37 protein-coding genes (1 of these 37 cut by a window edge) are annotated in these 46,644 nt (G+C 61.9%); 7 read left to right on the forward strand and 30 right to left on the reverse strand.

Annotation, left to right across the window (positions count from 1 at the left end; genetic code table 11):
* The 15 genes from ftsA to P5205_14200 form a co-directional block, all read right to left on the reverse strand.
* Positions 1-61 carry the start of a cell division protein FtsA gene (gene ftsA, locus P5205_14130; protein ID HSA11500.1) on the reverse strand. It extends 1,163 nt beyond the left edge of the window, so 61 of the gene's 1,224 nt are visible here — the first part of the coding sequence; the start codon lies at positions 59-61; the stop codon falls past the left edge of the window.
* The gene (locus P5205_14135; GenBank protein ID HSA11501.1) at positions 54-926 is read right to left on the reverse strand and encodes an FtsQ-type POTRA domain-containing protein; all 873 of its coding nucleotides are present in this window, start codon (positions 924-926) and stop codon (positions 54-56) included. The genes ftsA and P5205_14135 overlap by 8 nt, the downstream gene beginning before the upstream one ends.
* A gap of 88 nt (positions 927-1,014) precedes the next feature.
* Positions 1,015-1,935, reverse strand: a complete 921-nt coding sequence (locus P5205_14140) for a D-alanine--D-alanine ligase (protein HSA11502.1) — start codon at positions 1,933-1,935, stop codon at positions 1,015-1,017.
* Positions 1,932-2,876, reverse strand: coding sequence for a UDP-N-acetylmuramate dehydrogenase (murB, locus tag P5205_14145; protein HSA11503.1), 945 nt, complete (start codon positions 2,874-2,876; stop codon positions 1,932-1,934). Before murB ends, P5205_14140 begins: the two co-directional genes overlap by 4 nt.
* Positions 2,876-4,138, reverse strand: coding sequence for an undecaprenyldiphospho-muramoylpentapeptide beta-N-acetylglucosaminyltransferase (gene murG / locus P5205_14150; protein HSA11504.1), 1,263 nt, complete (start codon positions 4,136-4,138; stop codon positions 2,876-2,878). The genes murB and murG overlap by 1 nt, the downstream gene beginning before the upstream one ends.
* Positions 4,135-5,283, reverse strand: coding sequence for a putative lipid II flippase FtsW (ftsW, locus tag P5205_14155; protein ID HSA11505.1), 1,149 nt, complete (start codon positions 5,281-5,283; stop codon positions 4,135-4,137). Before ftsW ends, murG begins: the two co-directional genes overlap by 4 nt.
* 57 nt (positions 5,284-5,340) lie before the next feature.
* Positions 5,341-6,087, reverse strand: coding sequence for a LysM peptidoglycan-binding domain-containing protein (locus P5205_14160; GenBank protein ID HSA11506.1), 747 nt, complete (start codon positions 6,085-6,087; stop codon positions 5,341-5,343).
* Positions 6,088-6,204: 117 nt separating this feature from the next.
* The gene (locus tag P5205_14165; GenBank protein ID HSA11507.1) at positions 6,205-7,206 is read right to left on the reverse strand and encodes a Mur ligase family protein; all 1,002 of its coding nucleotides are present in this window, start codon (positions 7,204-7,206) and stop codon (positions 6,205-6,207) included.
* A 103-nt stretch (positions 7,207-7,309) separates the two neighbouring features.
* Positions 7,310-8,458 carry a phospho-N-acetylmuramoyl-pentapeptide-transferase gene (mraY, locus tag P5205_14170; GenBank protein ID HSA11508.1) on the reverse strand — a complete coding sequence of 383 codons (1,149 nt, stop codon included), beginning with the start codon at positions 8,456-8,458 and terminating at the stop codon, positions 7,310-7,312.
* Positions 8,459-9,856: a UDP-N-acetylmuramoyl-tripeptide--D-alanyl-D-alanine ligase gene (gene murF, locus P5205_14175; GenBank protein ID HSA11509.1), complete on the reverse strand. Its 1,398-nt coding sequence runs from the start codon at positions 9,854-9,856 to the stop codon at positions 8,459-8,461.
* 281 nt (positions 9,857-10,137) lie between these two features.
* Positions 10,138-12,051 carry a penicillin-binding protein 2 gene (locus tag P5205_14180; protein ID HSA11510.1) on the reverse strand — a complete coding sequence of 638 codons (1,914 nt, stop codon included), beginning with the start codon at positions 12,049-12,051 and terminating at the stop codon, positions 10,138-10,140.
* A gap of 223 nt (positions 12,052-12,274) precedes the next feature.
* On the reverse strand, positions 12,275-12,661 hold the full coding sequence (locus P5205_14185) for a hypothetical protein (GenBank protein ID HSA11511.1): 387 nt from the start codon (positions 12,659-12,661) through the stop codon (positions 12,275-12,277).
* Positions 12,662-12,708: 47 nt separating this feature from the next.
* On the reverse strand, positions 12,709-13,647 hold the full coding sequence (gene rsmH / locus P5205_14190) for a 16S rRNA (cytosine(1402)-N(4))-methyltransferase RsmH (protein HSA11512.1): 939 nt from the start codon (positions 13,645-13,647) through the stop codon (positions 12,709-12,711).
* Between the two features lie 21 nt (positions 13,648-13,668).
* On the reverse strand, positions 13,669-14,199 hold the full coding sequence (locus P5205_14195; GenBank protein HSA11513.1) for a hypothetical protein: 531 nt from the start codon (positions 14,197-14,199) through the stop codon (positions 13,669-13,671).
* An 11-nt stretch (positions 14,200-14,210) separates the two neighbouring features.
* Positions 14,211-14,489 carry a division/cell wall cluster transcriptional repressor MraZ gene (locus tag P5205_14200; GenBank protein ID HSA11514.1) on the reverse strand — a complete coding sequence of 93 codons (279 nt, stop codon included), beginning with the start codon at positions 14,487-14,489 and terminating at the stop codon, positions 14,211-14,213.
* A gap of 510 nt (positions 14,490-14,999) precedes the next feature.
* Here P5205_14200 and queA point away from each other — a divergent pair.
* Positions 15,000-16,082: a tRNA preQ1(34) S-adenosylmethionine ribosyltransferase-isomerase QueA gene (queA, locus tag P5205_14205; GenBank protein HSA11515.1), complete on the forward strand. Its 1,083-nt coding sequence runs from the start codon at positions 15,000-15,002 to the stop codon at positions 16,080-16,082.
* Positions 16,079-16,813: a dihydrofolate reductase family protein gene (locus tag P5205_14210; protein ID HSA11516.1), complete on the forward strand. Its 735-nt coding sequence runs from the start codon at positions 16,079-16,081 to the stop codon at positions 16,811-16,813. Before queA ends, P5205_14210 begins: the two co-directional genes overlap by 4 nt.
* A 786-nt stretch (positions 16,814-17,599) precedes the next feature.
* On the opposite strand, the gene P5205_14215 is transcribed toward P5205_14210, so the two are convergent.
* From P5205_14215 to P5205_14240, 6 genes are all read right to left on the reverse strand, one after another.
* Entirely contained in the window at positions 17,600-18,082 is a 483-nt protein-coding gene (locus tag P5205_14215; protein ID HSA11517.1) for a hypothetical protein, read from the reverse strand.
* A 14-nt stretch (positions 18,083-18,096) separates the two neighbouring features.
* Entirely contained in the window at positions 18,097-18,687 is a 591-nt protein-coding gene (locus tag P5205_14220) for a hypothetical protein (GenBank protein ID HSA11518.1), read from the reverse strand.
* Positions 18,684-19,361 (reverse strand): hypothetical protein, encoded by a 678-nt coding sequence (locus P5205_14225; protein HSA11519.1) that lies wholly within the window; start codon positions 19,359-19,361, stop codon positions 18,684-18,686. Before P5205_14225 ends, P5205_14220 begins: the two co-directional genes overlap by 4 nt.
* 15 nt (positions 19,362-19,376) lie before the next feature.
* Positions 19,377-20,453: a pilus assembly protein PilM gene (gene pilM, locus P5205_14230; protein ID HSA11520.1), complete on the reverse strand. Its 1,077-nt coding sequence runs from the start codon at positions 20,451-20,453 to the stop codon at positions 19,377-19,379.
* Between the two features lie 825 nt (positions 20,454-21,278).
* Complete coding sequence (locus tag P5205_14235; protein HSA11521.1) at positions 21,279-21,500, reverse strand: hypothetical protein; 222 nt, start codon at positions 21,498-21,500, stop codon at positions 21,279-21,281.
* Between the two features lie 199 nt (positions 21,501-21,699).
* Positions 21,700-22,572 (reverse strand): LysR family transcriptional regulator, encoded by an 873-nt coding sequence (locus tag P5205_14240; protein ID HSA11522.1) that lies wholly within the window; start codon positions 22,570-22,572, stop codon positions 21,700-21,702.
* Positions 22,573-22,976: 404 nt separating this feature from the next.
* On the opposite strand from P5205_14240, the gene P5205_14245 reads away from it, so the two are divergent.
* Entirely contained in the window at positions 22,977-25,211 is a 2,235-nt protein-coding gene (locus P5205_14245; protein HSA11523.1) for a choice-of-anchor Q domain-containing protein, read from the forward strand.
* A 185-nt stretch (positions 25,212-25,396) separates the two neighbouring features.
* On the opposite strand, the gene P5205_14250 is transcribed toward P5205_14245, so the two are convergent.
* Entirely contained in the window at positions 25,397-26,677 is a 1,281-nt protein-coding gene (locus P5205_14250; protein ID HSA11524.1) for a Gfo/Idh/MocA family oxidoreductase, read from the reverse strand.
* A 176-nt stretch (positions 26,678-26,853) separates the two neighbouring features.
* Here P5205_14250 and P5205_14255 point away from each other — a divergent pair, with 176 nt between their 5' ends.
* Complete coding sequence (locus P5205_14255) at positions 26,854-27,090, forward strand: zinc ribbon domain-containing protein (protein ID HSA11525.1); 237 nt, start codon at positions 26,854-26,856, stop codon at positions 27,088-27,090.
* 44 nt (positions 27,091-27,134) lie between these two features.
* Here P5205_14255 and P5205_14260 read toward each other — a convergent pair whose 3' ends face one another.
* The 8 genes from P5205_14260 to P5205_14295 form a co-directional block, all read right to left on the reverse strand.
* Positions 27,135-28,592, reverse strand: coding sequence for an alpha-L-fucosidase (locus P5205_14260; GenBank protein HSA11526.1), 1,458 nt, complete (start codon positions 28,590-28,592; stop codon positions 27,135-27,137).
* Between the two features lie 208 nt (positions 28,593-28,800).
* Positions 28,801-30,171, reverse strand: coding sequence for a glycoside hydrolase family 18 protein (locus P5205_14265; protein HSA11527.1), 1,371 nt, complete (start codon positions 30,169-30,171; stop codon positions 28,801-28,803).
* Positions 30,172-30,544: 373 nt separating this feature from the next.
* Positions 30,545-32,989 (reverse strand): redoxin family protein, encoded by a 2,445-nt coding sequence (locus tag P5205_14270; GenBank protein HSA11528.1) that lies wholly within the window; start codon positions 32,987-32,989, stop codon positions 30,545-30,547.
* A gap of 48 nt (positions 32,990-33,037) precedes the next feature.
* Positions 33,038-34,558, reverse strand: coding sequence for a S41 family peptidase (locus P5205_14275; GenBank protein ID HSA11529.1), 1,521 nt, complete (start codon positions 34,556-34,558; stop codon positions 33,038-33,040).
* A gap of 50 nt (positions 34,559-34,608) precedes the next feature.
* Positions 34,609-35,562, reverse strand: a complete 954-nt coding sequence (locus tag P5205_14280; protein ID HSA11530.1) for a sigma-70 family RNA polymerase sigma factor — start codon at positions 35,560-35,562, stop codon at positions 34,609-34,611.
* An 838-nt stretch (positions 35,563-36,400) separates the two neighbouring features.
* The gene (locus P5205_14285; protein ID HSA11531.1) at positions 36,401-38,986 is read right to left on the reverse strand and encodes a pitrilysin family protein; all 2,586 of its coding nucleotides are present in this window, start codon (positions 38,984-38,986) and stop codon (positions 36,401-36,403) included.
* Positions 38,987-38,998: 12 nt separating this feature from the next.
* Positions 38,999-39,418, reverse strand: coding sequence for a hypothetical protein (locus P5205_14290; protein HSA11532.1), 420 nt, complete (start codon positions 39,416-39,418; stop codon positions 38,999-39,001).
* A gap of 239 nt (positions 39,419-39,657) precedes the next feature.
* Positions 39,658-42,477 carry a class I tRNA ligase family protein gene (locus P5205_14295; GenBank protein HSA11533.1) on the reverse strand — a complete coding sequence of 940 codons (2,820 nt, stop codon included), beginning with the start codon at positions 42,475-42,477 and terminating at the stop codon, positions 39,658-39,660.
* 326 nt (positions 42,478-42,803) lie between these two features.
* Here P5205_14295 and P5205_14300 point away from each other — a divergent pair, with 326 nt between their 5' ends.
* The 3 genes from P5205_14300 (at position 42,804) to P5205_14310 (ending at position 45,963) form a co-directional block, all read left to right on the forward strand.
* Positions 42,804-43,571, forward strand: a complete 768-nt coding sequence (locus P5205_14300; GenBank protein ID HSA11534.1) for a non-canonical purine NTP pyrophosphatase — start codon at positions 42,804-42,806, stop codon at positions 43,569-43,571.
* 120 nt (positions 43,572-43,691) lie between these two features.
* The gene (locus tag P5205_14305) at positions 43,692-44,879 is read left to right on the forward strand and encodes a peptidylprolyl isomerase (GenBank protein HSA11535.1); all 1,188 of its coding nucleotides are present in this window, start codon (positions 43,692-43,694) and stop codon (positions 44,877-44,879) included.
* A gap of 49 nt (positions 44,880-44,928) precedes the next feature.
* Positions 44,929-45,963 (forward strand): endonuclease/exonuclease/phosphatase family protein, encoded by a 1,035-nt coding sequence (locus P5205_14310; GenBank protein ID HSA11536.1) that lies wholly within the window; start codon positions 44,929-44,931, stop codon positions 45,961-45,963.
* Positions 45,964-46,644: the final 681 nt, after the last annotated feature.

A 46,644-nucleotide genomic window follows, 5' to 3' on the forward strand; every position in this document is an offset into this window, starting at 1 on the left:
CAGCACAGACCTTGGACGTGCCAATCTCCAATCCGACAATGATTGATGAGGCGTTAAACATGTTTCTTCCTGGAACGCGAGGGTTTGGCCGGCTTCGGGGCTGCAGGCAGGACCGTGCTGGCCTCCAGCCATCGAACCGGGATGTTGTTGGTGACCGCCAGATCGAGCGTGGCAATCGCATTACTCGTCTGCTGTCCCAACTCGAAAATTGTGTGCCAACGCCGCAGTTGGCGGTCCAGTTGATGGCCCACATCGTTTAAACCAAGAGTGATCACGCTCCCTTGCTCGGTTGTCACTACCAACACCTCCCGCGAAGATACGTCTATACGCCGTAGGTTCACCAAGCCGGCCATCGGCGATTGGTCGAAAGCCAGAATCAGGCGCAGAGCAGCCTGAACTGGCGGGGAGGTGATGCGCCGACCGGGCTGCAATTCGCTGGCGCTGACGCCAGCCACCACTGGCAGCGTATTGCTCGGTTGGTTGGATGCAGTCTCAAGCTGGCGTGGGTCCAGCGGCATGATCACCCATCCCTCTGCGTCCAGATGATAGATCGCTACCCCCACGCCGCCTGCCGGATTCGGACGAGGAATGTTGACTTGCGCAATGGGTTCGCGTTCTTCGACGCAGATGCGCAAAGTGCGTGGCAGAATGCGCTCGACGGACGCGGAGTGAACCAGCGGGACCATTTCCAAGTCCCGCCTCACGCGCGCCAAGTCGAGCTCCAGCAAGTTCTCTCCAGGTTTGACTCCTGCCCAGCGGCGCAATTGGTCCACCGCGATAATGCCGTCGGTTTGCACCTCAATTTTCTCGATGGCAAACGACTTGTTTTCGTAGAGCAGCCGATTGAGTGCCCATTCACCGGTGCGGTAGAGCAAGTACAGGCCGAAGACAACCGTAAAGACAGTCCCCAGGCTGACTGCCGTCATGCGGGTCCGCGCGGCTCGAACTTGGCTGGAGCGCAGTTTTACATCCAGTACCTGATCGCGCCCCAAGCGCCGATTCTTTGGTTTACGTTTAAGCCACATGTATTCGTTTGAGCGCCAAGTCCACCATTCGCTGACAGAGTTCCGTGTAACTGATACCGGCCGCGGCTGCCGCCTTGGGCAGCAAACTGGTTTCGGTCATGCCCGGCAGCGTATTCACCTCTAGCATTACCGGCTCCCCGTTTGGCTGCACAATCACATCCACCCGCGAATAATCCCGGCCGCCAATTGCTTTGAAGGCCCCCATCCCCACCGCCTGAATCCGCGCGGTCATTGCCGCATCAAATGGAGCGGGGCAGAAGTACTCGGTTGTCCCAGCACTGTACTTGGTCTGATAGTCGTAAATGCCCGTCTTGGGCCGCACCTCGACCAGTGGGAGCGTTTGGTCGCCAAGGATGCCGACGGTGCATTCCCGCCCGGTGATCTTCTCTTCCATTAGAACCTGTGAGTCGTGCCGCATTGCTTCCGCCAGGGCCTTGCCCCATTCCGAGACGCGCTCGACAAATTGCAGCCCGACACTCGAGCCTTGACGTGCGGGCTTCAGCACCACGGGCGGGTCCCAACCCATCGGCCAACTTGCCGCGGGCGACTCGATTAGCATGAACCGCGCGGTCGGGACTCCGGCTGCCACGCAACGCTGCTTGGTCAGGAACTTGTCAAATCCAATCCGACTTGCCTCGGGATCACACCCGGTGTAAGCGATACCCAGTTCCTCCAGCCGACGCTGAACGGTGCCATCTTCTCCGTATGTCCCGTGGAGCGCAAGGAAGACCACATCCGTGCCCTTTGGGAGCTTCCATTTCCCGTGCTTGGGATCCACCTCGCTGACGACGTGGCCCATTGAGCGGAGCGCCTTGACCACCTCTGCCCCGGACCGCAGCGATACCTCGCGTTCAGCGCTCGGTCCGCCGAGCATCACAGTGATGTTGAGCTTCTTTCGTGCTGGTGTCATTCTCCGACAATTTCTACTTCTGTCTGCAATTCGATTCCGCGCTCCGTTCGGGCGCGCTGTTTGATGACCTCGATCAGCTCCAAGATGTCCCGTGCGGAGGCGGTGCCATCGTTTACAATAAAATTGCCGTGTTCTGCCGAGACCATCGCTCCGCCCACACGCGTTCCCTTCAGGCCCAATTCGTCAATCAGCTTGCCGGCTGGGATCGAGCCGGGGTTCTTGAAGATGCACCCGGCGCTCGGCGCGGCGGGCTGCGATTGCCATCGCTTGCGGCTGTATTCAGTCATGCGCAGTTCGATAGCCTTGCGCGAATCGGAATGGCCGCGTAACACTGCTGAGAGGGCAATATGTGTTTTCAGGGTTGAGCATTCGCGATACGTGGCCGTCAGTTCGTGTGCTGCGCGCTGGCGCACCTGCCCGTCGAGACTCATCAACCGAACCGACTCCACCACGTTGAACATTGCGCTGCCCATAGCTCCTGCGTTCATTCGCAAAGCGCCGCCGACGCTGCCCGGGATGCCTTCGAGGAACTCCATACCTGCCAGACCGTGTCGCTTGGCTTCCGCTGCGATCGCTCTCAATCTTGCGCCCGCCCCGCAGCATATGCGCTCGTCCGCCACCTCGATCTGGCTGAAATGGGTATGGGAAAGGCAGATGACCGCGCCTCGGATTCCACCATCTCTCACCAGCAGATTCGATCCGCGCCCAAGCAGAAAAACAGGCCGGCTGCTCTCTTGGCAGTAAGCTAGGACGGCCGCCAAATCCAAGTCAGTTGCTGGCTCGACGTACAAGTCTGCGCTTCCGCCGACTCTGAGCGTCGTGTGTTTGGCCAGCGGTTCGCGATTGCGAATCACGGTGGCCTTTGAGACGCGTTGTGCCAATTCGCCTGCCGCCTCCGCCCTGCTCGAAAACTCCTGGTCTGCCATGGCGCCGCGCGGCATCAGGTGCCCCTCTCCGCCGGCAGCGCCGGCTGACATGCGGCTAACGGGCTGGTTCGTGCCCGGCCGGTCTGTGACGGGTTGGAGCTCATCAAGTTAACTTGGTGATCCGGGGTCCCGCCAGCTGATTGGCGATGAGTGGAGCAACCTTGGCTTGCCTTAAATCCAACGGCAAGGAGCATGGCTGCAGCGATCTTTTCCGCCGCCTGCGGTGCGTGCCATTGGGTAAGCGCGCTCTGCATCTTCTCACGCACTGCGGGTTTCTCAACCAGGTCCGAGAGGAGTTGTGCCAGTAACTCCGGGGTCGCGCTCTCTTGCTCCAGCAAACAGGCAGCGCCGGCGGCCTCGATGGCCCGAGCGTTGTGAAACTGATGATTGTCCATCGCAGCTGGATACGGGACGAGGACTGCCGGCACACGCATGGCTGCCAGTTCGGCTAGGGAGGATGCGCCAGCACGGGAGATGGCTGCGGTTGCTGCCCCCAGGGCTATATCCATTTCGGTTAGAAATGAATGGACAATCGCTTTGAGTCTCAAAGCCGCATAGGTCCGACTCACTTTCTCAAAGTCCTTCGGCCCGGACAGATGTAACCACTGACAGTCGGCTTGGCGGTTGGCGAACAGTGGCAAGGAACGCAGCACCAAGTCGTTGATACCGCTTGCACCCTGGCTGCCGCCCATCACCAGCAAGACTGGCCTGTCAGGGTCAAGCCCGAGTTTGGAACGGCAGGTGGCAGTGTCATGGGCCTGGAAACATGGGCGGGTTGGTGTGCCGGTTACGGTCGCGCTGCTTCGGCGCAGTCGGTCGGCTGCCGCAGGAAATCCGACAAACGTACCGTCCACCACGCGCGATAACCAGCGGTTGGCGCGACCAGGGATGGTATTTGATTCATGAAGGAACGTTCGTGCCCCGATCCGCTTCGCTGCCAGTATTGGCGGTGCGCTGGTAAATCCGCCTGTGGCGAGTGCCGCCTGTGGGGGGCGCGTCTTGAAAGACTTCGCCGCAGCGCGATAGGATTGGAGGAAACCGCGGACGAAGGCAAATTCCCTGCCACGCTTCAAGCCAACCGCTGGGAGGGGGACAATGTCTACGCCAGAAACACCTCGCACAGCCTGTTGGTCCACTTCCTTGGGGGAAATGAGCAACGTCACTGCGCAACCACGCCGCACAAGCCTGTCAGCCACGGCAAGACCAGGAAAGAGATGCCCGCCGGTCCCGCCGCAGGCAATGGCTATCCGGAGTTGGGCTTGAGGGGGCGAAGTCATGGTTGGGCCTGTGCCCTTCGAGAGAATGGATTCTCAGCTTCTTCGCTGATGAGCACGTTCCGGATGACCCCATCGGGGTTGCGTGCCTGCCGCGCGATGCTGACCAACAGCCCAACGCTCGTCAGGGTCATAAGCAGGTTGGATCCGCCGTAGCTGATGAAAGGCAATGGCAGACCCTTGTTCGGCAACGCGCTTGTCACCACTCCGATGTTGATAAAGGCCTGCATGCCAATCAGGAATGTAATCCCTGAACCGAGCAGCATTCCAAACGTATCCGCTGCATTCATCGCGATGTGGGCGCCGCAGAAGACAATCGCTATAAAGGCTGCGACCACAAGCAGAGTAGCGATCAACCCGAGCTCTTCCCCGATGATTGAGAATATGAAGTCGGTGTGGTGCTCCGGCAGGAAGCCGAGCTTCTGGCGTCCATCGCCTAGACCTTTGCCCGTCAAGCCGCCGCTCCCAAGGGCAACCATCGCCTGGTAAGCCTGCAGGCCCGTATCGCGTCGGGTCTCCTCCACGTGCAGCCACGAGTGAATTCGGTCAGAACGCATAGGATTGTAACAGATGAAGGTCCCGATCGCGATAACGCCGGCGATAACCGGCGGCAGGAAATAGCGAAGTCGAACGCCTGAAATCAGCAACAAGGTGCTGCTTACGGCAGCGAGTACCAGCGCGTTGCCCACATCTGGCTCAATGAAAATCAGCCCTACGGTTACCACAATCAGCAGCCCTGGGATGAGAATTCCCCGCTTCCACAACGGCATCTGCCGCTGGAAACGCTCTCCGTACCAGGCCAAGGCAATGATCAGCGCAATTTTGGCAAACTCCGAAGGCTGGAAACGCATGCCGCCAAAGCTGAACCAGCGCCGCGCGCCGTTGATTTTGGCGCCGATATGAGGGTTCAACACCAATCCCAGCATCAGCAAGGCCAAGCCTAGCGGCAACCACCAGATCCAGCGAAGCTGGCGATAATCCAGCAACGCCGCAACCACACAAGCTGCCAGGCCGAGCCCGCACCAAACCAGTTGCATCCTCAGGTAATGAGCCCCTACCTGTGCCATGCTGGAGCTGTACAGCATCACCATTCCGAGCGATAGCAGGGCAGCCACGCAGGAAACCAGAATGGTGACGCTCACTTTCATCGGCCAAAATGCTCGCGGAGCGCCGGCGGGGAGGCCGCGCTTTGTCCGCAAGAACGGCTACGGCCCAGGGGGAGGTGTTGCTGGGTAGGTCGGCACAGGCTCAGCTGGAACAACCGGGGCGGCCATTGGAGCCGACGCGCTTGCGGGAATCCTCAGCTTCTGCCCGACTTTGAGGAAGTCAGTCTTCAATTCGTTAGCCGCTCTCAGCGCTTTAACAGTCGTACCAAACCTCCCTGCAATCCTGGTCAACGTATCGCCGGATTTGACAGTGTAGGTCTGTTCGCCGCCTGGCGCTGCAGTCTCGCCGGGTGCCAATCCGGTCACCGCCGGGGCTGTGGAGACAGCCGGTGAAGGGATGTATATCTTCTGCCCGATCTTCAGCTTTGTCGGCTCAATGCCGGGATTCGCTTCCATGATGGCATTGACAGAGACGTGGAAGTTCTTTGCGATCTTCTCAAGGTAATCTCCTTTGACGATGGTGTGCTCGTTAATACCCGCTGGAGCCACTGGCGGCGGGGCCGGAGGTGGCTCCACTGGCGTCGGAGTGGTGTCGGCTACCGGAGGGGGGTTGGTTGCCACCGGGGGAGGAACGGGGTCGGCAAAGGTTGGAGGGGGATTGGTGTCCGTAGCTTCTATCGGTGGCAGCGTCTCTTGGGACTGTCCGCAACCTTGCATGAGCAAGGCCATCAAGCCGATGCCGTGAACGACCAGAACAAAGAGGACCGCGATCTTCACGCGGGCGCGCCCCTTGTTTTTCTGCTCCAACGCGGAGCCCTGTGGAATGAGTGGATTGTGGTTATTCATTTTCAAGTGGCGCTGTTGCGCCGGTTTATGGAGGTGTTAATAGTTTTTCGTTCGCTTCGTTCCCAGGTGTTCCCTGAGAAAAACCCGAAGCAAGATTCTTAGTTGTCTCGCTTTGCTTCAACGCTGCGCTGTGCCAATTCTGCCATTTATGTTGGGGGTGCCGCCCGGCACACCCCTACCTATTGATTTCACTGCCTGACAAAAGACTTCACCACGATGTTGGTGGTTTCGAAACTGATCGCAGTTCGAACAGGCCGGTGAAAGTAATACTACGTCGCCTGATACGGCATTCCTTGCCGCTTCAGCTACTGCTTCTAGCAACGAACTCGAAATCGTGCAAGGAGTAAAAACGCTCCACGCGGCGTAGAGTCGCTTGCTGGTCTCGCCCACCAGAAACGCGTGTTTGACCCGGTTGGTCAGCAGAGTGCCAACCGGATGAAGTTCCTGACCTTTGTCCCTGCCTCCGGCAATTAGCCAGACGTTCGCCTCCCCGCCTGGTCCAGATCGCGCCGCACGGAGCGCACTTCCCAAGGCATCTAGATTAGTTGCCTTAGAATCGTTGATGAACTGCACGCCGTGGATCTCCGCTATTTGGTTACGGAACAAGCGGGCATTGGCGCGCACGTAGTTGTCCCTGCTGCCGTAATGGTCCAGATGGTCGGGAGTGAGATTCGTGAGCACGGCGATCGAGGGCCGGGGCAAGGAGGTCATTTCCAATTGAAATGCGTCGGTCTGTAAGATCAGGTAGTCCAGCTCTTTCGTGTGTTCGATCGTCGCGCAGACCGGCCGCGCGAGGTCGCCGGATAATGCGGTCTTGCGGTGGTTGCTCGCCAGCACTCGCTCGACGAGTTCGGCTGTGGTTCCTTTCCCATTGGTGCCGCCGATGGCGATGCACAAGCATTCGGATAGCTGAAGGCCAAGCTCCAGCTCGCTGATCAAGGGCACCCCGGTTCGGCGGACGGCCTCCACGAGTGGAACGTTCATCGGCAGCGCCGAACTTAGCACGGCTAAACTGAAGTCCCGCGCCGGCGGTGCCGAAGCCCCAAGGGTGACTTCGATACCCAGCGGGCGCAATTCATCCGCCCGGTTGCGCAAGTCCTCTGTATTCGCTTGGTCCACGCCCGTAACTCTGGCGCCGCTTCTACGCAGAAACTCGCAGGCCGCCTGCCCGGGACGTCCGAAGCCAATGACCAGCACCTGTTTGTCTGCCAGTTCAAGCATCTTAGCGAATCTTCAAGGTGCTCAGGGCTAGGACGGCGAAAAGCACTCCCAGAATGTAGAATCGCATCACGACTTGCGATTCATACCAGCCTTTCTTCTCGAAATGATGGTGGATTGGTGACATCAGGAAGATGCGGGTGCCCGTTCCATACCGCCGCTTGGTGTAGCGATACCAACCTGTTTGCAGAATTACCGAAACCGCCTCCATTACGAACACTCCTCCCGCAATTACCAATACCAGGGGTTGGTGAATCAGCACTGCGACGATGCCCAGCGCACCGCCTAGCGCCAGGGAGCCGGTGTCGCCCATGAACACCTGCGCGGGATGGCAATTGAACCAAAGGAAGCCCAATCCCGCGCCGATCATGGCGGCACAGAATACCGTCAGCTCGCCTGCTCCAATCACGTGGGGTATCTGCAGATAGGCGGAGGCTGTTCGGTGTCCCGCCAAGTACGTGAGAACTAGAAAGACAAACGAGACTATCAGTGTGCAGCCGATTGCCAACCCGTCCAACCCGTCAGTCAAGTTCACTGCATTCGAGCTGCCGACGATGGTCAGCACCGTTAGCCCAAGCCCGACCAGGCCCGCGCAGGTCAGGACCGGATACTTGCAGAACGGTACCATGATATCCGTGATCAGCTTTTGGGTGGAGGGCATGTGCCACAGATACAGTCCGATGAACAATGCCAGTGTGGTTTGTACCCCGAGTTTGACCCAGGACCTGACGCCGCCGCTGCTCTGCTGGCTGATCTTGGCATAGTCGTCGTAAAATCCCAGGCCAGTCAGCACGACGAGCGAGAGCAGCGTCAATTGCACGAGCGTATTCCACTGCGCCCACAGCAACGTGGTGATGTTGAGCACGAGGACAATGAGAATTCCCCCCATTGTGGGCGTGCCCTTCTTGCTTAAAAGGCGTGTGGCCAGGCTGCCGCCCGCTTCCGCTTTGTCCGCGTATTCCTGGCCGAATTTCAACTGCTTCAGCCAGGCAATAACTCGGGGTCCAAGCCACCAGCTTAGGACCAGCGCGGTCAGCGCCGCGCCGGCGCTGCGAAAGGTGATATATCGGAAGAGCCGGAAGCCAGACAGCTGGTCGGCCCACTCAGTGCCTGCGGACCATTCCAGCAAGTATTGGCTCAGGTAGTAGAACATTCAGTTCTCTCTCCCGGGTTCGCGGGTTCGCAGCAGCTCGCCGATCCGTTCCAGCCGCGCGACGCGGGAGGCCTTCAACAGCACCGCGTCGCCCTGTCGGACAAAACGTTTCACTGCTATTGCCGCACTTTCCACATCTGCGAATTCGAAGACCCGGGCCATACCCGCGTCCCGCGCTGCCCGCGCCATGACTGGAGCCATCCCCCCAACCGCGAACAACTGACCGATCCCCAATTCTGCCACCCGCCGGCCCGCCTCCTCGTGGGCCTCCTGACTGTGCGCGCCCAATTCGGCCATCTCTCCTAGCACTGCGACCCTCCGTCCTTTGCACGGCAGTTCCTGCAATGCCTGCAGGGCTACGGCCATTGAATCCGCATTCGCGTTGTAGGTGTCGTCGAGCACGACCACGCCATTGTGTTCCCACAGTTCAAGCCGCATCTTCGGCGGTCGGCATTCGGCTAGGCCTTGGGTCGCCTCCGCGCGGGTCAGCCCCAGCTCGGCTCCGATCGCCAAGGCGAACAGCGCATTCACCACTTGGTGCCGACCAAGCAAATTGATTCGGTACTCGCCGCCGAGATCGGCCCTGGGGCCCTCAGCTTGGAACCGCATCCCTCGACGCTCGAAGCGTATACCGCTCGCACGCCAGTGGTTTCCTGCAGCGAGGCCCACGCGCACCGCGCTGGCGCGAGCGCGTTTCGCCGCGCGAACGGCCAATTCATCGTCTCCATTTAAAAAGAGAATTCCATCCGCCGGCAGCGACTCGGCCAGCGAGCCTTCCTCCCGAGCCACCCCGGTTACGTCCCCGAAAAACGCCAAATGCTCGCGGCCGATGCAAGTGAGTACCCCGTAGCGCGGCTGGATCATTTCCAGCAGCGGTGCCAATTCGCCCGGGTGATTGGTTCCGGCTTCCAGCACTGCCGCGCGATGCGATTGCTCCAGTCGCAGCAATGTCAGCGGCACTCCGACGTCATTGTTAAAGCTGGCCTCGCTCCAAAGCGTGTCCAGCTTCTGCCGCAGCACCGCCGCTATCAGTTCCTTCGTGGTCGTCTTTCCGTTCGAGCCGCCCACCACCACGGTCGGCAGCACGAAATCTCTTCGATATTGCGCGGCTAGTCGGCCCAGGGCCTTCCGCGTGTCCGCCACGGCAATGACCGCACAATCGCTCCAGCCTGCCGGCACACGGTTGCGTTCGGCTACCGCCCCGGCGGCTCCTTTTCGGGCCGCTTCGTGCAGAAACTTGTGTCCGTCGAAACGCTCACCTGTCAACGCAATGAACAAGTCGCCTGGTTCTACTCTGCGCGAATCGGTGCAGACCCGGTGCACCTGCGTCTGCGCCGAACCGCTCAATTGCTCTCCAGCGCAAGCTTCGGCAATGAACGCTAATGAACGAGCTTCCATTCCGTTCTCTATTCACATCGTCTGGCAACCTTTCCCCGGTTACCCGCGTGCCGGGGTAAAGGCGGTCCGCAATGGGCGGGCTTGCCCCGTTGGCATTGGCTTGTGGCTGCCCATCACCTCCAAGGGAATCACGGTCGCGGGGACAGCCGTTTCTTCGGATGAAGGCTGCTGCCGTGCGGGTCGTCCGTTCGCGCGGCTTTCATTGCCGACCGCCGCCACGAAGAGATGGTGGGAAATGAACGGGAGCGAATTCATGTTAGCCTTTCATGTCTGGGTTTTTGTCAGGGCGAGCGCGCGGCTGCCGTTTTCGGCGGATTGCGATCCAGCGGCGCCGTCAGGGTAGCCGGGACCATCGGCGCTGCACCGTCCTCCGGCGGAATGTGCAGGTAAGAGGCTGCCCGCTCGGCGATTTGCTTGAACACCGGGGCGGCGATTTGTCCGCCGTAGTAGCCATGTTTCGGCTCATCCATCATCACGGAGATGCATAGCTCGGGATTATCGGCGGGGAAGAAGCCAATGAAGGAAGCAAAGTACTTGCCCGGCAGGTAACCGCTGGGACCACCGGACTTTTGTGCCGTGCCGGTCTTGCCGGCTACGGTGTAATGCTCCAGCGCTGCTTTGGCTCCTGTGCCTCCGGATGAAACAGCCGTTTTGAGCGCCTCCACCATCTGCGCCGCCGCGGCTTCGCTAATGACCTGCCGAACGCGCTGTGGCGGGTACTTGACCGCCAGAGTGTCGTCACGATTCACCAGACGGTCCACGATCATCGGTTGCATCAGCCATCCCTTGTTCGCGATGGCGCACATCGCCATGGTCATTTGCAGACTTGTTACTGCGACCCCGTGACCCATTGGGATTTGAGCGATTGAGACCTTGGACCAGGCTTTCACCGGATGCACGATTCCGCTCACTTCCCCCAGTAGCGGGAGCCCGGTCTGTGTCCCGAAGCCAAAGTTGCGGATATAGTCATGGAGCCGGCTTTGCCCCAGTTTGAGCCCGATCTTGGCGGCCCCTATGTTTGATGAGTTGGCAATGATCTCCTCGACCGTCAGCATCCCATATGATTCGTGGTCGTGGAGGACACGGCCCGCGAAGTGGAAGCGGCCATGTTCACAGTCAAACACATCCTCCAGCCGCACAATCCCATCGTTCAGGGCGCCCGAGACGGCCACAATCTTAAAGGTTGATCCCGGTTCCGCCAGGTCTGCGATCACGCGGTTGCGCCGGGCGTCCGCCCCCACGGCGCCGGGGTTGTTCGGGTCAAAGTTCGGCAGGATCGCCAAGGCGAGGATTTCACCTGTGCGCGGGCGAACCACGAGGCTTGAAATGCTCACAGGCGAATGCTTTTCCTTCGCCTCAGCCAGCGCCGCCTCAACGATATGTTGCACCACCGAATCAATCGTGAGCACGACGCTCGTGCCGTCGCGCGGTTCCACATCCTGCTTCCTCAACGCAACCAGCTCTCTTCCGGGCCTATCCGCCTCCGTCACCCGCCAGCCGCGCACGCCGGCCAGCTTCGCGTTGTAGTACCGCTCGATTCCGTCCTTGCCCGAAGTCTGCAGCAGCCGGGTGCCGTTGACCTCCTGCTCGTCCATGCCGACAAAGCCCAGGACGTGTGCCGCCAGCGCTTGATTCGGATAGGTGCGCAATTGGTCGTCCTGCTTTTCGACAAAGACCGCTGCGCGCCGGAGATCGCGATAGAAGGCACGTTCCGCCCGAGAGAGCTTCTTCTCGTCCAGCCCGAAGGACAGCGATCTCATGGCGGCTTGTATCTGCTGCCATGTTTCCATGGGGACTTTGCGCTTCAGCACCACGTAGCGGTTGGTGCCGATCACGCCGGTGGCGTTTCGTGTCGGGCGGGGCATCAGTCGCTGGTGCAGTTCGCCTTCGCTCATATGCAGCAACGGTGCCACTGCCCGGGCTACTTCCGCCTGCCGGCTGCCGATGAGCGACGGATCGGCGCAAACCGTTTTCACAAAGACGCTCGTCGCCAACAGGTTGCCCTTCGCATCCAGAATGTCGCCCCGGCGTGGCTCCAGCAGGAATTCCCGGTGCGTGTTATTCCACGCTATGCGGCTCAATTCCTCGTAGCGGAGCACTTGCAGGTCAACCAGGCGGTAGGTTAGCCCGGCAAATGCCGCGACCAGCAGCAGCGCCAGCGCCACCAGCCTTCGGAATTGCAGTTGCTTCGCCATATTTTGCTTGTCTCGTTTCCTAGTGATCACCGTCCGCCCGTGGCGATCGGTTCCTCATCCGACCGCGTCACGGGCGGCGGTAAATTGCTTCAGATCATCGTAGTCTTTCTGAGTTTCGTCTAATCAGGCCTTGCCGTCCGCCCGTGGCAATCGGTTCCTCATCCGACCGCATCACGGGCGGCGGCAGAAGCCTTCAACCAAGTCGTTTCGCGCGGCTGCCGGGTTAGCCCTTCGGCTCGGCGCTCATCGCACGGGGCGTGGCGTATTGCCGTTCGGTCTCTGGCCGCGCCAAATCGCCAGCGGGTTCGGGCAGGAGCCACACCTGTGCCGCTTGTGGCGGAACCAGGCCCAGGCCCAACTCCTGAATGCGCCGCTCCAGGACCGTGGGGGAGCGCAGTGTCCCTAATTGCTTCCGCAGCTTCTCGTTCTGGTTTGCCAGTTCATCCAGCTTGAGCTCGCATTGCTTGAACTGGCGGCCAAGCTGGGCGATCTGGTCCTTCTGCCAGACGTAGCCGACTCCCGCCCCGCAGAGCAGCAGACATAACAAGAATGCTTTCAGCACCGGGCCAAACCGGATGGCCGCTGATTGGTATTTTCGATTCCGCGCCATTACATCATCCTGAAATTCTTACCATTTCTTTGCTCCCCGCCGCCGGGTCACGCTTTCCGGCACTTTTCCATCACCCGCAACTGCGCGCTGCGACTGCGCGGGTTTGCCGCCAGTTCCTCCGCGCCCGGCCGGATGGCTTTGCGGCGCACCCACTGCAGCTCAGGCGCGCGCGGCTCACGCAACTCCGGAACATCCATTCCTCCGCTGAATGCATAATCCCGCGCCCGCGCGCGCCCGAAATTCTTCACCATGCGGTCTTCCAGCGAATGAAACGTGATCACCGCCAGTCGTCCGCCGGCTTTCAAAATCTTCAGCGCCCCTGCCAAGCCTCTTTCCAAAGAACCAATTTCGTCGTTTACCGCCATCCGGACTGCCTGAAATACCTTTGTTGCCGGATGCGTCGCTCTGCCGCGACGCGGCTGCAGACGTTCGATCAACTCCGCCAGCTGCCGTGTCGTTTCGAACTGGCGCTGCTCGCGCTCGCGCGCGATCGCCCGCGCGAACCGCCGCGCATCGCGCTCGCCGCCCAGTTCCCAAAAAATCTTCGCCAGTGTTTCCGCGCTGGCTTCATTCACCAGGCGGGCCGCGGTCAGCTCCTGCCGCTGGTCCATCCGCATGTCCAACGGCCCTTCCCGCTGGAAGCTGAAGCCGCGCTCCGCTTCGTCCAGCTGCGGCGAACTGACTCCCAGGTCCAGCAGGACCCCGTCACAGCTCTCCGGCGGCACCCAATCAGCCAAGTCCGCATAGTTTCCGCGCCGCAACTCGAACCGCCCCGCAAATTCCGCCAGATTCGCCTTGGCGGCCTCAAGCGCCGCGCCATCGCGGTCGCCCCCATACAGCCACCCCGTCGGTGAGGTGGCGGCCAATATGGCTGCCGCGTGCCCACCCCCACCGACGGTGCCGTCCGCGTAACTCCCGCCGGAGACTACTCGGAGGGCGGTCAGCACTTCCGCTAGCATCACCGGTCTGTGGGTGTAGGTTGGCACCCCTCATCGGTCCTCACCCATTTACAGCTTGCCGGCGGGAAGAAGCTGGGTAATCGCCTGGCCCCAGGTCTCTTCCGGATTGCTGGCCTTCTCGGCTGCCGGCGCGGCCGACGCTAATTTGGACCTGGCCGGAATCACTTCCAGATCCGCGTCGCTCAAATCATTGCGCACCACTTTGACCCGATCCAACGACAGTTCCCCTTGCACCGGCGGTTTGGAAAACCGGGAAATGGCCGGTTTCGAGGCCTTGCGGGATGGTCGCGCAACCAACTCGCTTAACTTCCCTTTCCACCTGCCGAGCGGCTCGGCGGTCCTCTGCCAGAGCCCCCGGACGGGAATCCAGGCGCCGACATTGGGCCAGCTTCTAGCGGTCGCTGGCGCTTCGCGACTGACTGCCTCCGGCCCTGGTTCCGCCTTTCCCTTACTGCAGAATGGATTGGTCGTTGCCCCGAAATGTGGTAGCAGCCGTTGGCTGGTCAGTCGGTAGGGACTTTCCACATCTTTGAGGTTTGTCAGACACTTGCCGGCAGTTAACAATCGCAGCAGACTCATAGACTCATCTGTTAATCAATCAACTTGATGGCTTCCTGGGCCATGATGGTGTTCGAGGCGCTTAAGTTCTCGTAACGGTCGGGATTCCATATCTCAAAACGATTCAGCAGCCCGACTAGCACTGCTTCGTCTCTGATCCCCGCACTCTTGGCCATCTCTTCCGGCAGGCAAATCCGCCCCGCCTTATCGAGTGTCACTTGTTCAGACTTGCTGCCGATGAACCGTTTCAGCACGACCTTATTCGGATCGCTGTTTGCCATGGCATCTATGTCGCGCAGCATCTTCGCCATTTGCTGCGGCGGAAGCACCCGAAGGCAGCAGCCTTCTTTGGCGCTTGGCCACATTACTAGCGTAAACTCCGTACCCGGCTTCGTTGGCCGCCACTTGGCGGGAATCTGGACCCGCCGCTTGTGGTCCACCCCATGCCGGTACAGCGAATTGTAGTACGTTGGCTCGGTTATCTCTTGCTGATCCATTCTTATTCACAGTGGAACAGCCCAACCCCTCTGTCCCACTACGCCCCACTTTTTCACACTCTCCCCCACTTTGTCAACAAGTTTCACCACATTTTACTAAATAGTTATTCACAGTTTATTCCCTCCTGTGAAGGTCCGGGCTGAATCTACCACACCCCTGCAAATATTGGCCAGAACTAAATATTGCACATCCCGTGCCAGGGAGTCCTCACCAGCATGGCTGTTTAGAATGGGAGTGGCCGTCCCCACATTCCAACCCCGGCAGCCTCGGGTTGTCGCATACCCGCTTGTAACGTTGGAGTTTTGGCATAATGCTCTGGTCGAATGCGAGCAGCGGATTTCGACTTTGATCTCCCGCCGGAGTTGGTCGCGCAGACGCCTGCGCCGCACCGCGACCGGTCCCGCCTGCTGGTCCTGCATCGTCCATCCGGCCGGGTCGAGCATCGCAGCTTTCGCCACTTGGTAGAGCACCTGCGAAGCGGCGATGTCCTGGTGCTCAACGACTCTCGCGTGATTCCAGCCCGCCTTCACGGAACGAACGCTCGCACAGGCGGAGAATTTGAACTGCTGCTGCTCGAGCAGAATTCGGTGAATGACTGGTGGGCGATGCTGCGGCCAGGGAAGCGGGCGCGCGTGGGTGCCGAAATCCGATTGCGGGACAGGCGTGGCCGGGCCAGCGATGTTATTGCCACCGTGCTCGAAACGAATACGGAAGGCCACCGGCGTGTGCGATTCGCGGGCGCGCCAGACGTTGTCGGCCTTCTCGAAGTCCTCGGCGAAGTTCCGTTGCCTCCGTATATCGTCCGGCCGGACAGTTCGCGCCACGAGCAGGACCGCGAGCGTTACCAGACAGTATTCGCGCACCCAGCCGGCTCGGTCGCCGCGCCGACGGCCGGGCTGCATTTTACTCGGACCTTGTTGGACGAGATCTCCGCGCGCGGCGTGCAGGTCTGTTATGTCACCTTGCATGTGGGCGTGGGGACATTCGCCCCGGTCAAAGCCGCTACTCTTGCCGCGCACATCATGCACGAGGAACGTTACGAACTGAGCGCGGAGACTGCTTGTGCCGTCAACCGGGCTAAGGCTGCCGGGTGTCGGGTCGTTGCTGTGGGCACCACCACCATGCGGGTGCTGGAAACCCTTGCCGGTTGCGCCCCAGGCTCGGTGCCCCTTAATGCCGGCAGCGGCAAGACCCGCATGTTCATTCATCCCCCGTACGACTTCAGAATTGCCGACGCGCTGTTGACCAACTTCCACCTGCCTCGCTCGACGCTGCTAATGCTTGTCAGCGCGTTTGCCGCGCCGAACGACACCCGGGGCCGCGACCTGGTTCTCCGGGCCTATGCCGAAGCGATCCGCGAGCGCTACCGCTTCTTCAGCTACGGCGACGCGATGCTTGTTCTATGAAACGACCAGCCAAGACCCCTCGGCGCTCTGACCTTCTGCCGTTCGTGCTCGTCAACATGGCGATGACCGCGGATGGCAAGATCGCCACCGCCAACCGTGCCGTATCCTCTTTCAGCAGCCGGCGCGATCAGCAGCACCTGCTCGAACTGCGCGCAACGGCGGATGCCGTCATGGCCGGGGCGCGCACCGTGGACCTGAACGCCGTTCATCTCGGGCCTGGCCCGGCCAAGTACCGCCGCCTGCGCCTGCGGCGCAGCCTGGCCGAGTACAACCTGCGCATCATTGTCAGCCGCACCGGCAGCGTGAATCCAGCAGCCCGCGTGTTCCAGCGCGTGTTCTCCCCCATCATCATCCTCACCACTCGCCGCGCAACCGCCAGCCGGATCAGGCGCCTCGGCGCGCTCGCCGCCGAGGTGAAGATCTGCGGCCAAACAGAGATCAATTTCCACGCCGCCTTACGTTGGCTGCGCAAGAAGTGGAAGGTTAAACGCCTCCTCTGCGAAGGCGGCGGCGAACTCAATGACGCCTTGTTTCGCGGCGGCCTGGCCAATGAATTGCACTTGACCGTCTGCCCGAGGATCTTCGGTGGTCGGACCGCACCAACTATTGCGGACGGTTCAGGGGCGAAACGGCTCGCCGGGGCGGCCCGACTGGAACTCCAATCCGCGCGGCGGCGCGGCGATGAAGTGTATTTCGTTTATCGCGTATTACCGCGGATCACTTCGGATTAGTCATGAAGGTGCACGCGCTTTGTCTCCCGCAGTCGCCTGGACCTGGCGATAGGCTTTTTCACTCAGGACGCCTTACCGGCCGGAGAGGCGGCGGGATCGTTTTGCCGTCAGGTGGGTTCCAGACCTGCGCCGCTAGAGCGCTTCGACTAACTCTGTAGCCGCGAACGTGAGTTCGCGCCATATCATTTATTGCCCATACGAAGTGCGCCGACCGACATTGGCGGCCGCCCCGACGACCGGCACGGTCTATCGTTCAGGCCCGAGGCACCCGATACCCAGGCCAGCCACGGCGATGCGACGGTGCCAATCCGGCGGGACCCCGGTGTGGTTCCCATGGGGGTCGGCCCCCATGGGAACCACACCGGGGTATAACGGGTTTCACAGCGTTGTCGCACCGGGGCGGCTATTCGGTCCAGGACCAGCAGGCTTTTTGATGGATCGCGGTGCTAACTGTTGCATTTCACACCTGCGAGGGTGGGGCGCGGGCATTCTGCTCGCTTACACGGTTAGATTGCTCCAAGCGGGCAGGATGCCAGCGCGCCGGTATGTCGGCATTTCGTGCGGAACACGGAGTTTCAGGGCTGAGGATTCAGCAGGCAACTGGATTGGGTGCCGGAATTGGCTAAAGGAGGTTTCTGTCAGATTCCGGGATGTGGAACTCCTCCTCGAAGCGGGGAATTCGGCTCGTGAACCTCAGGGAGGGCCGGTCGGCAGAGGTTTAAACTCTTGGCCGGGACGGTATAGGGAACAGGATCGGAAACCCACCAGGCACGCTGTCGGGGCGGATCAGCGTGGGCGGAAGGTCAAGGTCCGGTCCTGACCGTTCAGGGCGACGCAGACGGAATCGGTGCCGATTTGCTTGCAAGTGATCCGTACGCGGCCCACGTTGGTGAGGACAAAGCCTTCTTCCCCGATTTCGAAGGTGCGGTTATTGATAATGGCCAAGCGTTTTTCTTCGGGACCGGTAATGCCCTTGAGTTCCAACTCCACCGGAGCAGGCGCCGGTACGTTCTTGGTGGGCTTGACTACCACCGGTTTGTGCAGGACTGATTGCGGGAAGAAAGGGTCACGGCCTTCCTGCGGGGTGTTGGGGACGCGAAAGATGGACTTGGGAGGCTCGGGATCTGCGGGGGCGGCCTTGGTCGCGGCCGACGCTGCTCCGGGCTTGACGGACGCGGTTTGGGCGGCACCGGCGGTGAGATAGGCCACGCAGAACAGCAGCGCGAGCGTCAGTGTCGGGATAGGAAACAGATGGCGTGAAGTTGGCATAAACGGGGGAAGCATCATGAAGGGTTGAGCTTGACCAGGGTCACGATCTCCATCTTGAACGCGAGGCTCTCCGCGCCGACCGTGGGCGAGAGAACGTTGGCGTCCAAGCTCAAATCCGAGAGGCGGATGTGGGGGAATTTGTTCTCGAAGTCCGCGATGAACTGGCCGAGGTTATGAAAGCGGGCAGTGCCGGCAACGGTCAGGGTGGCCTCCTTGTAAGGGAAATCAGGAAGCATCTTAACGTCCGCGGGCGGGCTTAGGTGGCTGTACTGGGGGATTTCCACCTTGTAAACAGGCGTATTGAAATTGCGCAGGGTGTTGATCACCCATGCATAGAGGTCGCCGGAGGCCACGTCGCTCTCCTCGGCCGCAAGCTTGGCTTTGGCCTCGTTCAGCTCGATCTGAATCGTTTCGGCGCGGCGGATGGAGTCGAGCACGACCTTGAGTTTATTGGCCGCGGCTTCCTTTTGTCTGGCCAGATTGGCCAAGCTCGCATACTGGCCGCGGATGAGGCCGAAGTAGAGCCCCGCGGCGGCGGCCAGCGCGAGCAGGAGGGCCAGCAGGAGCTTGTTGCGCTTATCTTTGGGGAGCTTGCGGATGTTCATCGTGTGCACTCCGGGTAGCGGCATTCGAGGGTGAAGGTTACGCTTCGTTTGCCATCGCGGGGGGAAACCTGGGGCGGCGCGAGGCTTTTGAGGCTGATGCCGTTGGTCCGGACAAGCGCCTCTTTGAAGTAGGGGTTGATGGCAAGCGCCTCTTTGTACTTGTTCAGGCCATCGCCGGAGTTGGCCGAGCCATCGGTGCCTTCCAGGGTCACCACAATTTTTTCCGTGGAGCTGGCGGGCTTGCCGGGGATGAGGGCGTTGTGCTCGTTAGTGCGCGCCTTGGTGCCCGCGACGTAGTTGTAGTTCTGTTCCAGGCGCAGCCGGAGCAAGTTGACATCTTCCACGGTGGTTTGTTGGAGGGCGTTGAGCAGTGTGCCGTTGAGCAGGCGCGTCGCGGACAACTTTCGCAGGGCGGCGAGCTTGCGGTTGATTTCGGCGGCCTGGTTCTGGTTGTCGAGGACGACCAGGTACTGGTTGGTGTGGGAGCTGATCTGGGCCTCGAGCTGGTTGACGTCGCTGCGGATGAGCATGGCCTTGAGCTGCAGGGAACTGCTCCAGACCAGGATGAGGACAATGGCCAAGGCAGCCAGCCAGATGACCCGCTTGACCGGGTCGCGACGGCGGGCGGCCTCGGCAGCCTGCTCTTCGGCGAGGAGATTAAGGCGGATTGGCATAGGTCGTATGCGGGGTTACAGGGCAGCCAGGGCGGCGCCCAGCGCGACAGTCAACTGCGGGGCGGCCTGCTCGATTTCCGCTGTTTGCTGGGCTGGCAGGTCCAACTGCAGGAACCCAGCGGGATTCAGCAGCTTGCAATCTACCATCAGCTCCTGCTGGAGCCGATGGGTGACAAACTCGGACTGCGAGGGCCCACCGGTCAACAGGACCTGGGTGACGGGCCGGTCGTGCTGATGTTCAAAGAAGTCAATGGAGGCCCGCAGCTCACGGCCGAGCGGCACCAACATGGATTCGAGCTGGGTCTGCACTTCGCCGGGCATGCCGATCTTGATGCCTTCCGCCTCGGCGTAGCTGATGCTGAGCGACTCGGCCAGGCTGTTGGTCATGCGGTCGCCCCCAATGCCCACCACGCGGCTCAGCACCAAATCGCCCTCTTTCGCAATGCAGATCGAGGTGTTCTTGAAGCCTAAATCCACCAGTGCCACGGCTTCCTTGGCGAAGGCGTCCGGCATCGCTCTTTCGAACGTGTTGAAGGGGCTGATCAGGCCGGGGACGATGTTCTCCGCGACCAGCCCGGCGCCCTTGCAACCCTGGAGGTAATCGTCAACGACCTGCTTGCGGGCGCCGGCAATGAGGACTCGATGCTTGGGCGGGCCCCCGGCATCTTGCGGCTTGCCGTTAGGCTTGGCCAGCGGGCCCTGATTGCAGACATGGCAATCGTAAGTGTGGCCGGGTAGATCCTGCTGGAGGTAGGATTTGGAATTAAGCTTGAGCACCTGGCGCATGTCACTGACCGGCATGCGGGGGAGGTCAACGTGGCGGACCTGCACATCGCCAACCCCGGCGGTGAGGGAGACGTACTTGGTTGGGGACTGGAGCGCCTGGTTAACGGCTTTGAGATGCTCGCTCAGCAACTCCGGGGGCAGGCTCTTCTCGCAGATCGGGGCGTCCAGGAAGGCATAGCCACGGAGGGCGAAGCCCGAGCCGCGGCGCGCCACGCACACCGCTTTAGTGGTGCGGCTGCCCAGGTCCACCGCCATTACCTGGTCTCGCTTCCGGCCTATTGCACTGTCAAAAAATGGCAGACCCATGCTCGTCTCTCGTACACTTTGCGACTTTGCTAAACGCCGCATGTTCTTATCACGTTCCCCAAAGCTGGCGCGGTGCGGCACGGCCCGCGCAGCCGTCCGGTCAAGGGGCTTTCCCTGCCCCGAAACGTGAACTGCTTCCAAGGGGCTACGAGAAAGCACATCCGGGGCCAAACCTACTTCCGCGGCGATCCGGCGGCTGCCGGGCCGGGCATCGCAGATGCGGGCGATTTCCTCATTTTGTGGGGGATCCTGGCAGCCAAAGCGCCCGAGGCCGCCACGCTCGCCGGCCACTTTTCGACGGGCTGTGAACTACTGCGAACAGGCCCTGAATGCGGGGCTGCGGGTCCGTTGCCAAGGCAAGTCCCGGGCAGGGCGCTGGGGATTGGGACGCTAGTGGAGTCCCAACGATCCGGGGCGTAAGCCGTCTAGGTGCAGTGGCGCGCAGGGCCAGACGAGGGGACCGAATTGCTGGTGAAGGTGGGCCGGAATAGCGAAGAAACCAGTTATTGGCTTGGCCGACGCCAGGCATCTAGCGGTCTTCCATTGGGATGGGGCCTAATGCCTGATCATTCGACGGTCGTGTCCTAAACGCAGACAAATAAGGAGAAAGCGCAAGGATAAAGTGCGGTCGAACACCCAAGGCAGGCATAGCGCCGGCGGACCTCGTCGTGGCGGTCGGTCCGCTGGGCACTACCTTCGCCTGTGCAGGGGACTGCTAACGAGGGGTTGGTTGTGTAATGCCGGTGGTTCCTTACCGCGCGGCCTCACATTCTGAGCCTGGAGACTTGCGTCATGCGGTGACGGCGATGCAATTCCGCGCCAGGCTCAGGTCAAGCCACTTTGCTGATTGGCATTCTTGATTCGGGCCGTCTCAATCGTCTCAACCTGGATGGGGATGGAGTCCAGTGGTTCCTCCACCGAGAAGAGCAGGTTGCTGTTCATGTGTACAGTCGTGGCCTTGGATTCGACCTCAATGTATAGAATATGGTCGCTGTTAATGACAATTTCTCCACCCTTATGGATGCGGTTCAGCTTGATGAGGGGCATAACGGAACGCAATTTGCCAAGCCGGGGACGATCTGCAAGCGTCTTTCGCCGGGGCTTCAAAGCGAAGGGCGCATCTTGCGCCCGGATCAGCGTGCCTAGCCCAGCCCGCACCTATGCCGCCGGGCAAGAAGTCCAGTTCTACGGCAGGCAGGATGCCCGCCGCTGCCGTGCCTGGAGGTGAGGGTGATACGATGCGCCCTCAAGCAAAGCGTTTCGCGCGGAGTTGCAGTTCGTCGAGAAACGCCTGGAGCAACGCAAATGTCTTTCCGCGCCATAGCGCGCCCAGGATGATGGGCGAGAAGTCCGGGAGGGGCACGGCTCGCACTTTGGGCGAGAGCCTGGCCTGGGGCACCTGCACCGAGATGCCAATCCCGAAACCGTTAGCGACGTAAGTCTCGACAAGCTCGATAGAACTGACTTCGAGGCTGGGGAACCAATCCACATTCAACCGGGCCAGGCCTTGCTGGAAGTTCTTGGTTACCGCTTCCGCCGCCGGGAGGCAAATAAGCGGTTCCTCGATCTTGTCCAGTTGCCAAAGCTGGTCCGCCGCCGTGATCCGGCTGCCCTTCTCAACCAGCAGGACGAGGGGCAGCTCGATCAGTATCAGCGAGTGCAGGCCCTGCGCGGGCTTCTTCTCAATCGCAGTCACCGCCAGGTCGAGTTCGCCCTTTTGGAGCAAAGCCTCGAACTCCTGGGGGTATCCATCACGCAGGGAGATCTTGAGATTCGGGAAGCGCCGGCGCACGCTTTGAAACAACTCGGGCAGATGTTCGCGCAGAACAATGGTGGAAGCGCCGATCCGGATGTGACGCGTTTTGCCGCCCTGCAGCTCGCCGGCAATCTGATCGAGGTTGGCGAAGAACGGCTGAATGAATTGGTAGAGCTTGTTGCCGGCGGGCGTCAGCGCAAACGGTCGCCGCTGGAATAGCGTCACCCCAAGAAATTCCTCCAACTGCGCGACCTGGCCGCTCACAGCCGGCTGCTGAATGCCGTAAGGAATGTTGCGCACCGCTTCAGTTATGCCGCCGTGGCGGGCAACGTAGTAAAACAGCTCCAGATGATGAATGTTCATGGCTTCTTGCTCCGGATCGAGCCGGACAAACGTTCATTGTCGCACAAGTGCGTGACGCAGCGTTGGTGCCTGGTCCAAAACCGTCGGGATCCTGACTCGCGGCAACTTGCGTCAAAGCCCTGGGGCACGCAACGTCTAATTCACGCCTGGTTAGGCCTGCCCTTCCCAATCACCCACCGGCGGCTTTTAGTGTGAGTCTGCAGGCTGGAAAGGCGACAAGTATAAGGTTGCGTTCTACCGGAAACATGATAGTTTAACCCGCGAGTTCGCGTAGCTGCCTGGAGCAGCCTGACGGATGGGTTTGTGCTCAACAGTATGTGTTTAACCATCAGGATTTTCGGTAAGCCAGCCTGGCCTGGTCATGCGACGTGAACCCTAGACAGCTCAATAAAACCGCCAATTCTATGAAGAACCTCCTTCCGCTCAGCTTATGGTTCGGCGCGGTGGCACTTTGTGCTGGAACCATGGCCGCCCACGGTGGCTACGTGACGCCGAGAATTCCACCCACCCCGCTCAACGCTGCAGCCAAATCCGGCACTGAACTGCGTAATACCCCCAATGGCCTAACCACAATCTGGTCCGTTACCAGCGTGAACGACGCCGGGCCTGGTTCGCTGCGCGAGGCCATCAGCAGTGCCGCCTCGGGCGACAGCATTAACTTCACGCTGCCGCTGCCGGCCGTCATTGTTCTGTCCAACACTCTGGTCATTGACAAGGACCTCGGCATCCTCGGTCCCGGTGCGGACGAGCTAACGGTCATGCGCAGCGACTCCCCGGGCACCCCGGAGTTCCGGGTGTTCGATGTTCAGGCGGGCGTTGTCGCTATCTCGGGGATTACCATTCGCAACGGCGTCGCTTATAGCGGCACGCACATCCACGATAATCTCGGCGGCGGCATCCTTAATCAAGGAACGCTGACGGTCACAGACTGTGTAATCACGGGAAATGTCGCGCCAACTACAGACTGGGGCACGAATGTCACCCCGAGCGTCTCGATCGGTTTCGGCGCCGGCATCTTCAGCTATCCCGGCAGCGAGCTCACGATTGCCAACACTACCATCAGCGGTAACCACGCCAGCGCCGCCGGCGGTGCGGTTTGCACCTGGTACGCCAACCTTTGCGTCGCCACCGGTTCCACTTTCAGCGGAAATTCAGCCGAGATGCAGGGCGGTGGGTTAAATCTCCAGGGGTTGAGTGGCAACCTGGAGAACTGCACGTTGAGCGGCAACTCCACTCCGCCGGACGGTCCGGGGAGCGCCTATTTGTTGGTGATATGGCCCGGTGAGACCGCCACGCTCAAGCTGACGGCTTGCACCATCTCTGGAAATACCGGCTCAACCAATGGCGCCTGCACCATCGCTTCGGTTTACGGCAACCCTGGTATCACCAATAAGCTCTTGTCCACCTTGGTCGCGGACAATGAGGGGCCCAACTTCTTCCTGGATGGCAACCCGGTACTGGTATCCCTGGGCCACAACCTGGACAGCGACGGCACCAGCGGCCTGGTGAACGGTGACAATGGCGACCTGGTGGGCACGGCGGCTGATCCCCTTGATGCCATGCTTGGGCCCTTGCAGGACAACGGTGGTCACACTTTTACCATACCGCTTCTGCCAGGCAGCCCGGCGCTTGACTCCGGCTCCTGCCAAGATGCCGGCGGAGCGCCGTTGGTCGTGGATCAACGGGGCTTCACGCGCCCGCAGGGGGGTGGCTGTGACATCGGCGCCTACGAAAGCCAGCCGCTGAACTTGATTTGTCCGCCGGGTGTGGTCGTTGAATTTATGAGCAGGACGGGGGCAGTGGCTTCCTACAGCGTCACCGTGACAAGCGTTTGCCCGCAAGTGACCACTGTGTCTTCACCGGCGTCAGGCAGCCTGTTCCCAATCGGGGTGACGCCGGTCCAGGTTCAGGCGACGGACAGTTGCAGCAACAGTGCCCAGTGCAGTTTTACGGTCACCGTGCTGGGCGCGTTCGGCGTCAAGTCCAACGTCCTGGCCGAACTCACTGCCTTGCGTGCCAGCCTTGATCTCAATCCGCTGCTCGCTTGGAAGTTCGACCTGGCTATCGATCACCTGGCGAAATCACTCAATCCCGCATATTGGATTGACCAGACTCATCTTCAGCCCCGAAAAGGCAATATCGCCATGCATGAAGAGATGCTGGCGGTTATTCTGCTGGAGTGGATCATGGCCTTGCCACACTGCCCGGTGGATCCGGGGGTGCTGCAGGACTTCATCAACCGCATCGTTAAGTGCGACCGGTTACTGGCCGTCATCTGCATCGAAGACGCTGCCAATGCGGGGCTCCATCCCAAGAAGATTGCGGAGGACCTCGCCATGGTCGCCCGAGGTGATCGCGCGGCCGCGCGCGGACACTTTGCCGTTGCCATCGAACACTATCGGAATGCGTGGCGCCATGCGCTCATGTTGCGGCTCCGATGCTTCCCCAATCCCAACGGCACGACCCGGGTGGAATTCCAGGGCAATAACTGCAAGTCCTACCTCATCGAACGGTCCACGGACATGGCCAACTGGGTGGTCGCGGGGTCATGCGTGGCGGACGCCGAAGGCAACGTGGTATTCACTGATCCCAGCCCGCCGCAGCAGCAGTTGCGGTTCTACCGGGCGGCCGAACAATAAGCACTGCCACCATCTCTTCGGCAATCAGGAATGCAGGGCCGGGCCTGTGATGGCCGGCCCTCGGTTGTCCATGAACCCGTCCACCCGGGACGTATCACCATTGGCCGGCGAGGAAGACAGAGCGACCCCCTGCGCTGCGTCTATGCCTGTGCGCCGACTGGTCCCGGGCGGCGGGACTTCTGGCTTCACGCGGCACTCAAAGACCAAGGCTTGCGCATTGGCCGCGAGAGCATCTTATCCGCCTCGGCATCATGTTCGAAGCGTTCAGCTTTCGGATCCCACTTCAGCTTGCGGCCCAAGCGGAGCGAGATGTTGGCGAGGTGGCACACCGTTGAGACGCGGTGACCTATATCCACTGGAAAGTAGGGGTCCTTACGGCTCTTCACGCACTTGAGAAACTCGTCCATCTCGCCTTCGGGGTTGGTGTAGAGGTGAATTTCGTTGGGGCCGATGACTGATTTCAGAATATCAGGTGAACTGGCTTCCAGTTCGCCGCGCCAGCCGCGGTTGCCTACCCAGCCGTCGCTGCCAATGAACTTGATGCCCGGCGTGCCCGGGACACAGGTCATGATTACCCCGTTGGCATACCGGTAGGTCACATCGTAGTCCTTTACTGTGTCAAAGAGCCCTTCCGTCCAGTGAGTCCCCTTGCTCTCGACCTCAACCGGCCCGCTGCGTTCGGTGTCATTGGCCCACTGCGCTGTGTCAAATAAATGCGCGCCCCAATCGGGTATGATCCCACCCGAGTAATCCCAGATCCAGCGGAAGTTATAGTGCACACGGTCCTTGGTGTAGGGTGCGTAAGGTGCGGGGCCAAGCCACATCTCGTAGTCAAGGTCGGACGGCACGGGCTGGGGTGTCGGATCGCCCGGGAAGGTGGGGTGTTTGGGGAGAATGACCTCGATCTTCCGGAGCCTGCCAATGCGGCCATTGCGCACCAATTCGGCCATGCGGTGATACATCGGCAGCGAGCGGTCTTCGGTGCTGGTCTGGAAGACGCGGCGATGCTTCCGGATGGTCTGGATGAGGATTTTGCCTTCGTCAATCGAGAGGGTGGGCTTTTCGCACTGCACGTCTTTGCCCGCGCGGGCCGCCATGACGCTGATCAGCGTGTGCCAATGGTCCGGTGTTGAGATCACCACGGCGTCCACATCCGGCCGCGCCAGCACCTCGCGGAAGTCCTTGGACATGGCGCAGTCCTGGTTGTCGTACACTGAATCAACAATGGCCTTGGCCTTGCGCATGCGCCAGCCGTCCACGTCGCACACCATGAGCACACGAGCGGCGGGGAGTTTGAGGTACTTGTCGAGGTTCCAGCCCAGGCCATGGCCGCCGATGCCGATGAACCCGACGTTGATCTTGCGGCTGGGCGCGTCGGCTCCCAGCACGGAGGCAGGGATTAAATAAGGCAGCGCCACGCCCGCTGTGGCGGTCCGCAGAAAGTTGCGTCTCGAAATTCGGTTCATGCTTGGGGATGAGGTTCTGGTCTTCGAAGATGGATATTAGCAACTACGCGCTTTCCTGGGCGACAGAAATCCGCGCTGCCAGCTGGCAAGCCGGCACAGACAACGGCGTTCGACCATGCAGCACGCCCTTGACTTTGGCCTGCTCAGTTCGGAAAGTGCGTCAGAGCCTGACAGCTATGCCATTATACGAATACGAGCTTTGCGACGGGAGCTGCGCGGCGTGCGGCGGGAAGTTCACTTTGCGCCGGCCGCTTTCCGCTGCGCCCCTGACCAAATGCCCGGCGTGCAAGAAGCCGGTTCGCCGTGTATGGTCGTCCTTCAATTCGCCCAAGAAGCTCTCGATTTCGGACGCGAAGAAAGCCGGATTCACCGTCCTCAAGCGCGTTAACAAAGGCGAATACGAGCGCCAGTAGGGAACACCTCCGGCCCCGGCAGTTTCCTCCGGCGTCTCATCGGCCTAGGGATCGGGCTTTACAATCTGAGGCGCGCCTTGAATATCGAGGACGACGACCGAGGCAGTGTGGTCCGGCGCGGCGGCGGGCAGATTATTGATGGTGATGGAGTTGTTTTCAGCGGTGAAGGTTAGCGGCCGGCGGCCATCGAGCATGTGGGCGCGCAAAGGAGTGTTGGCAATCCCCTGCAGCACGAGTTGACGGTTGGTCGGCCATTCATAGACGAAGAGGTAGAGGCGCGTGCGGTCCGTGACAGCCTTCCGGCGCAGGTTCTCGAAGGGCTGGGCGGAACGCGGCTGGGAACCGCCGACGTCCCTGGTGGCGGCGAATTGCTTCTGCGTGCAGCGGCCCCAGGGCGTTTGCTCGAACGGGCTGGCCTGCGTGCCATAGATCGCCTCGCTATTGGCCTTCATCCACTTGCCGATGTCTTGCAGGCGCTCGACGCACGCGGCGGGGAACACGCCTTCGGCGGTGGGGCCGACATTGAGCAAGTAATTGCCGCCTTTGCTGGCGCAGTCAATCAGGTTGCGAATGAGCGTGGTCGAGGACTTCCAGTTCTGGTCGTGTTTGTTGTAGCCCCAGTGGTTGTTCATGGTCATGCACGATTCCCAGTCCACGCCGGGGCCAAAGCCGGTGGGCGGGATCTCCTGCTCTGGCGTGCCGTAATCACCAACGCCCTCGGTCCCCTTGTCCATGCCGGCCATGCCCGAGCGGCCTTTGCCCACGCGGTTGTTGATGATGATGTCGGGTTGGAGGCTGCGCACGTAGTTGTAAAGATCCAAACCGCGCTCGCGCGTCCAGGGCTTCTCCCATTCGCCGTCAAACCACAAGATGCCGAGCGGGCCGTAGCGGGTGATCAGTTCCCTGAGCTGGGCCTTCATGTAGGCGACGTAACGGTCCATGTCGGGCGTGCCGCTGGCCTTGTCATTCCAGGCGCGGCGGGTGCCCCAGTCGGGGTGATGCCAATCCATGATGGAATGGTAAAAACAGAGCCTGATGCCGGCGGCGCGGCAGGTGAGGGCCAGCTCCTTGAGCGGGTCGCGCCGGAAGGGGGTGGACTTGATGCACCAGTCGGTCTGGTCGGAAGGGTAGATGCCAAAGCCGTCATGGTGCTTGGACGTGATCACGATGTATTTCATCCCGGCCTCCTTGGCGAGGCGGACCCACTCCCTGGCTTTGAACTTCACCGGGTTGAACTGAGCGGCGAACTGCTCGTATTGGGAGACGGGCATTTTGGTTTCTTCGAGAAACCACTCACCGTAATTCGTCTTCCCGTTCCACTCGCCTGCGGGGACGGCATAAACGCCCCAATGGATGAAGAGCCCGAACCGGGCTTCACGGAACCAGGCCATGCGGGCATCACGCTCGGCGGCGGATTCGGCGGCCAGGACAACCAACGGCGCCGCGGTAAGCGACAGAAGGGGCAGAAGGAACACGAGTTTTGTGAGCTTCGATGTATTCATAGCGGTCTACGGTTTGGGTTCGTAAATGCAGACCTACCATATCACAGAGCGAGTGGCGACTGCAAAGCTTGAACAGTCAGCACCATTGCTCGCGCGGTTCTGGCGGTGACGGAGAGAAGCGGGCTGGCTTGCCTGCGGTTGTCGGGCGTTGACTTGGCGCTGGCCCTTCCTGCACCGGGGCAACGCTGACCTGGCGGACGAGAAATCTCTACGGCGGGGTGCGAACTCGGTAGTAGCGGGGCGACGAACTGGCCGCTGCGCCAGTATCGGTAACCTGCATCGTGCCCCCTTCGCCCGAGAGGTTGTTGGTGAGGGTATTCCATTCGCCGCCAGCAAGGTTGGTTGTCCACAGGACGCGGTATTGGGCAAGCGGCATGCTCGAGAACCTCAACACAATATCCTGGCCGTTGTGCCAGACAGCCGTGATGTCCGGCGTCGCAAGGACCGTCTGTTTAATGGCCTGAAGCAAGGGCTCGCGCTGGCCGGCAGGTTGGGTAGAGCGGTAACCTTGTCCCAGTTCCCAGATCATGACGCCGCCCAGGGCACGGTTGCGGGCGTAGCTAACTTTGGCCTGGCAGGTATGCTCGTCGTCGTAGGAGATGAACTCGTCGTCAGCGGAGCCGGGATTATCAATGCTGAGGTAAGCGGCTTGCGCGTCCGAATCCCAATGGTAGATCATCGCATCGTAATATGTGGACATGATGGTCGCGTAGGAAAGCGAGCTGGTGGTCGGCGCCTCGGTCCAGCTTTGGCGCGGCAAGGCGGCGCCGCCCGTGGAGGTGCCTGAACCACCTGCCCAGCGTTTTCCGTAGAACGCGATGCCGATGCCCAGTTTGCTGGCGGCGACACCGGCCTCAAGAAAGTCATCTACCATGCCGTCGGCCGATGGGACCAGGCCGCCCGTGCTGGGGAACCGATAGCCCCCATCGTAAATGGGCGCGTTGAACCAAGTCACCCAGCCGGGCCAGGTGCCGGACAGGCTGTAGGTCATGAGGTTGATCTGGTCGAATTCACTTTGAAGTGCGGCAAACCACCGGGGCTGCTGGGCGGTGGCCACGGTGAGCAGCCGGCGTGGCTCAAACGCGTTCAACGCCAGACGCAGCTCCTTGACGAAATTGGTGTATTGGTTGGCCTCGGAGGTGTTGAGTGGCTCCCAGTCAATGTCAATGCCGTCATAACTGTAAGCGTCCATGAAATCCAACAGGTTCGCGATAAAGGTCGCCCGGTTGGGACTGGCCGTCGCCCCTATGAAACCGCCCGAGCCGCTCCCGGCGACGCTGATCAGCACCGGCCGGCCGGCCGCGTGGGCTTTAGTAACCACGTCAATCGAGCGGGCGGGGGTCATGCTGTTGATGCTTGTGTCAATGCTGCCGTCGGAGTTGGGAGCAATGGAGAAATGGATGACATGTGTCAGCGCACTGAAGTCAACCTGCGAGGCAGGCATGGCAGCCTGCCGGTAAGCCGGATAATAACCCGTGGTCCACACACCTGCCCAGGCCGGGGGAAGCAGAAAGCACAACGAGGCGGCGAGCGTAAACCCGACCGCAGCGTGGCGGAGGAAGGCTGCGCCGAACTGCATGCCCACTCTTTTACCAGAACTGGGGGCTGGTGTCGAGGTAACTTTGCTGCGGGGCTAGTTGGGCGAAGGTTGAGACGACGAGGACAATTCAGGTTCGGGCTGGACGAGCGGGATGACCAGCGCATTGGGCTGGAGGTGCTTCTGTGCGACAGCCTTGGACTGTGACGGGGTAGCACGTTCGTAGCGGGCGTCTTTGCTGTCGGTGTAGTTGATAATTACGTCGCACCGAGGAAACTGGGAAGCACTCCCTGATCGTCCAGCACACCTGCCGTTACGCGGCGGAATGCAGAATGGCGAAGCGGGACGCATCGCCCCCGAGATGGGGCGGACCAGTTCATCCGGCATGCCTCCGGGTTGACCCGCCGGTTTTGGCCTACTTGCGCCCGACGACCGGGCGGCGGACGGCCATCGGGCGGGCGGCCTGGGTGGCGGGCTTGAGTTCCTTTGCCGCCAGGCCAAGGGCTTGGTCAATCACGCGCTCGGTGTCGCCAGGGCCTTCGGGGCTTTCCTGGTTGAGCAGGATGCGGCCGTCGGGGCCAATCATGAGGTCGTCGGGGGCGCCGGTGACGCCGTAGGAGGCGGCCAGTTTGGAGCCTTGGCCGATGCGCGCCTGGGGGGTAGTAAGTTTGTGCGTGGCGACGACGTTGCGCAGTTTGGGCTCGGAATCATCCATGGCGAGGTCGAGGAGGACGACGCGGTCGCCGTATTTCCGCTTGATGTGGTCGTGGAAGGTCTTCATGGCGGGCAACCCTTTGACGCAGGGGGTGCACCAGGTGGCCCAGAAGTGGAGGAGGACGACTTTGCCGCGCTGTTTGGAGAGTGTGAAGTTAGCGCCGTCGAGGGTGGTGACGGTGAAATCAGGGGCGAGGGTGCCGGGCTTGGGATGAGCGGAGGCGGTGGCGGTGCTGCCGACGGCCCGGTCCTGGTCCAGCGCGAAGGCATAAATGTTGGGCAGGTTCGAGCGGAGGCGCTGCCTGGCGGCCGAACTGAAGTTGCCGGCAGAACGGATGGTCAGATGCCGCAGCCCCTTAAGGCCCTCCAAGTGCCGCAAGCCGTCATCGGTGAAGCTGCCGTTGATAGTCACGAGATCCAGCCGCGGCATGTTGGCGAGGACGGCCAAACTGCGGTCAGTCAGACCGGAGCCGCCGAAGACGAGACGGTCGAGGGCGGTGAGGCCGGCGAGGTGGGCCATGCCGGCGTCGGTGATGCCCTGGCCTGCGCCCATCTGCAGCCATTTTAGCCGCTTGAGGCCGGCCAGGCAGGCGAGGTCCGCATCACGGAAGGTCGAGCCCTTTTCCGTGAAGATCATCAGGTATTCGAGCTGACTCAGCCCCCCGATCTGCAGCGGGGCGCCGGCCTGGCCGAGCGAGTGAACCCGCAGGTTGGTGAGGCGGTCCAGGGAGTTCAGTTTGTTCAGGCCCCCGATTGTTACGTCCGAGTCGCCCATCATGGTCAGGTCCTCCAGGGCTTTGAGCGCGGTGAGCTTGGCCAGGCCCTCGTCGCTAACCGGGCAGCCGAACAGATTCAGCGACCGCAGGTTCACCAGTTGCGCGAGGTGGGTCATGGCGGCATCTGTCACGCCCGGGCCTGCAAGGCCCAACTCCTCCAGTGACCTCACCCGGGCTAGCTCCTTGATGCTCTTCTCGGTGTAAGGGCTGAGGTAGCTCTTTGGATCGTTCCATTGGGGCATTGGCAGTTCCAGACGCTTGAGCCTGGGCAGTTGGGACAGGTTGATCACTCCCTCATCGGTTAAGCCATCGGCGCACAGGCTGACCTGTTCCAGCGAGGGTATCGCCTTCAAGTGGACGGTTGCCGCATCCGTGATCGGCGGGTTCTTGCGGTCGAAGTCGCGCTTTCGCAGGTTCACGGCCCGCAACGAGGGCAAGGACTTGAGGTATTCCACGCCGCGGTCGGTGACCTTCGTGTTGCACAGGTCGAGCACCTCCAGGCCGGCATGACCGGTCAGGTGCGCGAGGCCGGCATCGGTGATGCTCTCGGTCGGCACGAAGGTCTTGAGCGATGCGATCTTCCTGACCTGGAGCAGCGCGCCGTCGTTCAGGAAGTCCCCCCACAGGCTCAGATAGTGGAGCCTCGGCTGTTTCGCCAGCACGGCCAGTCCGCTGTTGCTGATCCTGCCGCCGCCGATGCTTAGCTCCTCCAGCGCGGCTAGTCTGGGCAGCGCCAGGAGCCCGGCGTCGGTGAGTTGATTGCGCGCGAGATGGAGCCTCTTGAGCTGTGGCAGCGCTTCCACCAGCGCAGCCAGCCCGGCATCGGTTAGCTGATCCGGTGCCTCCAACAGTTCGAGCGACTTCAGGGCGGCGAGTTGTTTCAACGCGCGAGGGCTGAAGAAGGGCATCTTCCCGTCCGCCGTGTGGCTCCTGGGAAACCTCAGGACTCTCAGCCCGGTGAGCGATGTCACGTGCGGCAGGCAGGCCTCAGCGGCGTCTTCGTCGAGGCGCAGGTCGTACAAGGCGTCCGGGTGTAGCTGCGACAGCGCAGCCACATTGCTGCCGGTGGTCTGCCCGAGCGCCAACCGCACTCGCTTGCCGGCCGGCACCGCCACTTCGCCCGAGGCTTCGCCCAGATACTCCCACTTCATGTCGGTGCCATCAATCCAGTGGTGGTAGTCCTTGATCTTGCGCTGGATGGTCTCGTCCAGCATGTAGAGCATGCCCAGCGAGCGGTCGGGCGGGAAGTGGAGGCTGCGGGCAGGTGTCGTGGTCTCGGCGGCTTCGGCCAGGCAGCAGCAGGCGACGACCGCAGCGGTGACGGCGTGGAGGGTGACTCGGTTCAGCAGCAGGCTTCGGATTCGTTTCATAGGCAACAGAGTTGTTCTACACCTATCAAGTCGAAGCCGGGGGTGAGATTATTCATGATCCCGTCCGGTTCGGAGCTTACGACGGGCGGCGTCGAGAACGGAATCGGTCTTGCCGATGAGATCCTCGGAGGTCGGTTCGAGCAGGACATCAGGCTGGATGCCGTTGCCGTCGTAGAGAGCACCCCCGGGCTGGAAGGAGACCATGGAGGAGAGGTGGACTTGGATGCTGGAATGGCGCAGCCGGAACGACTGGAAGCGTCCACTGCCCCCACCGCTCGGGGTGCCCATCAGGGTCACATTGTGCCGGCCTTTGAAAGCGCCCAGAAAGATGTCGGTGGCACTGAAGTTGGCGCTGTCCATGAGAATGATCACGGGCTGGCGGTAATGGTAACACTCCGGGCGGGTGGAAGGGCTGAGGACGAAGTAGTGCCACTCACTGAATTGGCCGCAAGGCAAAGGCCAGGCGGGAACGAATCCACGCGCGAAGGTCTGGATTGCGGCGCGTTCGGCCTGCGACCAGCCGTCCCAGTCGGCTGGATACAGCCAGCGGCCCTCGAGCACGTTGTAGGCGTGGCCCACGCGGTAGGCGGCGACATTCAGCACCTGCGGGGGAGCGTTCGGAGCCAGGAAGAAGGGGAAGAGGGTGCGCAACGGCGCCCGGCTGCCACCACCGTTGCCGCGCAGGTCAATGACCAGACCTCGGGTGTCCCGGAGAGTTCCCATGGCGGACACCAGCCCTTCGAGGAACTGCGGACTGTCCGACAGCCATGGGTAGATCTGGAGGTAGCCGATTTCGCCGGGCAGGATGCGAGCCAGGGGCAAGGCGTCGGAGCCCCCTGGGCGGCCGGTTCGGGAGGTGTGGCGCTGGTTGCTGAGCGGCAGGTTCAAGGTGTGTCGGCTGGCTCCATCAGCCGACTCCAGCTCGACTTGCACGCAGTCCGAGGGCGGGAGCAGGAGTTCCTTCCGAAGGTATTCAATATCGCGCAACCGGCCGAGGCAGGCGCGGCGGCTGAACTGCGGCGAGCCCCGGGCAACCGTTGGACGGGCGACCTGGAGCCATTCCTCCAGCAGCCGGCCATCGAGCTTGCGCAGGAAAGGGTGTTGCTCATCGAGGAAGCTTTTGCGGTCGCCGCTGAAGGCAACCAGACGGCCTTGGGATTCGGCGACCAGGAACGGCAAGAACCTGCCGCGCATTGTCTCCAGGGCGGGATCGCTGACCAGAGTGTGTCCGTCACCGAAGAGGGCGAGCAGCTTGTGCAACTGGAGCGCGAACGTGCCACGCGCGATCCGATCTGGCAGGGCGGCGCGGATGCTGTCCAAAGCGGCCCGGTAGTCCACCGATCTGAGCGTCAGGTAGGCGTAACGATGTTCCAGCAGCCACTCCAGTTCATCGAGGTCTTCTTCGGCTTCCCGGCGGGTGAGCCACGCATTGCCGGGAAATGAGAACTCGATGCGCCGTGTGAGCGGCACGAAGGCGTCCGCCACGCCGTCGCGGTGCTGGCGGTCAACTCGCTCGGGGGGCGAACAGCCGGTGGAGACCAGCCAGCAGAGCAGACCCGCCCGCGCCAAGGCTGAAGCCGGACTATTCGATCGGAGAGTGGAGCTCTGCCTGGTCAATCCTAGGGCCTCACCCCCTGCCGATTGGCGGAGGCCGGGCTGCGGTTCGTGTTGACGATGGGGGCAACCCCCTTGCGTTGGGCAACGACCGCCATCCGCTTGCCCGCAGACGCTTTGGGCACGGCCGCAATGCCAGTGCTCGGAGTCGCGGGCGTGGCCGAGTTGGAGGCCGACGGCGAAGGCGGATTAACGGTCCGATACACCACATATCCGCTCGCGCCGGTCAGGGCGATCAAGGCGGCGGCGGCTACCTTGATCTTGAGGGCGCCGAGGGCGGTCTTGCCGGCAGCGCCAGCCACCCCGGCGCTGAGGGCGCTCATTTTGCCCAGCTCCGCCATCACGGAGGTGGGCAGCGCTGAGCCCGCGGAGCTGTCCAGGAGCCCACCCAGCACAGTGGCAGCGACCAGCACACCCTTGAGACGCAGCCGCTCACGCAGCGCGGCCAGCGCATGCTCGACGCGGCGGGAAATCGTGGGCTGCGACACGCCATCAGCCGCCGCAATCTCGACCATCCTCTCGCCTTTCAGAAAGTGCCGGATGATGAGGTCGCGCGAGGGCGCCTCCAGCTCGCCCAGGGCCTCGTCCACCAGGGGGGAGATGTCCGCCCAGGAATCGGTCTCGACGGCAGCCTGGGCGGCGTAAGCTTCCTCGCGGCGGCGGCGGGAGCTGTCGCGGCGGACCAGGTCAATCGCGCGGCGGGTCGCCACCTGGTGGAGCCAGCCGCTCAGGGAACCTGTGATCCGGCCGGCGTTCTGGAGCAGTTGGAAGAAGGTCTCCTGGGCGACATCGGCGGCGTGGTGGGCGTCGCCGGTGATGCGGAGGCCGGTGCCGTAAACCATGCCCCCGTAAAGACGGACGATGGCAGCGAAAGCGTCGGCTTCCGGGCCCCCCGTATAGGGCTGGAGCGGGACGGCTCGGCTGCTGGTCAGGTGCGCGCCCATAAACCGTGTCGGCATGGTAATACACCGTTAGGTCGGAGGCGAGGGGAGAATTATTCACGGAGTAATCCCTCAGTTTCGGTCGGGGTGATGAGTTCGTGGCACCGTTCAGGGGACTGCCCTGCCTTCGCTAAGTAGCGCAATTCATCAATATAATCCCCTGTTCCTGGACCGACCAGCGGCCCCGGTGCGACAACGCTGTGACACCCGTTATGGCCCGGTGTGGTTCCCATGGGGGCCGACCCCCATGGGAACCACACCGTAGTCCCGCCGGATTGGCACCGTCCCAACGCCGTAGTTGGCATGGGCTTGGGGTGTCTCAGACCTGGGGGAAGGGCGGAGCCAGTAGTTGGGGCGGCAGTCGGTAGGCGTGGCCGGATACGCCCGGTGTGCGGCGAATTTGTTGAGCTGACCTGCCCGGGGAGACCATTCTGACCTATACTGGCCGGTTGGATTCTGCGCTATGGGCAGGCAATCAAGGGATGCTTCGGCATACTGTTCGCAGCACCTCCGGTCGGCCGCGGCACACTCCAGCAGCAGCCGTTGCTCGGCAGCCGCCTGGCAATCTGGCCAGACGCCCCCCAGCCTCGCGGTACCGTGCTCAACTATGCGGCGCACCGCCAGGTCTCGATGCCGGAGCTTGTCCAGCATCCGTCCCACAGTGCTTTCGGCTCCGCCACGAGCAATCCCAGCCATAAAGTGCCTTTTCGAGCTGTGTTGTGGAATATTGTGCGCACGACGGTCCCGCAACGCGAGATTAAGTGGAGGCGGCCCGACCTTCCGGTTTGTCCTCCGCGTGCGGGGAGCGGGTGCGGGCGCCACTGGCCTTGGCCCGGGCGGTGTGCTCCGGCTGCGATTACGACGACGAGGTCGAGCCGGACTGAGAATCAGGCTGGACGAGGGAGATGACCAGCGCGTTGGGCAGGAGGTATTTCTGCGCGATGACTTTGAGCTGGTCGAGGGTAACCGCTTCGTAAAGGGCGTCTTCGGTATCGGTGTAGGCGTAGCCGAGGCCGTAAAGTTCGTCCAGGGCGGTGGTTGTCGCGAAGCTGCCGAGGTCCTGGCGGGCGATCTTTCGCTGGCCGATGATCTTGGCCTTGGCGCGCTTGAGTTCTTCGGCGGTGAGCCCTTCGGCGCGCAGGAGGTCGGCTTCTTTGAGGAGTTCAGCTTCCACCAGGGCGGCCTTTTCGGGCGCGGTGCCGGCGTAAAAGGCAAAGTAGCCGGGGGCGAGGCCGACGACATTTTGCGCGCCAACGTAATAGGCCAGGCCAAGCTTCTCACGGATGCGCAGGAAAAGGCGCGAGCCAAGGTCGCTGCAGGCTTCGTGCAGGAGGTCCAGCGCGTAACGGTCGGCGTCGCGGACGGTTGTGCCCTGGTAGCCAATGACGAGAACCGCTTGCTTCTTGTCGCGGGTTTCGCTGACGCGGCGCGGAGAGGTGAGAGGAGCGAGGGGCGAAGGGCGCGCTTGTTCCGCTGCCAGGGAACTGGCTTGCCAGGACGCGAAGGACTTTTCGACGGCGGCTTTGACTTGGGCGGTCTGGATGTCGCCGTAGATGGCGAGGACGCAGTTATTGGGGCGGGCGAATTGGGCGTGGAAGGATCTGAGGTCGGCGACCTGGATGTTCTGCACGCTGGACTCGCTGCCAAGGGCGTCCAGGCCGTAACCGGTGGGGCCGAACAAGGCGCGGCGCATGGCCAGTGAGGCGCTGTGGAGCAGGTGGTCCTTCTGGTCGCGTATGGCGGCCAACTGGACCTCGCGCTCACGCTCCAGCGCCGGGGCGGGGAAGGCGGGGTTCAGCAGCGCGTCGGCCAGGAGGTCCAGTCCGGTTGAGAAGTCGCCGCTCAGGACCTCGGCATTGACGCCGAAGCTGTTGTTGCCGCCGTAGCTGTCAATGCTGCCACCGACGGATTCGATTTCGCGGGCGATGTCCTCGGCGGAACGGCGCGCAGTGCCTTTGAGCAGCAGTTTGCCGGTGAGCTGGGTGAGACCGTTGTTGTCGGCGGTTTCGGCCAGCACCCCGCCTTTGAACACAGCGCGGAATTCGACGAACGGCAGGCGGTGGTCTTCCTTTACGAGCAGGCGCAGGCCGTTGGCGAGCTCGATCTTCTGCACGGGATGCTCGCGGAAGGTCTCGCTGGCGGCGACCGGCCTGGGCGCGGTCCCCTCGGGCAGGAGCGAGTAGAGCGTCCGGTTTTCCGGGGTGAGGTAATCGCAGGCAACGCGCTGAAGGTCATCGGGAGTGACGCGCTTGACGGCAGCCAGGTAGCGTTCGGAGAAATTCAGGTCGCTGGCCGCGAGCCAGCTGCCGCCGAGGTCTTGCGCCTGGCCTTGCATGGTCTTGCGGGCGGCGAGCGTGCCGGAGATGAATTGCTTGACCGCTTTGTTCAGCTCGTTGGCGGGGACAGAAACCGCCTTCATCTTTTCGACTTCGTCCAGCAGGGCGTTGCGTGCCGGGGCGAACTTGTCCGGGTCCACCATGGCGCTCAGGCCAAACAAGCCGGGCTGGCCGGGGCTGTAGGTCCAGGCGTCTACGGAGTGGACGAGGCCCTTCTGCTCGCGCACCGACTGGTAGAGGCGGGAGCTGCGGCCATGCCCGAGCAAGGCGGCCAGCACGTCGAGGGCCGGCACGTCCGGGTGCCGGAGTTCGGGGATGTGCCAGGCGACGTGGAAGTGGCCAAGCTCGATGGGGGCTTCCTCGATCACCTCGCGCGGGGCGGTCTGCCTGGGTTCCTCGGGCAGCACTTTGGGCGGCAGGGCGCGGGCTTTGGTCTGTGAGTAGGCCGCGCGGATTTGGGCGACTACCTCGTCCGGTTTTACATCGCCCGCCACGACGTAGAAGACGTTGTTGGGGGCGTAGTTCTCGTGGTAGTAGCCGCGGATGTCGTCGGGCTTGAGTTCGTTGAAGATGTCCGGGTAGCCAATGACGGTGAGGCGATACGGGCTGCGGGTGTAAGCGGTCTCGAACAAGCGGCGGCCGGCGCGGCGGCCGGGGTCGTCGGTGTTCATGTCCATTTCGCGCAGGATGACTTGCTGCTCCCTGGCCAGCTCATCCGGCGGCAGGGTAGCGTTCTGCATGATGTCGCACAGGACGTCGAGGGCGACCTTGGCGCCGGTGTTGGGCACGTCAATATGGAACACGGTGCGGTCGAAGGAGGTGTAGGCGTTCATGTAGCCGCCCGCCTCCTGCACTTCCTGGTCAATGCGACTGCCGGGGCGCTTGGTGGTGCCCTTGAAGAGCATGTGCTCCAGCACGTGGGAGAGTCCCGCGCCCAGCCACTTGCCCTCGTGAATGCTGCCGGCCATGCACCAGGCCTGGGCCGAGACGACCGCCGCGCTATGGTCCTCACGCACGATGATGGTCAGCCCGTTGTCGAGCGTGGTCAGCGTCACGCCCGGCGGGATGGCGGGGATAGCGTCCGAGCTGGGTGGGTTATGGGGCATCCCGCCGCGGCGCTAAGGCTTGGCCTTCGGGGAGTGAACGGTTTGCTTGCTCCCGGGCAGGAAGGGTTTGACGAATGCCTCGTCGAAGTCGTAGCCGTTCTCGAAGTCGGCACGGCTGTCGGTCTTAGTCTTCGCCAGCCAGTCCACCTCAACCATGTTGAAGACGATCTCGCCGAAATCCAGGCAGCGACGAATGCCCCATTCTTCGAGCACTGTCTTGGCCATCGGCCCGAACTGCTCGAGGGCAAACGAGCGTATGCCGGCCAGCAATTCCTGGCCCGTGACATGGCGGATACGACCGCGCGCGTCCTTGGCAATGTTCTTCTGGGTGTAATCCAGGGCTTCGCGGATAAAGAAGTACGCATCCCGCGGGTAGCGAGAGTCTTTGGCTTCAATTTTGGCTAACGCCTGTTCGAATGTGACTTCTTGCATGTTACGGTTGTGACACTTCGGTCGCTTGAACCGGCGGGTGCGCTGTTCGATACGTCTTTACAGCCCAACCGGCCAGGAGCAAGGCCAGAACAATGCATAGCACCATTTGCTCCTGTTTGGTCAAGCGATGCACGCGCGGGAATATAGTAGGGAGCGGTTAGTTTTACAATCGCATAATCCAATCCGAATCCGCGGGCGGCCCTGCCCGTGCAGCGCCTGCGGACGGCTGGCTTCAGGGCTCAGGTCGCCACGATGTTTACCAGTTTCTTCGGCAGGACGATGACTTTCCTGATCGTCTTGCCTTCCAGGAAGGGCTTCGCCTTGTCCGAAGCTCTGGCGGCAGCCTCGAGGTCGGCCTGGGAAGCACTGGCGGGCATTTTGATGACGTCACGGAGCTTGCCGTTCACCTGGACGGGGATTTCGAGCGTGTCCTCGATGAGGAGGGCGGGGTCGAACCTGGGCCACGGAGCATAGGCGAGGGTCAAGGAGTGTTGCGTGCTGCGGGTTGAGTGGAGCTTGGCCCAGAGTTCTTCGGCCAGGTGTGGCGCGAAGGGTTGGAGGAGGATCAGGAACTCGCTCAGGACGGAGACCGGCTTTGTTTCCCAGGTCATTGCTTCATTGACAAAGACCATGAGGGCGGAGATGGCAGTGTTAAAGCGGAGGCCGTCCAGGTCCTCGGTCACCTTTTTGATGCAGGCGTGGAGCGCCTTAAGCTGGGCTGCGGCGGGCTGGCTGTCGGTGATGCTGGAGGCGAGGCGGATGTTCTCCAGCAGCTCCAGCCCCCGCTGCGGCTCGGCGGTCAGGCCCTGCTCGAAGTCGGTCTCGCTCTGCTCGTCCACGAACAAGCGCCAGGCGCGGCCGAGGAAACGATAGACGCCTTCCACACCCTTGGTGCTCCAGGGCTTGACCATTTCCAGGGGCCCCATGAACATCTCATAGAGCCGGAAGGCGTCGGCGCCGTACTCGACGAGGATGTCATCGGGGTTGATGACGTTGCCGCGTGACTTGGACATTTTCTGGCCGTCCTCGCCGAGGATCAGGCCCTGGTTCACCAGCTTGTAGAAGGGCTCAGGCGTGGACACATGGCCGAGGTCGTAGAGCACCTTATGCCAGAAGCGGGCGTAGAGTAAGTGCAGCACGGCATGTTCGGTGCCTCCGACGTAGAGGTCCACGCCCTGCGGCGTGTAGGTGCCGACGTCAGTCGGCGCACTCTGCTGGGCAGAACTGGTCAGCGCGGACTCAGGTACGCGGCTACCCATCCAGTAACGCTCCGCGTCGGAGGCGCACATAGCCCTATCGTTTCGAGCGTCCAGGTAGCGGAGGTAATACCAGCAACTGCCGGCCCATTGCGGCATGGTATTGGTCTCCCGCGTTGAGCCATCGGGGAGGTTGACCCAGTCCTTCGCGCGAGCCAGGGGTGGCTGGCCGTCGGGTGTGGGTTTGTAGTCGTCGAGGGCGGGCGGCAACAAGGGCAAGGCGGATTCGGGCAGGGCTTCGTGATAGGGCTGCCCGTTTGACCCGATCTTCCAGATGATGGGAAAGGGCTCGCCCCAGTAGCGCTGGCGGCTGAAGAGCCAGTCGCGGAGCTTGTAGTTGATGGTCTGCTTGCCGAGCTGTTTCGATTCCAGCCAGGCGGTGATCTTGCGCTTGGCCTCGGGGGTCGGCAGACCGCTGATGGCGATATCGGGGCCGGCCGAGTTTACCGAGATGCCGTCCTCGACGTAGCCGCGCCAGTCTGTGCCCGGCGGCGGTTCGACGACCTGGACGATGGGCAGGTTGAACCTGGTGGCGAACTCGAAATCGCGCGTGTCGTGCCCCGGCACGGCCATGATGGCGCCGGTGCCGTAGCTGATGAGAACGTAGTCGGCGATCCAGATGGGTATCTTCTCCCCGTTTACGGGGTTAATGGCATAGGCGCCGGTGGGGACGCCGGTCTTCTCCTTGGCCAGTTCCGTGCGTTCGAGGTCGCTCTTCTTGGCAACCTCAGCCTTGTATGCCTCCACCGCCTGCCGCTGTGCCGGGGTGGTGATGGCGTCCACCAGCCGGTGTTCGGGCGCCAACACCATGTAAGTCGCGCCGAACAGCGTGTCCGGGCGGGTTGTGAACACGCGGATGACCTCCGTGGAGCCAGCGACGAGGAAGTCCACCTCCGCGCCTTCGGAACGCCCGATCCAGTTGCGCTGCATTTCCTTGAGCGAATCGCTCCAGTCAATGGTGTTCAGGTCCTCCAAAAGGCGCTCGGCGTAGGCGGTGATGCGCAGCATCCACTGGCGCATCGGCTTGCGAGTGACGGGAAAACCGCCCACTTCGCTCTTCCCGTCCACGACCTCCTCGTTGGCCAGCACGGTGCCGAGCTGTTGGCACCACCAGACGGGGGCCTCGGTGACGTAGGCCAGGCGCCTGGAGTCGCGGTAGGCGCGGCGCCTCGATTCAAGGTCCGCGGGCGGGACGCCCGCTGGACCGGCAGGCGGGACGCCTGCCCTACTTTCGAGCTCCGGAGGGCAGGGGAGGGTTGCGATGGGTTCGGCCTTGTTGGTCCGGGGATTGAACCACGAGTTGTAGAGTTGGAGGAAGATCCACTGCGTCCAGCGGAAATACTGTGGGTCAGTGGTGTCAACTTCCCGGCACCAGTCGTAGCTGAAGCCGAGGCTCTTGATCTGGCGCTTGAAGGTCGCGATGTTCTGCTCGGTGGTCCGGCGCGGATGCTGGCGGGTTTTGATGGCGTATTGCTCGGCGGGCAGGCCGAAGGCATCCCAACCGATGGGATGGAGGACGTTGTAGCCGAGCGCGCGGCGGTAACGGGCGAGGATGTCCGTCGCGGTATAGCCTTCCGGGTGGCCGACATGCAGTCCCGCCCCGGACGGGTAGGGGAACATGTCGAGTATGTAGAACTTGGGCAGTTGCTCCGGCCGGGCATTACTGTGGCGCCGGGCGAACGGATGGTTTGCGGGCACAGTTTCTCCCGGGTTCCATGCACGAAAGGCCTGCTGCTGATCCCAGCGGTTTTGCCATTTGGGTTCGATCAGGTGAAACGGGTATTGTCTGCGTCCGGACGCCATAGGGGCGGGAATATTGCGCAAAGAAGGCATGCAGACAATGGAAGAATTCACCACTCAGCAATCCCTCGGCCTGGTAGGGCCCTTTCGCCGGAAGCGCCACCGTTTGGCCGCCTCGCCGAGGCGGCCTCCCCCAAGCCCGAGGCACCCCACGCCCCCGCCAGCGACGGCTTTGGGACGGTGCCAATCCGGCTAGGCTACGGTGTGGTTCCCATGGGGGTCGGGCCCCATGGGAACCACACCGGGCTATAACGGGTGTCACAGCGTAGTCGCACCGGGGCTGCTATCCGGTCCAGGAACAGGGGGCTAAATTGATGGATTGCGGTGCCATGGACCCGGAAATTTACCCGCTTCGCACGTTCGGAGCTTTATTATTGGCCGACTCACCCCTAGTCTGGACTCACATGGTGATATTGGTGATAGCGACGCGCAACCGGCATAAGGTGCAAGAGATACGAGCGATTCTCGGGGAGCATATCCGGTACCTGACGCTGAATGACCTTTCAAATCCGCCGGAGGTGGTTGAGGACGCCGGGACCTTTGCCGGCAACGCGACCAAGAAGGCGGTGGCACTGGCGAAGTGGCTGGCGGAAACCCACGGCGCGCGAGGCGGCGCGCCAGACGGCGAATTACACGTGCTGGCGGACGATTCAGGCCTGGAAGTAGATGCCCTGGGCGGCGCGCCGGGGATTCATTCGGCGCGATTTGCGGCGCTGGACACCGGCGTAGCGGGCAACTCCTCGACCGCCGACAACAACGCCAAGCTGCTGCGCTTGCTGGCGGAGGTGCCGGCTGACAAGCGGACGGCGCGGTTTCGCTGCGTGATGGCGCTGACCCCCGCGCCGGGCGCGGAACGCGGCGGCGCTTCGCCGGTGTGCTACGCGGACGAAGCGGAGTTGCGAACGGAGCTGTTCGAAGGCACCTGCGAAGGGCGGATTGGATTTGCGCCGCGGGGGCAAGGAGGCTTTGGCTATGACCCGCTCTTTATCCCGACGGGGCACAGCCGCACCTTTGGGGAACTGGAGGAGGCGGTCAAGAACGAGTTGAGCCACCGGGCGCGGGCATTGGCATTGCTCCGGTGCAAATTAATTGATTGAGGCCGGGGGCTTCTCTGGTATTCTGCCGGAATGCCAGGCCTGCGCGCGGCGCCGTTTTCGAGTCCACGGGATTGCCGCAAAGGCATGGAACAGTTAGCAGTTATTGAACACTGGTTGCCAATGAACGTTGAATATGTTCGCCGGATGGTGGCGCGTTCGGCGACGCTGGTGGTTCTGGGTTTGTCCGCTCTGATCGCCGCCGGCCAGCCGAACGGGATTTACGCAGATTTCACCACGAGCCTGGGCAGCTTTACCTGCCAGCTGGATTACACCAACGCGCCCAGGACGGTCGCCAATTTCGTCGGGTTGGCTACGGGCGAGCGCGCCTGGCTGGATTTGCCGACGGGCCGAGCGCGCACCAATGCGTTTTACAACGGCCTGACGTTCCACCGGGTGATTGCCGGGTTCATGAATCAGGGCGGCTCTCCGAATGGCCAGGGCACGGACGGGCCGGGTTACTACTTCCCGGATGAGTTCAACACGAACCTGGTCTTTGACAGCTATGGCGTGCTGGCGATGGCCAATTCCGGTCCCAATTCCGACGGCTCGCAGTTTTTCATCACAGTCGCGCCTTACGGTTACGGGAACAACAATTACACTATCTTCGGCCGGGTGGTGTCTGGCTCCAATGTGGTTTACGCCATCAACCACGTCGCCACCGGCGCGAACGACAAGCCACTCACTGACGTGGTCATCCAGCAGGTCAACATCCGCCGGGTGGGGGCCGCCGCGCAGGCTTTCAACATCCATGCCCACAGATTGCCGTTGGTGACCAACCAGTTCCTGCGGATCACCAACCGCACGGGGCAGGTCAGCCTGGGCTTCACGAACCGGCCGTTTGCCGAGAACCGGCTTTACTCCTCGACCAACCTGAGCGCCTGGACGGCGGAGTATCTCGGGATTGAAAGCGCCACACCAGGGACCAATACCCTGTATCGCGCGAAGGACGCGCCGCGGAAGTTTTTCCGCATGGCCCAGGTCCAGTACACCTCGGTTGCCCCCGAAACCTTGTATGGACGCACTCTCACGCTCAATTTCACGGTAGGGCCGGGGTTAATCACAATCATCTTCAATTCGAGCGGGGGGGGGACATACACCTGGGCGGGGGGTGCCCCCGGAACGGTCCTTTATGTCTGGGACCAGGAACCCTACGGGGGTTCGCTATGGCCAATCCAGTACTCGGGAGTGGTTCCGATGACGCTGCTGCTGGACTTCAAAACCAGCACTGCCGGGGCGATGAGCGGCACTGCCTATTTTGGCGAAGAGACGGGATCGGTGTTCGGCACGTTTAGCCTGAGCGGCCCTTAAGTCCCTTGGAAACCGCCGTCGAATACGGCATTTACCCGGGATCATTGCTATGAAACAGATTTTCACGATCATGGTGGTTGCGCTGGGCGCCCTGGCGGTGCGCGCGGAGGAGATTACGCTGGCCACCTACAACATCGAGCACTTCAAAAACCACTTCCTGGCCCACCAACTCGAGGACCAGCCGATTGCCCGGGAGCCCGCCGGCAAGGAAATCCTGAGTGAACTGCGCAAGAAGAACGACGAGGACAACTGGGAAACGGCCCAGGTCATCCTCGAACCGAAGTTCAACCCGGACATTCTGGTGATCGAGGAGGGGTGCGGCCAGTCGGACCTGAACTACTTCAATCGCCGCTGGCTCAATGGCGCCTATGCGACCGCCATCCAGTTCCCCAGCAACACGGACCGGCAACAGAACCTGGACCTGCTGATGAAACCGGGCTTCAAGCTTCTCGAGCGCCGGGATCAATACCACCTCGAACCGGACCCGGTCGGCAATGACCGCGGCTCGAGGCTCTTCGCCCGCGGGCCGGTATTCGTCAAAGTGCAGACGCCGGGCGGGTACAGATTGTGGGTGGGCCTCACCCACATGAAGAGCAAGAACCCGGGGCCTGTCGCCACCCCGGAGCCGGGCATGGGCACGGCCGCGGAGAGGAAAGGCCGGGAAGCTCGCGAGCTGCGGCAGAAGAAGATTGCCGACACCCAATGGCGGAACCGCGAGGCGCGCCGCACGCACGAGATCATCAAGGAACTGGAAAAGGCGGGGCCCAGCGACGTGATACTGCTGGGCGACATGAATGACTCCCTGGGCATGGATGCCTTCGAACCCGAGGCCGGCGGCGACGCCCTGGCCAACCTTGTTGGCCCCGAGAAAGACGGGCTGATCCTGGCGACCCGGCCGCTGACGGGAGGAAGCCAGTATTCCTTTCACGGCTATTGGCGGACGGGATTTCGCGAGATGATTGATCACATAGTCGTCACCCGTTCCATGAAGGATAAACTGGGCGAGGTCCGCATTGTGACCAATGGTTTGGCGGGCGTCGCCTCAGACCATTTCCCGGTGATGATACGGCTGAAGACGAAGTAACGCCTGTGCCAACCGGGTTCCGGGAAGGAGGACTTTTCGATCTGCCGGCTGGTTGTCTGCGTGAACTCCTCACGCGCCCACCCCCGGACATTTCATGGGCCGCACGAAATTCCCCCAGACCGGCGCGCGGGCATCCTGCCCGCTTGGAGGTCAAGCAAGTGGGGTGAGCGGATTTCAGTCGGCGCACACTGCGTGGGCGGCGCGAACTAACGTTCGCGGCTACAGGAGTTATTGAAGGCCGCCGGACGGCCGCTGGACGGCTACTAGACGGCCACTAGACGGCCACTAGACGGCCACTAGATGGCCGGGAGACGGTTAGGGGGACGGCCAGCACCTGCCGACGGACGGTTTGGCTGGTTAGATTTGGGCGCTGCGGCAGGGTACATAATGGGCACCCGCCGTCCCTGGGTATCGGGGACACAGGACCCCAAGTGCGCTGGATACTCGGTTTGCATAATTATGCGGCATAATTCCGCGTAAAACTGTTGACCGTCCAACTCATTTGACCTAACATGAGCTTGTTACGGCTACGTATTGCCGGTTACAGTCGTACAATCGTCTCGACATTATGAGTTCCAACATGCGTGTCAACGTGACTCACTTCCAACGGCGAGCCTTTACCCTGATGAGTCTGCGCAAGCGGTTTCTGATGGTGGCTTAAAGGGACTAAAATGGGCTGAA

The sequence above is a fragment of the Candidatus Paceibacterota bacterium genome, from assembly GCA_035452965.1.
In the GTDB taxonomy this organism is placed as follows: domain Bacteria; phylum Verrucomicrobiota; class Verrucomicrobiia; order Limisphaerales; family UBA8199; genus UBA8199.

Coding starts and splice junctions, on each gene's coding strand:
- murB (HSA11503.1), bottom strand. CDS start 2,876: ATGCCGCGCGGCGCCATGGCAGACCAGGAGTTTTCGAGCAGGGCGGAG.
- P5205_14310 (HSA11536.1), top strand. CDS start 44,929: ATGAAACAGATTTTCACGATCATGGTGGTTGCGCTGGGCGCCCTGGCG.
- P5205_14220 (HSA11518.1), bottom strand. CDS start 18,687: ATGAACATCCGCAAGCTCCCCAAAGATAAGCGCAACAAGCTCCTGCTG.
- P5205_14245 (HSA11523.1), top strand. CDS start 22,977: ATGAAGAACCTCCTTCCGCTCAGCTTATGGTTCGGCGCGGTGGCACTT.
- P5205_14240 (HSA11522.1), bottom strand. CDS start 22,572: ATGAACATTCATCATCTGGAGCTGTTTTACTACGTTGCCCGCCACGGC.
- P5205_14135 (HSA11501.1), bottom strand. CDS start 926: ATGACGGCAGTCAGCCTGGGGACTGTCTTTACGGTTGTCTTCGGCCTG.
- P5205_14250 (HSA11524.1), bottom strand. CDS start 26,677: ATGAACCGAATTTCGAGACGCAACTTTCTGCGGACCGCCACAGCGGGC.
- P5205_14305 (HSA11535.1), top strand. CDS start 43,692: ATGAACGTTGAATATGTTCGCCGGATGGTGGCGCGTTCGGCGACGCTG.
- P5205_14270 (HSA11528.1), bottom strand. CDS start 32,989: ATGAAACGAATCCGAAGCCTGCTGCTGAACCGAGTCACCCTCCACGCC.
- P5205_14195 (HSA11513.1), bottom strand. CDS start 14,199: ATGAGTCTGCTGCGATTGTTAACTGCCGGCAAGTGTCTGACAAACCTC.
- P5205_14260 (HSA11526.1), bottom strand. CDS start 28,592: ATGAATACATCGAAGCTCACAAAACTCGTGTTCCTTCTGCCCCTTCTG.
- P5205_14290 (HSA11532.1), bottom strand. CDS start 39,418: ATGCAAGAAGTCACATTCGAACAGGCGTTAGCCAAAATTGAAGCCAAA.
- P5205_14255 (HSA11525.1), top strand. CDS start 26,854: ATGCCATTATACGAATACGAGCTTTGCGACGGGAGCTGCGCGGCGTGC.
- P5205_14295 (HSA11533.1), bottom strand. CDS start 42,477: ATGGCGTCCGGACGCAGACAATACCCGTTTCACCTGATCGAACCCAAA.
- P5205_14160 (HSA11506.1), bottom strand. CDS start 6,087: ATGAATAACCACAATCCACTCATTCCACAGGGCTCCGCGTTGGAGCAG.
- P5205_14210 (HSA11516.1), top strand. CDS start 16,079: ATGAAACGACCAGCCAAGACCCCTCGGCGCTCTGACCTTCTGCCGTTC.
- P5205_14215 (HSA11517.1), bottom strand. CDS start 18,082: ATGCCAACTTCACGCCATCTGTTTCCTATCCCGACACTGACGCTCGCG.
- murG (HSA11504.1), bottom strand. CDS start 4,138: ATGACTTCGCCCCCTCAAGCCCAACTCCGGATAGCCATTGCCTGCGGC.
- P5205_14200 (HSA11514.1), bottom strand. CDS start 14,489: ATGGCGAAGATGCTGCGCGACATAGATGCCATGGCAAACAGCGATCCG.
- P5205_14225 (HSA11519.1), bottom strand. CDS start 19,361: ATGCCAATCCGCCTTAATCTCCTCGCCGAAGAGCAGGCTGCCGAGGCC.
- P5205_14140 (HSA11502.1), bottom strand. CDS start 1,935: ATGACACCAGCACGAAAGAAGCTCAACATCACTGTGATGCTCGGCGGA.
- ftsW (HSA11505.1), bottom strand. CDS start 5,283: ATGAAAGTGAGCGTCACCATTCTGGTTTCCTGCGTGGCTGCCCTGCTA.
- P5205_14180 (HSA11510.1), bottom strand. CDS start 12,051: ATGGCGAAGCAACTGCAATTCCGAAGGCTGGTGGCGCTGGCGCTGCTG.
- P5205_14280 (HSA11530.1), bottom strand. CDS start 35,562: ATGCCGACACGGTTTATGGGCGCGCACCTGACCAGCAGCCGAGCCGTC.
- P5205_14265 (HSA11527.1), bottom strand. CDS start 30,171: ATGCAGTTCGGCGCAGCCTTCCTCCGCCACGCTGCGGTCGGGTTTACG.
- P5205_14185 (HSA11511.1), bottom strand. CDS start 12,661: ATGGCGCGGAATCGAAAATACCAATCAGCGGCCATCCGGTTTGGCCCG.
- P5205_14285 (HSA11531.1), bottom strand. CDS start 38,986: ATGCCCCATAACCCACCCAGCTCGGACGCTATCCCCGCCATCCCGCCG.
- queA (HSA11515.1), top strand. CDS start 15,000: ATGCGAGCAGCGGATTTCGACTTTGATCTCCCGCCGGAGTTGGTCGCG.
- murF (HSA11509.1), bottom strand. CDS start 9,856: ATGGAAGCTCGTTCATTAGCGTTCATTGCCGAAGCTTGCGCTGGAGAG.
- pilM (HSA11520.1), bottom strand. CDS start 20,453: ATGGGTCTGCCATTTTTTGACAGTGCAATAGGCCGGAAGCGAGACCAG.
- P5205_14235 (HSA11521.1), bottom strand. CDS start 21,500: ATGCCCCTCATCAAGCTGAACCGCATCCATAAGGGTGGAGAAATTGTC.
- P5205_14300 (HSA11534.1), top strand. CDS start 42,804: ATGGACCCGGAAATTTACCCGCTTCGCACGTTCGGAGCTTTATTATTG.
- mraY (HSA11508.1), bottom strand. CDS start 8,458: ATGTTCTACTACCTGAGCCAATACTTGCTGGAATGGTCCGCAGGCACT.